This window comes from Streptomyces kronopolitis (assembly GCF_050953795.1).
Lineage (GTDB): Bacteria > Actinomycetota > Actinomycetes > Streptomycetales > Streptomycetaceae > Streptomyces > Streptomyces kronopolitis_A.
This window is the reverse complement of record NZ_CP191857.1, coordinates 1-41,323: the sequence shown is the minus strand read 5'-3', so window position 1 is coordinate 41,323 and position 41,323 is coordinate 1. Positions and strand designations below refer to the sequence as shown.

Annotated in this window: 45 protein-coding genes, 1 tRNA gene and 1 pseudogene; 16 read left to right on the top strand and 31 right to left on the bottom strand. The window is 68.8% G+C overall.

The window, feature by feature from the left end; translation table 11 throughout:
- Positions 1–972: 972 nt before the first annotated feature.
- The 3 genes from ACQP17_RS35400 (at position 973) to ACQP17_RS35390 (ending at position 2,151) form a co-directional block, all read left to right on the top strand.
- Positions 973–1,509, top strand: coding sequence for a hypothetical protein (locus ACQP17_RS35400; protein WP_433860328.1), 537 nt, complete (start codon positions 973–975; stop codon positions 1,507–1,509).
- A 76-nt stretch (positions 1,510–1,585) separates the two neighbouring features.
- Positions 1,586–1,891 carry a DUF6247 family protein gene (locus tag ACQP17_RS35395; protein ID WP_433860329.1) on the top strand — a complete coding sequence of 102 codons (306 nt, stop codon included), beginning with the start codon at positions 1,586–1,588 and terminating at the stop codon, positions 1,889–1,891.
- Positions 1,888–2,151, top strand: coding sequence for a hypothetical protein (locus ACQP17_RS35390; RefSeq protein ID WP_433860327.1), 264 nt, complete (start codon positions 1,888–1,890; stop codon positions 2,149–2,151). Before ACQP17_RS35395 ends, ACQP17_RS35390 begins: the two co-directional genes overlap by 4 nt.
- 63 nt (positions 2,152–2,214) lie before the next feature.
- On the opposite strand, the gene ACQP17_RS35385 is transcribed toward ACQP17_RS35390, so the two are convergent.
- The 3 genes from ACQP17_RS35385 to ACQP17_RS35375 all read right to left on the bottom strand — a co-directional run bounded on the left by ACQP17_RS35385 (position 2,215) and on the right by ACQP17_RS35375 (position 5,013).
- Entirely contained in the window at positions 2,215–3,267 is a 1,053-nt protein-coding gene (locus tag ACQP17_RS35385; RefSeq protein ID WP_433860326.1) for a DUF6292 family protein, read from the bottom strand.
- Positions 3,268–3,541: 274 nt separating this feature from the next.
- Positions 3,542–4,192, bottom strand: coding sequence for a hypothetical protein (locus tag ACQP17_RS35380; RefSeq protein ID WP_433860325.1), 651 nt, complete (start codon positions 4,190–4,192; stop codon positions 3,542–3,544).
- Positions 4,193–4,506: 314 nt separating this feature from the next.
- Positions 4,507–5,013 carry a hypothetical protein gene (locus tag ACQP17_RS35375; RefSeq protein WP_433860324.1) on the bottom strand — a complete coding sequence of 169 codons (507 nt, stop codon included), beginning with the start codon at positions 5,011–5,013 and terminating at the stop codon, positions 4,507–4,509.
- Positions 5,014–5,450: 437 nt separating this feature from the next.
- On the opposite strand from ACQP17_RS35375, the gene ACQP17_RS35370 reads away from it, so the two are divergent.
- Both ACQP17_RS35370 and ACQP17_RS35365 read left to right on the top strand, forming a co-directional pair.
- Positions 5,451–6,296: a DUF5753 domain-containing protein gene (locus tag ACQP17_RS35370; protein ID WP_433860323.1), complete on the top strand. Its 846-nt coding sequence runs from the start codon at positions 5,451–5,453 to the stop codon at positions 6,294–6,296.
- Between the two features lie 5 nt (positions 6,297–6,301).
- Complete coding sequence (locus ACQP17_RS35365) at positions 6,302–6,529, top strand: DUF397 domain-containing protein (protein ID WP_433860322.1); 228 nt, start codon at positions 6,302–6,304, stop codon at positions 6,527–6,529.
- Between the two features lie 63 nt (positions 6,530–6,592).
- Here the strand turns inward: ACQP17_RS35365 and ACQP17_RS35360 are convergent, their stop codons facing one another.
- From ACQP17_RS35360 to ACQP17_RS35350, 3 genes are all read right to left on the bottom strand, one after another.
- Positions 6,593–7,333, bottom strand: a complete 741-nt coding sequence (locus tag ACQP17_RS35360) for a hypothetical protein (RefSeq protein WP_433860321.1) — start codon at positions 7,331–7,333, stop codon at positions 6,593–6,595.
- Complete coding sequence (locus ACQP17_RS35355) at positions 7,333–12,069, bottom strand: hypothetical protein (protein ID WP_433860320.1); 4,737 nt, start codon at positions 12,067–12,069, stop codon at positions 7,333–7,335. Before ACQP17_RS35355 ends, ACQP17_RS35360 begins: the two co-directional genes overlap by 1 nt.
- Before the next feature lie 264 nt (positions 12,070–12,333).
- Positions 12,334–12,474, bottom strand: a complete 141-nt coding sequence (locus ACQP17_RS35350) for a hypothetical protein (protein WP_433860319.1) — start codon at positions 12,472–12,474, stop codon at positions 12,334–12,336.
- A 339-nt stretch (positions 12,475–12,813) separates the two neighbouring features.
- On the opposite strand from ACQP17_RS35350, the gene ACQP17_RS35345 reads away from it, so the two are divergent.
- Positions 12,814–13,521, top strand: coding sequence for a hypothetical protein (locus ACQP17_RS35345; RefSeq protein WP_433860318.1), 708 nt, complete (start codon positions 12,814–12,816; stop codon positions 13,519–13,521).
- A 195-nt stretch (positions 13,522–13,716) separates the two neighbouring features.
- On the opposite strand, the gene ACQP17_RS35340 is transcribed toward ACQP17_RS35345, so the two are convergent.
- The gene (locus tag ACQP17_RS35340) at positions 13,717–14,034 is read right to left on the bottom strand and encodes a hypothetical protein (protein ID WP_433860317.1); all 318 of its coding nucleotides are present in this window, start codon (positions 14,032–14,034) and stop codon (positions 13,717–13,719) included.
- Positions 14,031–14,261 (bottom strand): hypothetical protein, encoded by a 231-nt coding sequence (locus ACQP17_RS35335; RefSeq protein WP_433860316.1) that lies wholly within the window; start codon positions 14,259–14,261, stop codon positions 14,031–14,033. Before ACQP17_RS35335 ends, ACQP17_RS35340 begins: the two co-directional genes overlap by 4 nt.
- Positions 14,262–14,478: 217 nt before the next feature.
- Here ACQP17_RS35335 and ACQP17_RS35330 point away from each other — a divergent pair, with 217 nt between their 5' ends.
- Positions 14,479–15,270, top strand: coding sequence for an aminotransferase class IV family protein (locus tag ACQP17_RS35330; protein WP_433860315.1), 792 nt, complete (start codon positions 14,479–14,481; stop codon positions 15,268–15,270).
- A gap of 48 nt (positions 15,271–15,318) precedes the next feature.
- On the top strand, positions 15,319–16,278 hold the full coding sequence (locus tag ACQP17_RS35325) for an SUMF1/EgtB/PvdO family nonheme iron enzyme (RefSeq protein ID WP_433860314.1): 960 nt from the start codon (positions 15,319–15,321) through the stop codon (positions 16,276–16,278).
- A 192-nt stretch (positions 16,279–16,470) separates the two neighbouring features.
- On the opposite strand, the gene ACQP17_RS35320 is transcribed toward ACQP17_RS35325, so the two are convergent.
- Both ACQP17_RS35320 and ACQP17_RS35315 read right to left on the bottom strand, forming a co-directional pair.
- Positions 16,471–16,545: transfer RNA gene (locus tag ACQP17_RS35320), tRNA-Leu, on the bottom strand.
- A 142-nt stretch (positions 16,546–16,687) separates the two neighbouring features.
- A complete protein-coding gene (locus ACQP17_RS35315) occupies positions 16,688–17,617 on the bottom strand; it encodes a helix-turn-helix domain-containing protein (RefSeq protein ID WP_433860313.1) in 930 nt (309 codons plus the stop codon).
- Positions 17,618–17,896: 279 nt separating this feature from the next.
- Between ACQP17_RS35315 and ACQP17_RS35310 the strand changes: the two genes are divergently transcribed.
- The 4 genes from ACQP17_RS35310 to ACQP17_RS35295 all read left to right on the top strand — a co-directional run bounded on the left by ACQP17_RS35310 (position 17,897) and on the right by ACQP17_RS35295 (position 20,251).
- Positions 17,897–18,682 carry a hypothetical protein gene (locus ACQP17_RS35310; RefSeq protein WP_433860312.1) on the top strand — a complete coding sequence of 262 codons (786 nt, stop codon included), beginning with the start codon at positions 17,897–17,899 and terminating at the stop codon, positions 18,680–18,682.
- Positions 18,679–19,128: a hypothetical protein gene (locus ACQP17_RS35305; protein ID WP_433860311.1), complete on the top strand. Its 450-nt coding sequence runs from the start codon at positions 18,679–18,681 to the stop codon at positions 19,126–19,128. The genes ACQP17_RS35310 and ACQP17_RS35305 overlap by 4 nt, the downstream gene beginning before the upstream one ends.
- 251 nt (positions 19,129–19,379) lie before the next feature.
- Positions 19,380–20,087, top strand: coding sequence for a CPBP family glutamic-type intramembrane protease (locus ACQP17_RS35300; RefSeq protein WP_433860310.1), 708 nt, complete (start codon positions 19,380–19,382; stop codon positions 20,085–20,087).
- Positions 20,066–20,251 carry a hypothetical protein gene (locus tag ACQP17_RS35295; RefSeq protein ID WP_433860309.1) on the top strand — a complete coding sequence of 62 codons (186 nt, stop codon included), beginning with the start codon at positions 20,066–20,068 and terminating at the stop codon, positions 20,249–20,251. Before ACQP17_RS35300 ends, ACQP17_RS35295 begins: the two co-directional genes overlap by 22 nt.
- On the opposite strand, the gene ACQP17_RS35290 is transcribed toward ACQP17_RS35295, so the two are convergent.
- The 10 genes from ACQP17_RS35290 to ACQP17_RS35245 all read right to left on the bottom strand — a co-directional run bounded on the left by ACQP17_RS35290 (position 20,241) and on the right by ACQP17_RS35245 (position 27,092).
- Complete coding sequence (locus tag ACQP17_RS35290) at positions 20,241–21,053, bottom strand: hypothetical protein (protein WP_433860308.1); 813 nt, start codon at positions 21,051–21,053, stop codon at positions 20,241–20,243. The two genes, ACQP17_RS35295 and ACQP17_RS35290, sit on opposite strands and share 11 nt — an antisense overlap.
- Positions 21,050–21,685, bottom strand: coding sequence for a restriction endonuclease (locus tag ACQP17_RS35285; RefSeq protein WP_433860307.1), 636 nt, complete (start codon positions 21,683–21,685; stop codon positions 21,050–21,052). Before ACQP17_RS35285 ends, ACQP17_RS35290 begins: the two co-directional genes overlap by 4 nt.
- Before the next feature lie 560 nt (positions 21,686–22,245).
- Entirely contained in the window at positions 22,246–23,316 is a 1,071-nt protein-coding gene (locus ACQP17_RS35280) for a hypothetical protein (protein WP_433860306.1), read from the bottom strand.
- The gene (locus ACQP17_RS35275) at positions 23,313–23,984 is read right to left on the bottom strand and encodes a ParA family protein (RefSeq protein WP_433860305.1); all 672 of its coding nucleotides are present in this window, start codon (positions 23,982–23,984) and stop codon (positions 23,313–23,315) included. The genes ACQP17_RS35280 and ACQP17_RS35275 overlap by 4 nt, the downstream gene beginning before the upstream one ends.
- 104 nt (positions 23,985–24,088) lie before the next feature.
- Entirely contained in the window at positions 24,089–24,652 is a 564-nt protein-coding gene (locus tag ACQP17_RS35270; protein ID WP_433860304.1) for a hypothetical protein, read from the bottom strand.
- A 158-nt stretch (positions 24,653–24,810) separates the two neighbouring features.
- On the bottom strand, positions 24,811–25,242 hold the full coding sequence (locus tag ACQP17_RS35265) for a hypothetical protein (protein WP_433860303.1): 432 nt from the start codon (positions 25,240–25,242) through the stop codon (positions 24,811–24,813).
- Between the two features lie 154 nt (positions 25,243–25,396).
- Positions 25,397–25,717, bottom strand: coding sequence for a hypothetical protein (locus tag ACQP17_RS35260; RefSeq protein ID WP_433860302.1), 321 nt, complete (start codon positions 25,715–25,717; stop codon positions 25,397–25,399).
- 5 nt (positions 25,718–25,722) lie between these two features.
- Positions 25,723–26,319, bottom strand: a complete 597-nt coding sequence (locus ACQP17_RS35255; protein ID WP_433860301.1) for a hypothetical protein — start codon at positions 26,317–26,319, stop codon at positions 25,723–25,725.
- A gap of 106 nt (positions 26,320–26,425) precedes the next feature.
- Positions 26,426–26,824 (bottom strand): hypothetical protein, encoded by a 399-nt coding sequence (locus ACQP17_RS35250; protein WP_433860300.1) that lies wholly within the window; start codon positions 26,822–26,824, stop codon positions 26,426–26,428.
- Positions 26,825–26,828: 4 nt separating this feature from the next.
- Positions 26,829–27,092, bottom strand: a complete 264-nt coding sequence (locus ACQP17_RS35245; RefSeq protein ID WP_433860299.1) for a hypothetical protein — start codon at positions 27,090–27,092, stop codon at positions 26,829–26,831.
- Between the two features lie 244 nt (positions 27,093–27,336).
- Between ACQP17_RS35245 and ACQP17_RS35240 the strand changes: the two genes are divergently transcribed.
- Positions 27,337–27,594, top strand: a complete 258-nt coding sequence (locus tag ACQP17_RS35240; protein ID WP_433860298.1) for a hypothetical protein — start codon at positions 27,337–27,339, stop codon at positions 27,592–27,594.
- Between the two features lie 61 nt (positions 27,595–27,655).
- On the opposite strand, the gene ACQP17_RS35235 is transcribed toward ACQP17_RS35240, so the two are convergent.
- From ACQP17_RS35235 to ACQP17_RS35210, 6 genes are read right to left on the bottom strand one after another with little or no spacing between them, the layout of a single operon-like run.
- Positions 27,656–28,693: a C40 family peptidase gene (locus ACQP17_RS35235; protein ID WP_433860297.1), complete on the bottom strand. Its 1,038-nt coding sequence runs from the start codon at positions 28,691–28,693 to the stop codon at positions 27,656–27,658.
- Positions 28,694–28,695: 2 nt separating this feature from the next.
- The gene (locus tag ACQP17_RS35230) at positions 28,696–29,226 is read right to left on the bottom strand and encodes a hypothetical protein (protein ID WP_433860296.1); all 531 of its coding nucleotides are present in this window, start codon (positions 29,224–29,226) and stop codon (positions 28,696–28,698) included.
- Entirely contained in the window at positions 29,219–31,528 is a 2,310-nt protein-coding gene (locus ACQP17_RS35225) for a hypothetical protein (RefSeq protein WP_433860295.1), read from the bottom strand. The genes ACQP17_RS35230 and ACQP17_RS35225 overlap by 8 nt, the downstream gene beginning before the upstream one ends.
- Entirely contained in the window at positions 31,525–34,233 is a 2,709-nt protein-coding gene (locus ACQP17_RS35220; RefSeq protein ID WP_433860294.1) for an ATP-binding protein, read from the bottom strand. The genes ACQP17_RS35225 and ACQP17_RS35220 overlap by 4 nt, the downstream gene beginning before the upstream one ends.
- 60 nt (positions 34,234–34,293) lie before the next feature.
- Positions 34,294–34,662, bottom strand: coding sequence for a hypothetical protein (locus ACQP17_RS35215; protein WP_433860293.1), 369 nt, complete (start codon positions 34,660–34,662; stop codon positions 34,294–34,296).
- A 10-nt stretch (positions 34,663–34,672) separates the two neighbouring features.
- A complete protein-coding gene (locus ACQP17_RS35210) occupies positions 34,673–35,071 on the bottom strand; it encodes a hypothetical protein (protein ID WP_433860292.1) in 399 nt (132 codons plus the stop codon).
- On the opposite strand from ACQP17_RS35210, the gene ACQP17_RS35205 reads away from it, so the two are divergent.
- From ACQP17_RS35205 to ACQP17_RS35195, 3 genes are all read left to right on the top strand, one after another.
- Positions 35,052–36,086, top strand: a complete 1,035-nt coding sequence (locus ACQP17_RS35205; protein WP_433860291.1) for a ParA family protein — start codon at positions 35,052–35,054, stop codon at positions 36,084–36,086. The genes ACQP17_RS35210 and ACQP17_RS35205 overlap by 20 nt on opposite strands.
- A gap of 350 nt (positions 36,087–36,436) precedes the next feature.
- Entirely contained in the window at positions 36,437–36,838 is a 402-nt protein-coding gene (locus ACQP17_RS35200; RefSeq protein WP_433860290.1) for a ParB family protein, read from the top strand.
- Positions 36,839–36,989: 151 nt separating this feature from the next.
- Entirely contained in the window at positions 36,990–39,002 is a 2,013-nt protein-coding gene (locus tag ACQP17_RS35195) for an FtsK/SpoIIIE domain-containing protein (RefSeq protein ID WP_433860289.1), read from the top strand.
- 79 nt (positions 39,003–39,081) lie between these two features.
- On the opposite strand, the gene ACQP17_RS35190 is transcribed toward ACQP17_RS35195, so the two are convergent.
- From ACQP17_RS35190 to ACQP17_RS35170, 5 genes and pseudogenes are all read right to left on the bottom strand, one after another.
- Complete coding sequence (locus ACQP17_RS35190; RefSeq protein ID WP_433860288.1) at positions 39,082–39,462, bottom strand: hypothetical protein; 381 nt, start codon at positions 39,460–39,462, stop codon at positions 39,082–39,084.
- 299 nt (positions 39,463–39,761) lie between these two features.
- A complete protein-coding gene (locus ACQP17_RS35185; RefSeq protein WP_433860287.1) occupies positions 39,762–39,926 on the bottom strand; it encodes a hypothetical protein in 165 nt (54 codons plus the stop codon).
- Positions 39,926–40,111, bottom strand: a complete 186-nt coding sequence (locus ACQP17_RS35180) for a hypothetical protein (RefSeq protein WP_433860286.1) — start codon at positions 40,109–40,111, stop codon at positions 39,926–39,928. The genes ACQP17_RS35185 and ACQP17_RS35180 overlap by 1 nt, the downstream gene beginning before the upstream one ends.
- 62 nt (positions 40,112–40,173) lie before the next feature.
- Positions 40,174–40,566 carry a hypothetical protein gene (locus tag ACQP17_RS35175; protein ID WP_433860285.1) on the bottom strand — a complete coding sequence of 131 codons (393 nt, stop codon included), beginning with the start codon at positions 40,564–40,566 and terminating at the stop codon, positions 40,174–40,176.
- Positions 40,563–41,323, bottom strand: a pseudogene (locus ACQP17_RS35170) (hypothetical protein); the annotation flags it as partial. The pseudogene ACQP17_RS35170 and the gene ACQP17_RS35175, both read right to left, overlap by 4 nt.

Here is a 41,323-nt window from a genome sequence, read left to right as displayed (position 1 = left end):
GCGGCAGGTTTTCAATTCCCCAATCCGCTTCGCGGATTGGGGAATTCTTTCAGGGAGTGTGAGGGGGTGCGCGCATTCTCTGGTCCGGCAGGATGAAGCGTGGTTGACGGCTTACGGGCCTTTGTGAACTGGCGCCGACTGGTGGCCGGTTGTGACGGCGGGCCAGCGGCTGGTGGGGTCAGATGGTGCGGGGTGGTGGTGAGTTGGTGTGGGCTCGTTGGTGTGGGTGTATGGGGGCCTTTTTGACGGGTGGTAGGCCGGTAGGCCAGGGGTGGGGTGAGGTGGTGTTTGTGCTGGTCAGAGGCGTAATTTGGGGGTGGCCTACTGGCCTACCGGCTGTAGGCCAGTAAGAGTTGGGCCCCCAGTTCAGTGCCTCAGGGGGCAACTCCGCGGGCGCCGGCCTCAGCTGAACCCTCTACGGATCCACCCAACGCGTTATGTCTGAGACCTGATGATTTGAAATCAGATGAGGCTTTCGCCCTGAGTCGGCTTTCGTGCGGGGTGGTGGTGAGTTGGTGTGGGCTCGTTGGTGTGGGTGTATGGGGGCCTTTTTGACGGGTGGTAGGCCGGTAGGCCAGGGGTGGGGTGAGGTGGTGTTTGTGCTGGTCAGAGGCGTAATTTGGGGGTGGCCTACTGGCCTACCGGCTGTAGGCCACGCTGAGGAACGGCCCGTCGTCCGCACCGCGTTGCCGCTACGGGAGGGATCTCGGTGGAGATGAGGGCCACCTGGTTCGAGTTACGTCGCAGCGGTCGGCGCGACCAATGACGGACAGTTCCGACGACTCACCGTGGACCTCCCTGCGGAATACGCGCGATGCCTGTTCTCGACCGCGCCATCGGGTCAGCTGTCAGGAAATGCGCGGGATCATCGCTGAAGGGTTAAGGATGCCTATTTTCAGGACGGCGATGCCCGCGGTATGGGACTCTCAGAGTTGAAATCAATGACCCTGGATTACTGAAAGAGGTAGTTTAGTGAGCATCGAATCCCCGGCCATCGACCGCGACGCAGTCCGCATCGCCGACGCGTTGCTGGGCAGCCCGCACATCGTTGCTGCCGACGCCGAACTCGGAGAGGACACCGTTCGGTTCACCACTGTGACCGGTCTCAACGGCACTCTCACGCTGCTGGATGCGGAGCCGACGGACGACGACTTGCTGCCCGGTCCGGTGCTCACCGAGTCCCTCGCCGCAGCGATCCTGAACGCCCCGCACTTTGTGGTCGCGACCCCTGATTCCCCGCGCGAGGACACCATCACCATCCAGACCCGGGGCGGCGTCCGTCACCTCCTGGTGCTGGGACTCGGCAGCAACGCCAGTGGCGAGCAGGCGCCGGACACCCCGGCCGCTGCCGTCGCCGCCGCCGCGGAACAGCTCCTCATCAGTGACCCCAGCGACGCGGAGCGCGCGACGGCCGAGCTCCTCAACTATGTTGCAGGCACCTGGAATCGGCAGGATCTCCCGATGCGTCAGCACGCACAGGCCGTCGCCCGCAGCCTGCGCACCCGGTAGAAGGGATCCGCTCATGCCCGCGTCCATGGCCACCCGGCACGCGTACCGTGGCGGTACGACCCGCTGGGAGGACCAGATGAGCGCGCAGCCTGACCACGTCCCCGTCGCCCCGTACGCCCCCGCGCCGGGAGCTCCGGCCGAACTCCTCGCCCAGCTGCGCGCCGACCGGCGTGCGGACCGGTGGGTGCCGGCCTTCGAGCAGGAGTGGACGGCCGCGCTGGAGGAGTCCCGCAGGTCGTTCTCCCTCGCCGGGCTGTACGAGGTCGTCCAGGTCTGGCAGGCCCGCCTGGCATCCGCCCCGGCGGTCGACGCGTTCCTCGCCTCCGGCAAGGACGACTCGGGATTCGTGGACTTGGAGGAGATCAGGAGCAGGCGCCGGTGACTGGGCATCAGCCGTATGCGGTCCGCCTCTCCGCCCAGGCTGCGAAGGTGCTCGGCGTGCTGCCCGAGCGTGCTGAGCAGATGGTCTGGGACGTCCTGGACGCGGCGGCCGGCGCTCCGTGGGGCTACCCGCAGTGGGACGTCAGCGACCCGGAGGGCGAGGACGTGCGGATCGCGTCCGTCGGCCAGCTCTCGGTGATCTACTTCGCCAACCGCGCCCTGCGCCACCTGTCCGTCCTGGACATCATCTGGCTCGGATAGCCACCTGGGAAAGGCCCCGCCCCGGCAACTGCCAGAGGTCGGGGCCTTTCGTGTGTGTGCTGGTCAGGTGTGTGAACACCCACCTTCAGTGCGGGGGTAGTTGGTGCCCTTGCGGCGGTCGAGAACTGCTGCCGCGATCTCCTCGGCCTGGGGTGTGACGCTTTGCCCGAGGTAGCGGATCCCTTCGCCGGCTGGCGGTCGCCCGGCGGCCTTACTGGGGATGGGGTGGCGGCGGCTGGGGCTGGTGAACCAGCCGTACTGCTCATGCCAGACCAGGGCGGCGACCGCCGTGTCAGGTCCAAGAGTCAGGCTGACGCACGCCTGGCCGTCGTCTCCGACGCGTACGGCCGGCTCCCCAGGAGTGATGCCGGCTGCGGTCAGTGCTTGGGTGACTGACGCGAGGTAGGGCCGGATGTTGTGGGCGCGGTGGTATGCCTCGGCGAGGGTTACGGCCCTGCGTACAGCCTTGGCCGGGTACCCGAGCTCCGTAGCGACGTCCACGGCTGAACGGCCTGGACGGTCTCGTAGGCGCTCGGCGATGCGCTGGGCGCGCAGTTGCCCGAGGGCGGTCTGGGCGGTCTGTAGGTGGACGCCCAGGGCCTCCGCGACGGCTTTTCCGGTGACTGCCGGGTCTGCGTCGAGCAGTGGAGCGGTACGGGTGTGCATCATGTCGCGGGGGACGAGGTCGCCAGCGCCCTTGGGGCGGCTGGTGCCGGCTGCGTAGCCGGGGCGGGCGGCCTTCCAGGCCAGGATGGTGCCGCGGGGCCAGTGCTCAACTCCCTTGACGCGGACCATGCGGCTGGCGAGGGAGGGAGCGGCCTTGTACGTATCCCAGGAGGAGGGCTTGACCCCTACTGTGGTGGCGGCTTCGTTGCGGTCGAGGAGATCGCTGTCGTCGTCCAGCTCCGGGAGGCTGGGGATCGGGGTGCCGGCGTTGTAGGCATCGGTTTGGGCGCCGTCCCAGAGCAGGACTTTCGCGTGCTCGGAGCTGATCGGTCGAGGATGGCCGGGGGCACGGTGCAGCTGTCTGTTGCTGAAGGTGCCTTTGCTGAGGCGACGGCCGGCGGCGAGGTCGGCGATGGTGCGGACGAGGTGCTGGCGTCCGGCGCGGATCATCGGAACTCCAGGAGGCTGCGGCCGGGCAAAGGGGTATTACGAGAAAACGATACTAGAGTTCCGCAACGCGCAGAGGGGAGAGTTTGAACCAACGAAAACGGCTCATGCCCCTCCACTGATCGGGAGGTACGGCATGAGCCGGAGGTCGTGTGTGCAGAAGCAGCTGGCCTCATGAAGGAAACGACGCCCCGATACGAGAGTTACGGGTGGACGCGCCGACTGTGGTCGGCCCCGTGGGGCCGACGCTCGCATGGACGACGACAGGGGCCTTGGTCTACGCGGCGAGGTTGTACAGGTCGTGCACTGGGGTGACGCCGTGCAGCTGGATGACCTGGCGGTGAGCGAGCGTCCAACGGATGCGGGGCTCGCCGTATTCGATGGGCGTCAGTTTCTGCCCGTCCGGGTGTGGCAGCGGGTGGAGGGTGCGGGGGTCGTAGATGGCGCCCGCCACGCCCCAGATGGGGGCGTACTCCGCCCACACGGCCGTCCATCCCTGCCGCAGGCGCGGGCAGTATTCCACTGCGCGGGGTGCGCATTGGCTGCACACGGGCGGGGCGGCGGTGATGCTCCCCTCGCCGATCGGCCCGTGGGCCGCGGGCAGGAGGTAGAGCGCTCGATTGTGGCCTTGGAGCACGGCGGAAGCTCGGCACATCTGGCACAGACTGTGGAGGATGGCCCGGCGCTGGCGCATGGCGTGGACGGTGTCGAGCCGGGCGCGCCCCTTGCCGCGTGCCAGGGGCTGACGGACCCACAGCGCGCCGTGCTCGTCGCGGTCGTACAGCGTCTCCTGCTCGGCGGTGAACGCGAGCCGCGGCCCTCCGGGGAGACGGCGGACGACCAGCCTCGGTGTCACGGACCGCTCCAGACTCCAGCGGGCAATGTACGGCACGGGTAGCCCGTCCTGGGTGTACTGCTGAGAGGTCACGTCTGGTCCTTCGGTGGCTGGTTGTTGGTGGGGTGGAGGGCCTGGAGCGCCCGGCCTGGGCCCTCCACCTGTCAGTTGTCCCCCAGCCCTGGGGGAAGGGCTGGGGGACAACTGGGCATCCCGGCGCGTGGCGCTCAGGGGATGCCTGCCTGCCGCCATTTCACGGGGTGGCGGCAGGGGCTGGGGTGCCTGGTGTGGGGTGGGCATTGGCATGCAGGGCCACATCGATCTGAACGGCGGCTGGGCTGTGTGGGGCGGTCTCCGGGTTCCGGGCCTGGGCCAGACGCTCGCGTAGCTCATCGCAGCGTGGGCATTCACCGGGTCGCAGCACGGCCGAACACCGCCTTGTCCATGAGGTCCTCGGCGGCCGCGGCGTGGTCGCGGACCGATGCCTGCGCTGCCCGGTAGAGGTCCGGGAGCGGTGTGTGCCGGGGCACGGTGATCAGCGGCGGCACGATCCATGAGCGGCCGCAGACGGCGTGGCGGCCGGTCGGCACCGTCACGTCCGGGGCCGGCCACCGGATGTGTCCGGTGGTGGCCAGCCGGACCGTGGGCTGCGGCTGCACCTGGCGGTGTCCGCACGGTGTCAGGAACTCGATCGCGGCTCGGGCGGGGCAAAAGAGCACCGGGCCTAGCGTCGTGCCGCGCTCGCTCAGTGAATCGATCATGGCCTGACCGATCGGCACGGTCACCCGGAACACGTGCCAGAGGCGCCCTATCGGCACCTCTGCGGCCCGGCCGGTGACCCACGCCGTGCGTACCTCGGCTTCGTCTGCGCCGGCTTCCACGGCCCAATTGAGGGCGCGGTCATGGTGGTTCACCGGGCCTCCTTGTGGGCGGGGCACACCCGCACGTTCCAGGTGATCGTCTGGCCTGACGGCGCCACCGTCCGTACGGTGCCGGCCGGCGTCAACGGGCCGCCGCGGCCGCGCCTTTGCCCACACACGATGCAGGCGTCTCCCTGGAGCCGAGCAAGCTCTGGAAGGTCGGCTAACCGGTACTCGCGGGTCTTCGCTGCCATAGAAGCTCCTCACCGCGCGGCCCGGAGTCAACAGCGGGCCACTGGATCACTACATCCCGTAGCGCGGACCTCATTAGAGTGCGCTATGCAATCCCATGAGACAAGTACAAGGTGGAATCTCACCCGTATTGGGTGGTGTCTGGAAGGGGTGACGGGGTGGCTGACCGGCAGCAAAGCGATAGGGCAGACTTGCAGCGCGCAAATCCATCAAGGAAGCGACGGCGGAGAGGGGGGCCGATGAGCGACGCGAACGGGCCGACCGTCCGACGGCGGCGCCTGGGCGGAGAGCTGAGGCGCCTGCGGGAGCGTGCACAACTGGACCAGGCCGACGCGGCCACCGAGTTGGAGTGCTCCACCTCCAAGATCAGCCGCAGCGAAAAGGGGCTGGGCCTCCTCAAGGCGATGGAGATGGACCGCCTCCTCAACCTCTACGGCGTCACCGATTCCGACGAGCGCGCCAAGCTGCACGCGATCCGACGCGCAGCCAGCGAAAGCGGCTGGTGGGAACAGGACCAGTACGAGGAAGTCCTGCCGTCCGGCCTGGGCGTCTACGGCGGCCTCGAATACGACGCTCGACAGGTGCAGGCATGGGAATTGGGCCTGGTACCGGGGCTGGTGCAGACCCCGGACTACGCACGGGCTCTCTTCACCGGCTCGTCCGATGTTGACCGCCTGGTCGACGTACGCATGAAGCGGCAGGCTCGGCTGACGGACGGCGCCAATCCCCTGGAGCTCTGGGCGGTGATCGACGAGTTCGCGCTACGGCGCCCCATCGGCGGGCGTGACGTGATGCGCGAGCAGATCGCCGCGCTCGCAGCTGCGGCAGAGCGCCCGAACATCACTATCCAGGTGTATCCGGTCGACAAGGCGTATCACCCCGGCCTTCGAGGCTCGTTCACGATCTTGGATTTCGGGCACTCCGACCCGCAGATCGGGTACGTGGACTCGCCCGCCGGCAACAGCTTCCTGGAGCGTGCCAAGCAGGTTCACGCTCTGACGCACACCTTCGATCGCCTCAAAGCGGGTGCGCTCGATATCCCAGAATCCGCGGCGCTCTTGAACAGCCTCGCCGCAAAGGAGTAGTAGCCATGGACAACCCGACCCCGCCCACCGTCGATTTTGACTCGCTGACATGGATCAAGGCGAGCGCGAGCAGTGACCAAGGGGCCTGTGTCGAACTCGCTGCGGCCCCGCGGGGTTGGGTGGCGCTGCGCGATAGCAAGCACCCCGACCGGGAACCGCTCATGTTCACGCCGGCGGAGATGACGGCGTTCCTCGCCGGCGCCAGGGCCGGGGAGTTCGATCACCTCGCCTGATCGCGGCACATCGAAGGGCCGGGCCCGGATCACGTGATCCGGGCCCGGCCCTTTCCGTGTTGGTCAGCTGGGGAACGTGCCGCCGGATCCGGCGCCGAACTCCTTGATCTGCATGCCCCTGAATTCCTCGAAGTTCCAGCCGGTACCGGGCGCGTAGTGCTGGCCGAACGCGTCGGAGAGCTTGTCGGCCGTCGCCTGGTCGTTGCCGCTCAGGAACGCCTGGGTGGGCTCGGCCATGACGTCGTCGCGGAAATTCAGGTTGATCTCCCTCCAGCGCTCGTCACCACGGCGGCCGGTGTCGACCTTGACCTTCGCGCTGATCGACAGGTGCGCGCCGCTGTGGGAGATGCGGGCAGCGCGCCGGGAGCTCATGGCCTGCTGGCGGGCGGTGGGTGAGCTGATGACCTTGTCCCGCAGCTGGGCCTGGGCGCCCTTGGGCTTCTTCTCGACCTCGTGCTTCGAGGCGGCCTTGTCCGTCAGCTTGGCGATGTGCGCTGCCTGGCGCTTGCCGATCTCCTCGCCCCGACGCTCCTTGCGCAGCCACCCCTGGAGGGTGCGCGGCTTCACGCCGGCTGCGCGGGCGGCCTCCTTGACGCCGCCGTACTCCCTGACCGCATCGGTGGCCGTCTTCGGGATGGCGGCCTCCTCCTTGCGGATCCAAGCACGGACGGTGCTGGGTGCCCGGCCGACCACGCGGGCGGCCTCGGTGACGCCGCCGAGCAGGCGCACCTGCTCACGCAGGGACCTGGGCACGTCACCGATCCACGCGCGCCAGAACACCTCGCCCTGATTCTTGGCTGCCATCAGACGGCCCTCCAGTCCTCAGGAGCGGTGAAGGCGCTGGCGGTCGGGAACCACCCCTTGCCGGGGCGGAGCTTGGCGAAGATGTCCTCGGCGAGCGCGGCCCCCTCGGGCTTGAAATGCCCCAACTTGTCTTCCATCTTCAGGCCCGGCACGGCGGTGGTGAAGTCGGGGTCATCGACGACGTAGAAGAGACAGTCGGTCTTGGCCGCGATCGGCCAGAGGCCGGCTTCCTTGCCGACGCGGACGATCGCGCGGGTGAGGTTGGCCTGCTGGGCGGCCATGGCGGCCTGCTGCACGTACGGCATGAAGGTGACGGCGTCCGGCGTGCCGGTCTTCGGGTTACCGCGCAGGTGGTCGCTGTTGAACAGGCCGATGGAGTGGGTGTAGCAGTCCTTGAGGGTGGCGGTGACGGTCTCGTCGGCGGTGGGGGCGAGGGTCTTGCGGGCGGTGGAAAGCTGCCGGTACCAGGGCTCCAGCATCCGGTAGTGGTCCGGCCAGACCCATGCCTCGGCGACCTCGATGTCGGCGCCCAGGTCCTTCTGTGCGTAGGCGAGGGTGGGCGTGGCGTACAGCCGCATCTCGCCGTCGGCCGGGCGGGGGCCGAACGGGTCGAAGGTCATCCAGTTGTCCCAGGCGGGCATCTTGGCCAGCCACATGCCGGGGATCTTCGGGTCGAACTCGACGTCGCCCGTGCGGTGTTCGACGGCGCCGCGGCCGACTGCCAGGGAGCTGCACACGGGCAGGTACGAGGCGCGGGTGTCGAAGGCCAGGACGTAGCGGCGCTTGAGCTCCTCCTTCGTGGGCTGGCGGTCCCAGACCTTGGCGACGTAGAGGTTCCGGCGCTCCATCAGGACCTTCGGAGTCTCCGTGCGGACCAGCGGATCGGCGCGGCGGCCGGACTTGGGGCGCAGCGCCTGGAGCAGCTCGTGACCGGTAGCGCCAGCGGAACGGCGGTAGGTGACGCCGATGGTGTCGGCCAGCTGCTGCACGCGCTGGGCGAGGAGCGCGGGGGTGGGGTCGTCCTCCAGGAAGCGGTCACCGAAGGGGAGCGCATGCGGCACGATCACGAGCTGCGCCGAGATGTTGTGACCACCGTCCGGGCGCTCGCGCCAGATCCGCAGCGGTGTACCCCAGCGGTTGACGGTCCAGCCCTCGGCCTGGGCGCGGGCGAGGAACGGGTGGGCGAGGTGCTCGGCGAGATAGGCGCGGCGCTCGTCGGCCGGGCCGTCTTCGGGGATCGGCAGCTGGAGGGCTTCGGCGAGGGCGGTGGTGATGTAGATCTGGCCGTCGTCCGGGCGGTGCTTGGCGGAGGCGCCGGATCCGCGGGCGGCCCCGCCGTGCCCCAGGCCCAGCTCGTCGACGAGCTGCGCGAAGCGGCCCGCGTGCAGTTCGGACAGCGGCGGGAGCGGCGCCACCTCTCCGTCGGGAAGGTGCAGGCCGTCAACGTCGGCCACAGCCACGGCCGCCCGCCACGGCGTCGTGATGGCCGGCTCCCGCTCGTCGTCCTCGTCCGGGGCCGGGCCGTCGTCCGGCTCCTGGGCGTGCATCTCGTCGGCCTGCGACGTGGGCGCGTCGGCGGTGGGGTGCGCGTCGTCCACCGTGGTGGAGACGGCGTGCGGCACAGGTGCAGGAGCTGCGGCGGGTGCCTGCGGCGCGGACTGCTCGGCGGGCAGCTCGGTCTGCACGGGCTCGGCCTGCGCGGCCGGGACGGTCGGCTCCTCGGCGGCCGCCGAGGCCGGGGTGGTGGTCAGGGCGGAGAGATCGAAGAGCGGGTCGGCCTGCGGGGCGGGCGGGGCCGGCGGCCGCGCGGGCCCGGCGCTCTGTCCGGGGTCGTCACCGTCGGAACCCTCGTCCAGGGCGCTGGCAGGCATGTCCCACACCCGGCGGCGGCCGCCGGGCATCGGCCGGCGCGCCTTGACCCACCGCCCGTTCTTCGCCGTCTCGAACTCCACGGCGATCACCCCTGCCTGGCGCAGTGCCTCGGTGAGCACGTTGGAGGTGACGGTGAAGCTTTCTTGCAGCTCTGCGGCCATCCGCAGGGCAATGCGGGTGGCCTGCTGGTGGTCGAGCCACAGACGCTCCTGCGGCTGCCCGTCAGGGCCCTTGACGGTGGTGACGACGCCCAGCTGGACACCGCCGGCCCGCAGAACGGGACGGCCAGGGTTGGCGGGGTCTTCGGCGGAGTTGTCCAACACGCTCCACCCGTAGCGCAGGGCGGTGTCCTGGGCGGCAGGGCACTTCCCGTCAGGGCCGACGAGGTGGGCGTGCCTGCCGTTGAGGGCGGTGGCGAGATAGCCGAGCAGTCTCCTGTGCATGGTCGCGTTCTCCAACAAATTGCGCTCGCGGTCGCAGGCATCGAGGAGGGCGTTCCAGGCGGTTGCCCACCAGCCCGCGGTCTCCTCGGGTGTGGCTACGCCGGTCTCGACGAGGTAGCGCAGCAGCATGTGCCAGCCGGTAGCGAACTGGCCGAGGTGCTCGGCGGGGCGGTCTCCGGCGTAGAGGCGCAGCTGGCTGGCGTAGTCGTTGGCGAGCTTGCGGACGGTGACGGTGTGCTGCTCGTAGCTGGCCGCGATCCACTGGATGTAGGAGGACATCAGCAGCGCGCAGTTGGCAGCGAACTCCGGGGCGGACATCCGGGCCAGTTCGTCGATGTCGATTTCGGCGCGCGACATCTGGATGGTCAGCATGCGCTGCTGGGCGGACTCGGTCGAGGCGAGCACCTCGCTGGTCTGGATGAGGGAGCCGCGGGGGCCGCGCTGGTCGTCCAGCTCCAGCTCGCCGTCGACCTGCTTCATCCGGACGCGGCCTTCCCCGTTGTACTGGGTGCGACCCATGCGCGAGGTGCGCACGGAGGCGTCCTTGACGGACTTGTCAGGGGCGCTGTCGTCGCCCATGACAAGCGCGTCTTTCATCCGGTAGAGGACTTCGGTGGTGCCCAGCTGGGTGGAGCCGGTGTCGCTGATCGACAGCAGCGACTCGTTGCGGTCGAGGTCGGGAGCGAAGTGGCGCAGCACCAGGGTGCCCACACCGGTCTTGCCGGACCCGGGCAGGCCGAACAGGCAGATCGAGGAGGGGCACCGGCCGAACGGCGCGCGGAAAAGGAGCCCCATCATGGCAACGGTGGCGAACTCGGGCGTGTGGGCCGGGATGGAGAGCGAGTCCTCGACGGCGGCGCGGATCCGGTCGGGGTCGGTGGTCGGGGCGGGCAGGCCCATCAACGACAGGCGACCGGGGAACCGGGTGCGCAGCGGGACGTGCCCGGCGGTGGTGATACCGCCGTCGGCGTGGACGTACATCCATCCGGCGTCGGTGCGGCGCCATCCGGTCGCGGCGTACACCGGGATGCGGATGGAGTCAGGAGACACCGACCGGATCGCGGTCGCGAGCTGTGCCGTGTTCGTTCGCGTGGCCGGGCGGTAGTAGACGTCGGTCCACGGAAGATCGTGCAGCCACGAGCCCTCGTCGAACGCCTTGCGGGTGACCCGCATCAGGGCGGGCTGGTCGAGCCGCTTGGGGTGGACGAGCTGCAGAACGTAGCCGGTGGTCGGCTGCGGATCTTCGACATCGGCGAGCGCCTGGTCCTCGTCGGCATCCGCACTGGGGCCAGCTGCCTTGCCCGGCTTGTCGGTCGAGGCTTCGCCCAGGTCGCGGGTCTCGACGCGGATGATCGTCGCGGAGCAGCCGAGGACGGTGTCGAAGGTGACGTCGAACTGCGGGCGACCATCCTCGTCTTCCCCGGCCGGACGGCGGGTGACCTTCACGATCTCCCCGTGCCGGATGGCGTACTCGTCGCGCCGGTTGGGCTGCCCCTTGTCGCCAGGGATCGGCTCGCCCTCACTGAGGCTGTCGGCGGCCGCGGCGGCCTGGTGCTCGGTGTCCTGAGCTGTGGGGTGGGTGATGATCTCGGCATCGTCCAGCTCCGGGACGGGGACCAGGTCCTCCACCCCCAGGCCGGCTGCGCAGTGCTCGACGAGGTCCGCGCCTTTGATCTCGACGGGCGTCTGGAGCACGGTGACGGAGGCGGCGTCGGCCAGCAGCGCGTCACGCGCCTCACGCGCCGACTTGTAGCCGGCCGTGTCGCGGTCGGCCAGGATCACGACGTGCTGGCCTGCGAGCAGCGGGGTGTGGTCCGGATCCCAGCGCGAGGATCCGGAGCCGGGCTTGGTGGTGCCCAGCAGGCCGAGGGCCTCGGCGGCCTCGACGACGCGTTCGCCCTCCCCCAGGTAAACCGTGGATCCCTTGGGTGCGGCGGCCAGCTCGGGTGCGCGGTAGAGCGGGGGGTTTTCGGGCATCGCCCATTCGGTGCCTGAACCGTCGGCCTTGGTGCGGTTCCAGACGATCCGCTTGGCGGGCTTGGCGTCGTTGGCGCGGCAGACCGCGCAGCCGGTGCATTCGCGCCTAACCTTGTGGCCGACGAGCTCACCTTCGACGGTCGGGTACGCGTAGCGGGCTACCTCAGCGAACCGCCCGGTGCAGGTTGGCTTCTTCGGTGCCTTCTTCTTCGGGGCTGCCTTCGGCTTCGTGCCCGTACCGCGGGCGCGAGGAATCCGGCGGAAGGTCTTCTTCTCCTCGGGCATGGGGTCGTCGAAGAGGTCGGCCATGGTCATGCCCAGAGCGGCGACGACGTCCTCGGGAGGGCAGTAGCCATGGCAGTGCAGAACAGTTTTGCGGTCGGCGGGCTTGTAGTCGATCGCGAGGCTGGGAGTTCCGTCTTCGTGCGCGGGGCACTGGAACATAGCCTTATGCTGTTTCACGTATGCGGAGCGTGAGCCCGACTGCTCCAGAGCGGAGATAATTCGGGCAAATGAGGCCGCCGTCTCGGCAGCGGAGAGGTGCATGGGTATCCTCAAGCTGTTGGGCAGACAACGCACCGCGTCGCTGGTGAGGCGACAAGCGCAAAGTCTCGAACGTTGAAGGCGTTGGGTAGACACGCAAGGTGTGCGGTCAGCTTCGCTACTGGGTCTCCGGGTGGTGCCGGGGGCCCAGTAGCATTTACGGGCTCATGCGGCAGTCTCCTGTTGGTGGGCGCGGCGGGTGCGGCGCCGGTTGGCGCGCACTATCCGCAGCTGATCCTGAGTGCGGTGAGCCAGCGTCTCGTCCGAGCGATGCAGCTCGATCAGGGCTCGCAGGTAGTCGGCCATGGACCCCCCGGTCGCGTCTGTGCCATCGGTGAGCGCCCTGAACTGATCTGATGTCAGGTCCAGCGTGACGCGGTGCGGGAAACTCGGGCGTCGGGCGTTAGTCACAGATACTCCTCCCTCCATGCGTACAGACAATCAATGACCCTATTACGATCTGTGGTTGTCAAGAAACCCTGGGCGGCGTGTCGCACCAGAGATTTCAGAAGACATCACCCGCATCAACTGGCCACCCTGCCTGCGGGTATTGGCCCGGACCGGCATCGAGCCAGATTGTCGGACTCGCGTGGTGAGATAGGAAATGGGCGCTGTCCAGCCCAACGAGCGTGAGGGGGTGCGGGGATGACCGTGCAACGAGTGGTGAAGATCGCGGTGACCGACGACGGCGACGCCTGGGTGGACGGAGCGCGCCTTGCCTCCGAGCCGGGACGGAGCGCGGTGCAGGCCCGAGCGGCAGCACTGCGGGTAGTGGCGGAGATGGCGGACGATGGCCGGCCTCTGCGGGCGGATGCCTCCGAGCCGGACGGAACGCTGTGGCGCCTGGTGGTGCACAGCGACGGCCGCGTGGAGGACGCAGCTCAGGCATCGCAGCGTGCGGACGACCCGGTCGCGCGCACCGTGCCGGAGGACTACCAGGCCCAGCGGGACGTCATCGTCGCCGCGTGCCAGGCCGGCCGGAGCGCCGTTGCAGCGGCGCTCGCCGAGAGCCTGTGCCAGCAGGCGGCCGACGAACACGGCCGGACGCACCCCTATGCGCTTCAGGCGCGGGAGCTGTACGGGGTTGCGCTGTTGCAGGCGGGGGACGCAGCTGGGGCTTGCGAGGCGTATGTGGCGGCCGCCCGCGGCTGGGCGGGGCAGAACCGCACCGCGTATCAGGAGGCGCTGCGCCGGGCGTATGCGTGCTGGCAACGGGTGGAGGACCGGACGAGCTCGGTATGGCTCGGTGAGCAGGTCGTCAGCGTGGTGCGTGTGGGGGGAGAGGACGTGTCCGACATGCTGCGGGCGGCACTGACGCGCCTGGACCGCTTGCGGTCCGGCGTGAGCGTCTGAGTCGCTTCGCATGCTGGGCCTTTCAGGAAACCCCCCGGCGCCGGTCGGTGTTGGGCAGACATGCGCCGGGGGGCGTTCTTCTTGGTCGGCCCGCTGGTGTGGCGGGCCAGGACCCGGCGCGTGGCTGGATGTTGGGCAGACACTCGCGCCGGGGTCCTGCTGTGACGGGTCAGTGGTGAGCCGACCTGCCACGGGCTACTGCACGAGGTACTCGGGCACCCCGCTGGCGACGGATCCTGTGCGCTCCAGGAACGCCGCCTGTGCAGCCGCATCGGCATTGGACACCGCAGTGCGGACACCACGCAGAGCGGCGTAGAGCTGATCGAGCACCCGCTGGGCTTCGTCGAGCTGCGCGGCGGGCCCGCCGCTGCTCGGTGTCCACTCGCCGGCGGCGCCGGCCTGGCCCTCCGTGACCGCGTCCAGCGCGGCCAGGAGTTCACGCATGCGGCAGTGCACCTCGGCCAGATCCGCGCCGGTGTAGTCGTCGTCGGCCAGAGAGAGCGGTCTGATCATTTCGTCCTCCTGACGGCAGTGGTGTCCGGGTCGGGGCGTAGGTCGTCGAAGAACGGGTTCCACTCGGTCCCGCCGCCGTGCGGCCGTACCCAGGCGCGGTGGTACTGGCGCGGGTCATGGCCGGGAAATCCCAGAGCTGTCACTTCGCCGTACAGGTCGCGGACTTCGTCGTAGACGCGTGCGCCTGGGTAGATCCAGGCTGGAGCGTCCTGAGGGGTCGACTCCATCGACCGATGCGACGCCGCCCACTTGCGTGTGAGCGGCGTCACGCCGTCTGTGTCGTGAAGTGACATGAAATCCCCCGGTGTTTTTCGCCAGTACTCCAGGGTTCCTCGTGTCGTTACCAAGCGGAATGACTTAATGCTGCTGCAGCACCGAACTTGTACTGAACTTTGGCCGGTGAGCAGGCTGTTATCCCGGAGCGGGGGTGCAAGACTTGTGGCCATGATGGCTGAAATCAATGGGGTTGCCGTTACACCGAGCGACCTGCAGACCCTGGCCCTTGTGAACTACGGGCACTTCACGAGCATGAGGATGGACGAGAACCAGCGGGTACGAGGGCTCTCCCTCCATCTGGAGCGCCTGCGTCGTGACTGCCGGGCGCTCTTCGATACCGAGCTCGACCCTGAGCGCACCATCGAGTACGTACGGCACGCCGTCGGCGCGACGGCCGGTCCGGCCGTTATCCGCATCACGTGCTTCGACCCCCACCTGGAGATGGGACACCCCGGAAGCGACGCGAATCCGCAACTGCTCGTGACAATGCGCCCGGCCGGTGCCATGCCCCCGCCCCCGCTCCGCTCGGTGCGCTCGTTTGAGTTCTCCCGTGACACCCCAGAGGTCAAGCACATCGGGCTTTTCTCCCAACTGCGGCTGCGGCGCATCGCGCAGCGGTCCGGTGCGGACGATGCTCTCTTCGTCGAAAGGGACGGCCGGATCAGCGAAGGCGGCACGTGGAACATCGGCTTCGTCAGGGCTGACGGGACGGTCGTGTGGCCGGAGGCGCCCGTGCTGCCGGGAGTGACCATGCGCTTGCTGCAAGAGGCCCATCCCCGGACGGACACCGCACCGGTCACCCGGGCCGATCTGCCCCAGATGCGGGCCGCCTTCGCCACCAACACATCCATCGGTGTACGACCCATCGAGACCATTGACGACCACACCTTCGACACGGATGACGCGGTGCTCACCGAGCTGCACGAGCGCTACGTCGCTATCGAGGGCGAGAAGCTGTAGCGGGTGCTTTTGAACCGGAGTTGAGATGAACGACCAAGGGACGCGGGCATGCCAGTTGTGACGCAGTGGACCGGCCGGGAGGCCGCAGCGCTCAGGCAGGCGATGAGGCTGCCCATCGTCGACTTCGCCGCCCAGCTGCTCGTGAGCGATCGCATGGTCGTGAAGTGGGAACAGGGCGGCGCGGCGGTCGTACCGCGTATGGCGAATCAGGCCAGCTTGGACAGCGCGCTCGAAACGGCCGGCCCCGAGGTGCAGGCCCGCTTCATCGCGCTGCTCTCGCCGGCCGATGTCCCCCGCCAGGTGGTGGTCGATGTGGAGGAGGCACTGAGCCACCCCATCGGGCAGTACGTCCGCCACCCCCGCGACGGCAAGCTGATGGCGCACATCCCGGCCGGCATCTTCTTGGCGGGCCAGGACGGCGAGCCCACCTGGCTCGACGGATACTGGATCGACGCTCACCCGGTGACCAACGCGGACTATCAGCGTTACTGCTCGGCGACCGGCAGCACCACGCCACGTCACTGGGAGCAGGGGCCTTGCCCACGTGAGCTGTACGACCACCCGGTGGTCTGGATCAGCCACGAGCAGGCTGCCAACTACGCGCGGTGGGCCCGCAAGGAGCTTCCCACGGCGCTGCAATGGGAGAAGGCAGCCCGGGGGACCACCGGCAGTCCCTGGCCGTGGGGGACTCAGCGCACTCCCTCGAAGGCCAATGTGAAGGAGTCCGGCCTCGGCACGACCAGCAGCGTCTCGCGCTACCACTCCGGCGTCTCCGAATACGGCGTCTACGACCTCGTCGGCAACGTCTGGGAATGGTGTGCCACCGAGACCACAAAGGGCCGCTACGAGCTCAAGGGGGGCGCCTGGACGACCCCGATGTTCAGGGGCGAGCCGAGCATGTACAACGACGCAGACATCACCATGTCCGACGACGACACCGGGTTCCGGTGCGTCGCGCGAGTCGAGGACATGCCGACGCGGTTGCCGCCGAACCGTGACAACCGCTGACCCCGCCGCTGCGCCTGGTAGTTGTCCCCTTGGCCCCTCCCGCCGAACGGCGGGAGGGGCCAAGTCAGTACGGCCGGAGTCACCCTGGAATTGTTGACTGCGCTGGTGGCACCGGCATTGGGGGGCGCCTTCCCGACACCTGCTCATGAGGGTGATCGCCTCCCAGGTGATCAGCGGTTGATGGGGCTGTAGAGCCCGGGACGGGATTCGAACCCGCGCTTTGCGGTGTTTAAAGCCGCTGCGTCTTCCTGTTTGCGCCACCCGGGCGGCGGTCAAGTGATCAGGATTCACGAAACTTCACAGGACTACCGCTAGAGCTTTTTCACCGGAAAAAATCTCCCTCAAAAACCCCTTCCGCCAAGCATCAGCAACGTGATAGTGCGCCTTGCAACTCCTCGCCGCCCCGGGGTCAGGTGGTCAACGTGAGCGCGGTGCTGGCGAGGTGCCGACCTCGGGTTTGTCCCGGGTAGAAGGGGACGATCATGACGCGGAAGTTCGGTGACGACAGGGGCTCTGCCGCGCAGATGGCCACCCAGCCCGGGCCAAGGGTGGGGTGGAGGAGGGGCCGTACATGGCCGTCCGGGTGGACCTGGGTGGCGCAGCCGGTGGCGTAGAGGGGGCCGGTGCGCGGGTCGGCGCGGACGTCGTGCTCGATCGCGGCGAGGACCGGGTCGTCGGGCATGAGGGCGCGGGCCGCGCTGAGCTGCGGCAGGAGGTAGGGGGCCCATATGTCGCGCCAGCCGGTGAGGGCGCCTGGTATGCCGTGGTCACCTGGGATGTCGGGGTTGGGGAGGGTTCCACGGGCCTTGTCGTCGAGGAGCATCCAGCGGAGCATGTTCGCCGGGGGGCCTGTGTCCGGAAACAGGCCGGCGAACGTCTCGTTGTGGCAGACCAGGTCGTAGGAGGGGTCGGTTATGTACGCCATGTGGGATATGCCATGGATCACGTCGAACCAGCCGGGTACGACCTGGCCTGAGCGGGGGCGAAGGGTGGACGGCGGGTCCTCGCCCCGTGCGTAGCGGCACAGGGCGGTCCACTCTTGCTCGTTGAGCGCAAGGGTGAGGGCGACATCGCGAAGCAGGTCTATCGATGGGTTCTTATAGCGGCCGGTTTCGAGGCGCCCGTAGGTGCCGGCGGAGCGGTTGAGGAGTTCGTCCATCTGCTGCTGGGTGAGCCCGGCGGCTCGCCGTCCCTGGCGTTGGGGGCGCTGGAGGCCGTGTACCTCAGGGGCGATAAGGCTGCGGTGCGTTCTGAGCAGCTTTTGCAGGGCGGCGGCGTCCAAGAAGATCCCCAATATCACGTGGCGGCGAGCTGGGAAAATAATATTGTCAGCCATCATGGCGCCCTCATCCAGCCGCTCCCCGGAGGATGGCCGGAGCCGACGATGTACTGCTCGTATGCGCCGATGACGCGGTCGGTGCCGGTGGCGCGATGCAGGGCGGGAGCGTTCTTCAGGGCTGCGGCCGCAGCGCGCGTCGATAGCGCTGAGAGCCCCCGGCGGCTTGGAGTGGACCAGGCCCGCGGTTCCGTGAGGTGAACGGGACACGGTGACGCGTTTTCAAGCCAAGCACTGTAAAGCCACTTGCCATGTAAAACAGCTTTACAGCACTCTCGGTGTGTGAGGACGACACGAGACGACGCAATGGCGGCGCTGCGGACCTGGTCCGCGCCTGGCCGCCGGGCCGAGCTGCTCGAAGCCGCCTGGAACGCCGGGGAGACCACCATCTCCGCGCTTGCCGAGGCCGCCCGCATCAGCCGGCCAACCGTCTACGCAGACCTGCGGTGCCGGGGCATCGACCCCGACCAACGACACCACCAGGAGGACAAGTTGACGACCATCGCCATCGAGGGCATGAACGGCACGGAAGCTGACAAGCAGGCCGTCGGGGAGGGGCTGAGGCGCTACATCGCCCAGCACCCCGACGGTCGGGGCCTCGTCGAGGAAGAAGGCCGCCTGTTCTGCCTGCACCTGGCGCTGTACGCCTACAACCGCATCATCGAGGCCACGGCGAAGGAGGAGGCGACCCGGAGGGACAGGGACCGTGCACTGCATCAGGTCGAGATCCGCTGGGAGGCGCTGAGCACCGCGGCGAACTGGCACGCCGCCCATCACACCTACGTTGTCGCCGTTGACGCGGCCCGCACCGCCATCGATGCGTGGGAGTCCGCAGCCGCGGCATTGATGGATGCGCCCGCCATGCGGCGCGGCGTTGGCAACGACCGCGTCATCGAGGTGTACGAGCAGTACATCGTCGGCGCCGGCCACCCTCCGGTGAGCACGCCCGACATCATCGACGCCGCAGATGAGGCCGCCCAGCTGCGCGACCGTCTGGAGGCGACCCACGCCCGCCGCACGGCCCTGGCGGCCCAGACCCTCGGGCTCACGGAAGCGGGCGCCCGATGACCACCAACGAGCTCGGCAGTTGGAGGGATCGCTTCGCCATCGATGATGGCCGGCACCTGCCCGAGCTTGTCATCGACGAGGACGCTTCCACCGCCGCAGGCGCGGCGCAGTTCCGGGCCTCCTGCTCCTGCGGCCGGATGCCCAGCCTCCCCGCTGGCTCGCGGGACCAGGCGCTGGCCGTGCACCTCGCGCACGTCAAGACCAAGACCAGCGCGCCCAAGGGGCCCCAGTGGCTCCCCGAGGGTGCCCGCGTCATCATCCTCGCGGTGGCCATGCTGGCCGTCTGGGGCGCCTGCTACGCCGCCGGGGAGGTCATCACCCATGAGACCGCCCTCACCGGCACCCCCGCCAAGGCGGTCGTCCTCGGCTCCGTCATGACCGGCTTCAGCCTGGCCTTCGGCCTCATGGTGGCCACGCGGCACTACATCGCGCCCACCCGCGTCTGACGGCGTCACACAAGTCGGAGCCCGAAGCCATAGGAGGTGGCTTCGGGCTCCGTCGGTCGACTGTAGACGAGTGCCCCGCGCCGAGCGGGGCCCGCGGTTCCTACGGCAAGCTGTGTGATCACACGTCTTTGGGGGGCCAGGTGGATACTCGCCGCACGGAATGCATGATCGACGGCCGTACGGGCCGCCACCCACCCTCCAACCTTCAACGAGCTGGCCAGCGAGCTGGCCGCGCCCTGGTGTGCCTCTTCATGTGGCTCGCCGCTCTCACGGCCGCACAGGCGGTGCGGGACGTCTTCACCTTCGTGCCCGGGTTCGTGCCGTGGAACGGTGAAAGCCCCAGCACGTTCGTCACGTGGGTGGGTGTGTCGACAGGGTTCAGCGCTATGGCCGTGGCGGTCTGCGTAGGGAGCACGTCGGTGCGGGCAGCCGCAGGGCGGTTCGCCGACGGCCTGGGACTGTGGCCGACATCGAGGCGTCAAGCAGTGCGGTGGGCAGCTGTCGGGCTCGCCACCGCGGTGGCCTTGTGGGCGGTGGCGCAGCTCCTCCCCTACCTTCCGAGCCTGACGTCCGTCCCCTCCGCCGAGGACCCGCGGGACATCGCCGTCGCACAGACCTCCACCCTGATCCGGTTCGGATACGGGCTCATTGCCCCTGCGCCGCTGGAAGAACTCGGCTTCCGCGGGCCGCTGCTGGCGCTATGGCTGGCCCTCCTCGCGGCGCAGCGGCGTGGCAGCTGGATGGCTCGCCGGTGGGTGCGATGGTGGCTGATGGGAGCCGCCACCACTGCTTCGACGATCTATTTCGCAGCCGGACACACTCTGGGCGGGAGCGCCAACGTCGCCCATGCGGCCGCCTGCGCCGTGATCACCACAGCGGTCACCTTGTGGCAGCGTTCCCTCGTTCCTGCTTTGGCCGGACACGGGCTCTACGACGCGTGCGCGTTCGCTTGGGGGTGACGGGCCACGACGCCGCCCGCCAGGACGGCGCACCGCCGCCGCCCCTGCCCAGCCCGGCCGACTTCGCACAGGAGACGCTCGACCTTCGGCTGGCCGACGACAGCGGGCCCGGACAGGATCACCCTGCCCGGGCCCGCTGTCGTTCCCGGCTGCTCACCGGCTGAGGCGGATACGCGGCCCCCACGCGAACTCAAGGTCGTCCAGGAAGACGTCCTCCAGCTCCTTCTGCCACTCGCTGCGCAGACCGAACGGGTTGGTCTCCATCCGCTCCAGGATGGCCAGGGTCTCCGGCTGCCCGACCAGCGCGTACCGGCCGTGCGAAGCGGGCCTGCTGCCCGGCCCGTACGCCCGCAGCAGCTCCTCCAGGCGGGCGCGGTGCTGCTCCACAAACGCCTCCAGGCGCTCGATGTATCCCTCGCGCTCCTCGGGGCGCACCGCCCTCAGCGCGACGTCCAGGAAATCCGCGCCGTCCGGCCAGTGGCGCTCGCCCGGCGCGGCGACGGCCCACGCGAACCCTTCTGCCACCGCCAGGACGCGCTGCGCGTACAGCGGCGGCGCTGGGGCCGGGGCCGGTTCCTCCACCGGGGTCTCTGCCGGGGCGGGGGAGGCCGGCCGCTGTAGGTGGGCGAGCAGCTGGGCGCTGGAGGCGGCGCGCCCGCGCTGGGCGGTGGCGGTGGTGTCGGCGATACGCAGCAGGTAGCTGGCGACGTCGCGGACGCCGGCGAACCAGCCGTCCTCGAAGCGCTGCTCAGACCCGTGCGGAGCGCTGCTCTCGGAGATCCAGGTGTGGGAGCCGGCCACCGCCCCGGCCTCCAGCTTCGACACGATGTCGTCCGCCTGCTCGTTCGTGATCCCGACGGCGGCCAGGGCCTGGAAGACGGTGAACCGAGCCGTCGTGGCCTCGCTCTGGTGGTGGCTGATGCGGGCCAGTTCCTGGCCGTACGCATCATGCTGCGCGGTGCTCATGCTGATCCTCCCTTGTCTCCCTGGGTGCGGTAGGGCATGGGACGCCGCGGGGATGGGATCCGCGGCAGCAATTCCCACAGTGGACGAGAACCTGCCGCCCACTCCCCCAGCAGATGCCGGTCTACCAGGTGGATCTGCTGGCCCTTCGCCCACGGGCCTGCGGTGGAGGTCACCCGCCCGTTGGTCACCAGCACCACCACATCGGCCTTGTGGATCTGGCGCGCCGTCCCGTTGAGGACCTGGAGGTCGGGGACGCCCACGGCGGCGCCGGCCCATCCGCGCTTGCGGTGCTTGCACTGCACGACCCACCGTCGGCCGGCCGGGTCTATGCCGAGGACGTCACAGCCGTTGTCGCCGCGGCCGCCCTTCTTCTCCGCCGTGCAGCCGTCCCGGATCAGCAGGTCGCGGACGGCGTACTCGAAGGCGTCGTAGTGCAGCGCATCGATCTGCTGGAGGCTGAAGCGCAGGGCCTGCGCCTTGACCCGCGCCCACTCGGCCCGCTGCTGGTTCTGGTGCAGCCAGAACGCTGCACCCAGCGCGGCCAGGACGCCGAGGACCACCAGGACCCACCAGTGAAGTACGAGCCACTGAATCAGGGCGACGACGGCACCGACGCCCAGCAGGCCGGCCACCAGAACCAGCCCGCCCGATGCATCCTGCCGCGACTTCTTCCGCGGCCGTCGTGAGGATCTGCGGGCGGGCGGCCGTCGAGTCACCGGGCACCGCCCGCAGGGTGCACCGGCGCGGTAACTGCCGGCTTCGGCGGGGCGGTCGCCTTGCCCTTCACATGGATCCCGCCCTCAGCGGCTCCCCAGAGCAGGATCGCCGCGATTCCTAAGATCGTGAGCTGACGCCCAGACCCTGGCGCCGAGCGCGAGTGCGCCGACACCACCGTCCCGTCGCGACGTTCGTAGCTTCCGATGACTGGCACTGCCGCCCCTCCCCAGTTGACGTTCCCCGCGTCAACCTCTAATGAGAGCAGCTGCCACTGACATCGGCACTGAGCTGCGGAAATTCGCTCTGATTCCGCACGGTCAACAGCCGGCCCGCTCCGGATTCTCACGACGGTAGAGAAGGACATCGCCCGGCGCCGAGAGCTGGATAAGGAAGGTGGCTGAGCTGTGGTAGCAACCACGTGGAGGGGGAGTCACCCAAATTTGGGTGACTCCCCCTCCACGTGGCTGGGTCTCGCCTACCGGTCCTTGAGGACCTCGTCGACCGCGTAGGCGATGGCCGTCGCCGCGGTGCTGATGTCCTTCAACGCTTCGGCTGGCGCGTCATGCAGGGCGCCCTCCTCGATCCCGGCCAGCATCCCCTGGAGCAAGTCGCGTGTCTCGATCGCCCGATGCGGGCGTTGATCGTCCACGATCTCCGCATCGACCACCGACTCGTCGCCGTCGACTGGGGTCTCTCCCGTCGAGTCACCCAAATTTGGGTGACTCCCGGTCTCGGCGCCTGCCTGCTCCCGGTAGTCGGTCTCCACGTCCGCCGGAGCTGTCTCCGCTGCGGCCGGGGCTGCTGTCTTCTTCCTGGGCCGTGTTGCCTTGGGCTTCGGCTTCGCCTCAATCGCCCGTTGAAAGGTGGTCGAGGTCGTCAGCGCCGGCGGCTCGGCGGCCCGTGCCAACTCAACCAGGCCGTCGATCACGTCGGCCGTGACCCGGTGACGATGCTCCTCGGCCCACACCCGCAGCGCGACGTACGCGCGGGCGGTCACGTCCTGGCCGTGCTGCTTGACCATGGGCAGCAGCCGGTGGACGTGGGAGTCGGGGATCGCGCGGGGCCGGCCCTGCTGCTCCGTGATGGCCTTGAGCACGGGCCACTGCTGAATGCGTCGGTTGACCTCCGACTCCGACTCCGCGAACCGGTCCTGGCAGTACTCCGGCCATGTACGCCCGCCCTGGCGGTGCAGGCGCCGGTCACGGACGGCGTGGGCGGCCTTCCACTTCATCCACTCGGCTCGGTTGCCGTTGGCGAATGCGGCTTCGCAGTGGCCCAGGTCGTCGACCTCCTGGGGCGACAGCTCACCTTCGGCCTTGACCTCGATGGGCTCGGGGATCAGATCTGGGGTGAAAGCCTGGGGCCGGTACGAGTCCTCCGGCGCGGTGGGCTGCGTTGCCGGGACGCTCTCTCCTGCCGGGGCCGGGACGGTCGGCGCGGCGGGCGCGGCAGTTTTTCCCTCCGTCTTCGTTTCTGTCTCGGCTTGCCGTCGGGCCTCGGCCGCAGCGGCGCGCTGTGCTCGAATCTGCTGCCGGGTGGGACTCACCGGCCAACCCCCTGGTCATCAACGGGCAGCAGACCGAGCTTCTTCATCTCCGTTACAAGCGCGCCGAACGCCGTTTTGGCGGCCCCTTCCACCGGGGCTCCGATGGAGTCGCCGAAGCGCTCACTGCGCGGGATGACCGTGGAGAACACGTTGTACCCCTCCTTGATCATCTCCTCGCGGTAGTAGCCGGTCGACGACGCGTTCGCCACGGTGCGATTGAGCAGCACCCACGCCTCGGGCTTCCTCCCGGTGGCCCTCAATGGGGCGCTGCTCGCCAGGATGTCCTTGAACGGCTTCGCGGTCTCAGGCTCGACGATCCGCTCCCAATCGCCGGCCGTCGGAGACATGTGCAGGATCACCAGGTCGGCGACACGGAGCACCGAGTCCGCGACGAAGGGGTGGTTCTCGCTGTGCCCGCAGTCCACCATCGCGATGGTTTTCCCCGTCGGCGGTACGACCTTCGTGTGGAACTTGGCGTCCGCCTGAAGGTGTACGGGAAAGGCGAAGTTCCCCTTCTCCGGCTGGCTCCAGCTCCAGAACTGCTTGCTGTGGTCGGCGTCGTACCCGATGACCTCGTACTCTTCCTCGTCCTCCACCAGGGCGTGCGACAGCCACCCGGTATCGGTGGTCTTGGCCATGGTGCGGGGCGACATGTTCGCGATGAGCATGTCGGGAGCCTATGGGCACAGCCGAGATCAACACATCACGGACGCCCGCTTGATACGGCAAAGCCTGCCCGGACGGGCCTTTGTCGCTTCCAGCGGACAGCGCCTCATTCGGTCCACAGCAGGTACAGGCCCAGCGGTGTCGGCTCGGGCGGCTGGCCGGTGATGAGCCACCGGTAGTAGTCGTGGGCGCTGCACACGTTGACGGTGATCTCTCCGGACCGGTCGAAGGGCTCGGAGATGGCGCGAAGGTCCCACGCGAACCCCAGCGGGGTCACCTGGATGATGCGTCGGCCGTGCAGGTTGGGGACGGTCCGGGCGCGGACGGGCATCCGGGCCGCAGGTGAGCCGGCGCCCGGCGCCAGACGGCGCCAGACGGCGAGCCCGTCACCAGGGTCGAACTCCGGCGGCTGTTCTCCTGGCTCTGGTGGTGCGTAGTCGAGACGGTGTTCAACCCACAGCTGCTCAATGGCCACACGGCGTGTGGCGATCTGGCTGCCGGGACAAATGCGGGCGCGCCAGTAGTCCAGTTCTGCTGCCACCGTGCACCAGGTGGTGGTGCCTTCGGTACGGGCGTCGCCGATGACGCGCAGGTCAGTGACGATGCCGGTGTCGTCGGCCACCTCGATGGCGCGGTGGCCGGGCAGGTCCGGTGTGTTGGCAGCGGGCACGGGAACAGCGGGCGGGGGGACCGCGCGATACCACTCCCCGCCCTCGACCTCTAGCCGCGGCAGCTCATTCACAACGGGAAGTATCCCGCAGGGCGTGACCAGCAAACAGCCGGGCGCCGGCCTCCCGAAGGGAGTGTCGACGCCCGGCTGCTGGGGTGTCACTGGCTGGCAGGTCCCGAGGGTCCCCCCTGGCCATCGATGAGTTCGAACTCGTGAAGTACCCCCCGTCGTACTACTGCTGTGCGGGGGTATTCGCGTGGTCGCGCACGCCGCCTGTCAGGATCCAGGATGGCCAGGGCGCGGGCGGCGTCGTGGCCACTGCTGGTCAGCGTGCGCAGGGAGTCCGCGACGCCGTTGAGGATGCAGGATGCCTGTGCTTGATGGGGGCTGGAGACGTGGTCGGCGAGCGTCTCGATGCTGCTGGCGAGGATGGCGATGATGCTGTCTGGGCCGGTACCGAGGATCTCGGCCAGCGCGGCGCGGCTGCCGTGAGGGTGTCCGGCCCGCCCGGCCTGGGTGAGGAGTTCAGCGATGGCCTGACGGGTGCAGGCGGCCGCAGCCTCGATGCCCGCGGTGGTGTAGGTGGTCACGGTGTCCTCCGTGGTGGTGAGGGAGGCCCGGCCGGGACGGGTCGGTGTTGGGCAGACATGTCCCGGCCGGGAGCTGGTCAGCGGCTGGTGGCCGCTTGGGGAGAAGTGCTCCGGAGGCCGTCGGGGAGCGCGTACGGGCTCCCCGCCGGCGGCGTCAGACCTGGGCGGCCGGGGCCCGGGTGTAGGCCCACAGCTCGATTTCCCAGAGCTTGAACTCCAGGCGGACGCCCAGGAGCTGGCCGCGGTTGCGGCTGACGACCTTGCTGCCGGGGTGCTGCTTGTAGAGGTCCCGTACGGCGCTGATCACGGTGTCGCGGTTCTGGTCGGGCAGCAGCAGCTGCCCGCGCACCGTGCCCGAAGCCGTGATCTCCCAGCGCCTGACGCGAGGGACGTCCGGGTGGCAGAGGAACCGATCGATGGCGCGGGCCGCGCCGACCTGGACCGCGCGGTGGGACTCGACCGCCTCGTTCTCCATGCCGGTCACCGGCTGGTGGGGGAGGAGGCGGCCATCAGCTGGCCCCAGACACGGCGGTCGAGGATGGCCGCGTACGCCTGCCACGCCTCGGCGCATGCGGCCCAGCACAGGGCTCCGTAGGGCTCGTCGGACGCGCCGATGGCCAGCTCCTGATTGATGGCGTGGAGGTAGGCCGCGAAGAGGTCCTCGTCGTCCTCGGACGGCTGGGGGAGGGCGGAGTCCTGTCGGATGGCTGCCTGATGCGGGGTGCGGCCGCGCTCGATGTCGTGGCTGGCCTGGGTCAGGCCGTAGGCGTAGGCAGCCGCGGCGCGGTGCCAGACGCGGGAGAGGGACATCGCCAGACCGCCGTGCGCGAAGGCGATCTCGGCCAGCACGGACGGGTACTGGGTGCGCTCGTACCCCTCGCAGGTGATCTTCGTGGTGTAGAGGGTCAGGTCGTGGGTGTTGGCGTCGGCGTGGTTCGCCTCACCGCGCAGCGATTCCGCGGCGGTCGAGGCGCTGTCGTAGGCAGTGCGGGCCCGGTCGGCAGCGACCTTGAGGCTGTGCAGACTGCTGGTGAGGTCGCCGATCCAAGTGGGCGCGGGCATGGGCGAGTTGGCCATGGTGATCTCCCTGATGTTGGGCAGGGTGTGCGGTCGATCGGCCGGTGTGGGCGCCCGCTGGTGAGGCGGGCGTGGTGCTCCCGTACGGCCGCAGCGCTGTGTGGTGCTAACTGCTCTTGGTCATGCCGGATACGGACGAGCCGCTGTATCCCAGGAGCAGGCCGGCGTCGCGGGTGGAGACGCCGTGCCGCCGCACGAGACGCTGCGCGAGCGGCACAGCGGCGGCGCGGGCTTTCTCCTCAAGTTCCGCGGCCTGCGCCCGCAGTTTGCGGGCCTGGTCGATCTCGGCGTCAAACTCCTCGTCGCCCGTGCTGGTCGCGACCTTGAGGTCGATGGCCTCGGGGTCGAGGGACCGTGCCTTGGCGATCTCCGCGCGGACGCGGGTTTGCAGCTGGGAGAGGGAGCGGTGCGCCGGACGCACCTCGGGCAGCTCCTGGACGCTGGCCTCCCACAACCCGCCCGTGGTCAAAATGGCTCGGACGTGGAAGCTGCTCGGGGTGCTCATGGGGTCAGCGGGTCCTTTCGACGACCACGCCGAAGGGCCGCCAGACGTCGAGCCAGTCGGCGTCGGACGCCGTGGTGCTGGCGTCGCTGCAGCCGATGGTCGCGCGGAGCTGGGCCATCAGCTGCGGCAGTTCGCGGGCGGCGCGGCGCTGGAGCTCGGCGTCGTCCGGCACGGTGGACAGCTCCACCAGGGTGCAGGCGGCGTCATTGGCCAGGCCCGGGTCGACGGCCGCAGGCAATACGGCGTGGTGGGTGGTGATGAGGGACAATGTGATCGCTCCTTCGGGGCGATGCGGGGCGCGGCGATCGTTGGATGCGGGAGCCGCGCCCCGCGACTTGGTTCTCGGGCGGATCCGCCCGACCCCTCCATACTGTTCAGCGCCTGAACACTTGTCAACGCCATGAGCGAATGTGTCGGGGCGTGTCGTTTCCCCGGCCGAGAGTGTCAGACCCTGCCCGTACGGTCGGTCTCAGAGCCACACAGACCGGCATATCACCCGCAGGAGGACAGCAATGGGCCGTATCGAGGTGGACAGCACTGCCCTGCAACGCCTGCTCCAGCAGGCCGGCGAAGACCGCACCGTGTCCTACCAGCAGGCGTTCAACACCCTGGCGCGCAGCCACCGAGGCCGACCGCCTGCCGAGATCGTGCCGCTGCTCCGGCGGGCCGCCGACGAGGCGCTGCTCGACTTCCGGCACCAGGACCTGGTCGAGCAGGCCGCGGCGATCAGCAACGGCGAACCGTACGAGCTGAGAATCGAAGTGAAGTGAGGCAGCGGATATGCGGGTGGGCCCCAGTCATCGACTGGGGCCCACCCGCATATCCGCTCACTCAGGTCTTCGACGTGAGCGACGACTTCGTCAGCCGGCCGAACTTCAGGCCCTCCGACTCTGCGTTGTACTTCCGGGTTCGTACATCGAGCCCGGTCCTGGGCGCCTCCACGAGGAGCCCAGGCCGGACCACGACCATCACGTGGGCGGGGCCGGCCATCCCGTCCTGCTTGCCGAATTCGCTGAAGATCAGGTCACCGGGCTTCTCCTGGCCGCTCTTGACGGGTGTGGTCACGGTCTCCATCTGCTGGCTGGTGCGCACCGACAGCTCGTAGCCGGCCTTGCGCCAGCCGTAGACGATCAGGCCACTACAGTCGAAGGAGTCCGGGCCGGTCGCGCCCCACACATACGGCTTGCCGACCTGCTTCAGCATCGTTTGCAGAGCATCGCCGGCGGGGCCGGCCGGGGTGTCTTCCGCCGGGGTGCAGCCGCCCGTGTCGACCTGGGTGACTTCGCCCGTGCTCGATCCGATCGAGGCGACGATCTGCACGGCCCGGCGCTCATGCTGGGCATAGGCGTCGGGGAAGCCGGATTTCTCGACGGCCTGCGCGGCGTCGGTCACCGGCATCTCCTCCCATCCGTTCACGCTGCGCAGCGCGCGGTAGAACTTCCCTGCTGCCCAGGCGGGGTTGAGGATCTGTTCCCTGGTGCCCCAGCCCTGGGACGGCCTCATCTGAAACAGCCCCAGGGAGTCCCGGTCGCCGCCGTCGACGTTGCGCAACCCCGACTCCTGCAGAGCGGCCGCTATGGCGACGACCTGCCCCCGCGACGAGATCTGCATCTTCTGCCCGGTCGCGATGATGACCTGCGCGTTCTTGATCTGCTCCGCCCTGAGGCCGGTCTTTCCATCGCCATCGCCCACGGCCACGCCGTCGACAGGGCAACTGACACCGGCCAGGGTGCTGGCGACAGGACTCAGCGACAGCAACTGCCCTATGGACATTGCGACGTACGCCCCCGTGCCCAGGATGGCCGCCGCCGCGGCGACGGCCACCCTGCGGCCGACTGGGGAGGACGCCGTAGCCAGTACGACGCCCACGCCTACCTCGCAGCCTGCGCGCCGGGCTCGATGTCCCGCACGAGCCAGTGGTCACCCATCCACATCAGCCCGACCGTGACCGGCCCGGCGTCCGTTTCGACGGCCGCAGAGGTCAAGGCGCCACCGCCTGTGTCGGTGACCCGCGCCCGCAGGGCCTTGGTCGCCTTGATCCGGGAGGGATCCACCGTGCCCAGCTTGGCGGCGAGCCGTTCTGTGCACACCGGCTTGAGCTCGGTGAGCCAGGAGGCCTTCTTGTCGTGGGAGGCCCATGCGGCAACGAACTGCCGCGACAGGTCGACCGCGGTGTCCATATCCGGGGAAGCGCTCGGCGCAACCGAGGCTGAAGAGCTGGGGCTCGGGCTCGACGGAGCCGGCGCGCTGGGAGCGGGCTTGGCGTCCGTCGCCTTCTTCGGAGTGCCGTGGTTGACGGCGTTGATCACACACAGGAGCACGACAACGGCGACGAGCACGGCCGCCAGGCGCCGGGGGCTGTAGAGCGGCCAGCGCAGTACGGTCCGGATCTGCTCACGCATCGCTGCCCTCCTCAGGTCCCACAACGAAGCCGTTGTCGGTACGGACGGTGGTGTAGCCGTCGGACGGGCTGTAGAGCACGAAGGTGGTGGATCCGTCCGCCTCGGTCACCTGCGGTGCCATCGGAACGGGCCGGTCGCCCTCGTGCCCAGTGGGGTGAGCTGTGGAGCTGCCGCCCTCGTGGCGAGGAACGGACCCCTGAGCGGGGATGTCGGCCCGCGGGCGGTCAACCGGCGGAACCGGCGGGAGCGCTGGCGCAGGGCTGGGAGCTGGCCCCACAGTTCGGCCGGACGAAGCGGTCGACGAGGGAGCCGTCCACGACGGCGCACTGGCCACGCTGCTGGCCGCCTCTGCCGTGTTCTGACTCTCGCGGCCGCCCTCTGTGGACGGGCCGGTCTGCGGCGCGTACGTGGGCTGCTGGGGCGTCTCGTCACCGACGGACTCTTGAGGCTCGAACGTCCACGGAGCGTCGCCGTCCTGATGCCAGTAACCCTTGTCCTGCACCTGCGGCGCGGGCTCCGGCTCGTACGGCGTCTCGACACTCCACTCGGTCTCGCCTTCATGCCGGATGCTGCGCTCGATGAGCTCGCCGTCCATCGCGTCAGGGTCCTCGGCGGTCGTGCCCCGGCCGCGGCCGCCGCCCTTGCCGTTGACCATCCGGCCGATCTGCCGGGCAGACATCTTGCCCTTGGCGTAGCCGAGCACTGCGCCGGCCGCGCCGGCCTTGACCTTGCCGAGGATGCCGGTTCCGGCACCGAACCAGTCCTGGTTCGGGCTGACCATCGCATTGAGCTTCCGGAAGGGCTTGCTGACCGCCCACAGCATGATGGTGAGAATCCAGATCAGCACGATCGCGAACCACGAGGGGATGTGGTTGTCGTCCCGCAGCAGCACCTGGATCAGCAGCGTGTCGACGGATGCGGCGAGGCAGAACAGCGGCGCGTTGATGACCGCGGCCGCGCCGCTCTTGCCCAGGGTGCGCAAGGTTCCGCCGAGCTGCCGGTGGATGGCGATCGGTGCGATGGCCGGCAGGAAGACGACGACCATCTTCAGGATCAGCCGACCGCAGATGATCACGATCGAGGACGCGAAGGAGTAGAAGTTGGAAGGGATGGCACCGAAGGACGCGCTGACTGCGGTGCCCAGGCGCCCGTCGGCCTCACCGGTGAGGTACTTGTACGCGTCCGGGTCCTCGTTCTTGACCTTGGCGGCCACGTCTTCCCACGTCTTGGCCTTGGCGTTGATGATCGTGGTCCGCTCCTTGGCGGGCAGACGCGATTCGGCCCAGGTCAGCGATTGCGCATCGAGCAGCTGCATCCCGTACTTCTTGGCCGTCTTCGAATTGCTGTCGCCGAAGGTTCCCTCGGCCCACGCCTGGTACAGGATGGCGCTGGTGAGCAGGTTTCCCTGGCTCGTCGCGACGCTGGAGCCGTGCCCGCTGTCGCCGGCGACTCCCTGCTGGATCTGCCCGACCGTCTTGGTCAGAGCGTCGTCGGCCAACTGGCCAGCCTTCTCCGGGTAGTTGAAGGCCACGCTCGTAACCGCCATGACCAGCAGGGCCCAGGCGACGCTCTTGACGATGTCCGGCATGTTTCGCGAGCGGGCCCGGTAGACGATGCCCAGGCCCAGCAGGAGGAGGCTGATGGCGATCCACGGCTGGTAGACGGCCTTGGCCACCGCCTTCGTCGCGGTGCCGAAGACGGTGTTCAGCTGGGAGAGGTAACCGTCTCCGGTGGCCTCCTGCTGGAGCCCGATCGCCAGCGACGTCCACCACTTGGACATGTCGAACAGCCCGTTGGCGAGCTTCGTCTCGTAGTCACTGCCCGCAGCGCTGATCATGCTGCTGACGCCCTGGCACTTGAGGTCGTAGGTGTGCCACTGCAACCCGGCCAGTCCGTACTGCTCGTAGATGTGGGAGCGGGCCTCAGGCTTGGTCGGGTTGAGCGGGGCCGGCGCCGTCTTCGGCGGGGTGGCGGCCCACGAGGCCGGCCCGCGGCCGGGCAGCGCGGGAGGCGGGCCCGCCTTGCACGAGGGAGTCAGCCCGCCCGGATCCGTGCTGCCCTTGCTCCGGTTCTCGCACAGTGCCTTGGCCTTGTCCGAGAGCATGTCGCAGGGGCCCTCGGGCTTCTTGGGCGGCGTGGTGCTTCCGTCGCGCTGGCAGAAGTCCTTCAGCGGGCCCTTGATCTTGTCGCAGTCGTCCGCCTGGGCGCGGCCGGCCTGCGGCCCCATCAGCAGCGATCCGATGGCGGCGAACAGCAGGGCAAGGCACCACATCCGTCGGCGCCCGTGAGAGGTCACAGTCATCGCGCACCGCCCTGCTTGACCATGTTCAGCACACTGTCGTCCATCCAGGGGTTGGCCTGGGTGCCGTTCTGCTGCGCGGCCAGCGGGGCCGCGGTCGTGTTGAGGGCCTGGAGCAGGGTCGGGCGGTGCTGGAGCGCAATACGGATCCGCTCGATGCCGCCGCTGCCGTCGGAGAAGATGAACTCGCGGTCCTGGGTGTCTGCGGCGTGTGCGGTCTTGTCGCGGCGGGGCTTGGACAGCTCGCCCAGTACCCGCTCGTAGCCGCTGCCCGGCTCGATGCCCAGCAGCTGCAAGGCGGCCCGCTGAGCCTCCTGGCCCGTGGTGCGCCCCACGAACACGCTATCGATCCAGTTCGCCAGGTCGGCCGTGATCAGGTCGCCGCCGTCCTGGCTGGCGATCAACGCTCGGCAGTTGTGCTTGCGGCTGTCGCGGCCGGTCTTCTTCGCCAGGGCGCGGCCGCTGCTGACGCTCAGCAGCGCCCACGCCTCATCCATGAAGAGGCCCTTTCGCTCAGCCATCGGCCGGTGGTAGATCGTCCGCTGCGCGTACCAGCCCGCCAAATACAACAACGGCATTGAGTACTGCTCTTCGAGCGTCCACTCATTGCTGGCGACGCCGGCCGTGGGGAGCGACAGGCCCTTGAGGCTCATCACGACCAGCCGGTGGTGCTCCGTCAGGTAGGTGTCGTCGCCCCCGTCGACGTGCGGGAAGATCAGCTGCCCCTGGGGCAGCTCGGCAGCGCCTTCGAGCAGCTCGGCCAGGTGCTTGGCGTGCTCTTCGAGCGAGCCGTCCATCGCCTTCAGCGCCTTGATGATCGCGTAGGGGGAGCTGTTGATGGAGGTGTCGGCGCGCTGCGACGCCATCAGCAATGCCTTCGAGGTCGCCTCGGAGTTGCGCAGCGAGGAGTCGAGCAGTCCCCGCAGGACATCGACGGCGAGCGTGCGCCGCTGGGCCTGGGCGGACTGGACGGCGGTACGGAAGGCCCGGTCGGCTGCCGCCCGCGGATCGGGCTTGTCACGGAACCCCGGCAGGTCGGGCGTGTAGTGGTCGGGCCGCGGGTCCGGGATGATCCGGTACGGGTTGAGCGTCCCCGGCTCGGCGCTCATCAGGTCAACCTCCCGCGCGAACGGCCGCAGTTCAGGGAGCTGGCACAGACGGACGAGCGGCCCGCTCGGGTCGAGGATCGTGAAGGGCACACCCATGCGGGCCGAGTCGTACGCGATCTTCCCGGCCAGCGTGCTCTTGCCACCGCCCAGGGTGGAGACCATGACGGTCAGGCCAGAGCGCTCCTCGACCTCGGTCGAGCGCCAGGGGTGCCACATGACCGCGCGACGGCTGGCACCCGAGGTGTAGCCCAGGTTGAGACCCGAGCGGTCTCCCACGAGCGCGGACGCCGCGGGGAGCGCCCCGGCGAGCGTGGTGACGGGCAGCCGGCGCTGGTAGGCGTCGTTGGCGAGCGGCTCGCACGGAATGAATTCCCTGGCGAGCCGGTACTGGTCGGGGGCGCGGTGGATGAGGATCTGTCCCTTGAAGAGGCGCTCGACGCGCTGAGTGCGGTCGTGCACCTGCTCAGGAGTGCTGCCGGCGACGGCGATCCGGATCCAGCCGCGGGTCCGGGTGGACACACCGGCGAAGCCCTCGGACTTGACTTCGTCCTCGGTGTCGAGTCCCTGCTGTCGCTGGCGGGCCAGCTGCTGGGGGATGTCCACGCCGTGCTCCGCGTGGTGGCGGACCTGGTGGTAGATGCGCTGAAGCTGGTCGCGCATCTCCTTGTTGACCTCGTCGCCCTCGCGCACGTCGAAGACCGCGGAGACCTCGTAGGGAAACGGCAGTCGGTCGAGCCGCTGCAGCCACGGAGCGTTGCCGGACTCCGGGATGGGCGGGAGGGACATCCGGCCCATGGTGACCACCGAGACGAAGCGCTCGATGCGCCGTCCGTCCCGGGTGCCGGTGACCTGGATGTGAGGGGTGTAGGGCTCGGGCGAGGTCCACTCGGCGGCGTCGGTGTACTCGGCCAGGTCCGGGGCGTGCCACTGGTCGGTGGGCTGCGCCGGGGTGTCCAGCGGTGCGGGAAGGCCCAGGGAGAGGGAGCGGGTCAGCAGCCAGTGCATCTCGTCCGCGGTCGCCGGAGTGGCAGACATGCCGGCCGAACCCATCGTGCTGTCGACCTCCTGGAGGTCGCGGCCGAGCGCGTCGATCTCGCGCTGGGACGCGCGGAAGTACCGGTTGCTCTGGCGGCCCAGGCCCGAGAGCCGCCCGATGCGGACCCCGTAGTAGACCGCCTTGTCGTCCAGCGGCAACTGCGCAACCTTGAGCTGCTCCTCGTGGAGGTAGCGGTCCCAGCCGGGCAGCGGGTTAATGGTCGACTCGTCCAGTGCGCGGGCCCAGCGGGCCACGGGGTAGGGGCGGTGGGTGATGCGCAGGTGGAGGCGGCGCCCGGTGAGTTCGGCGAGGCGCTGTGCGTGCGTGACGATCAGGGCGTTGCGGTCGTCGTGGCTCAGGAAGCTCCAGCGCTGCGGCGCGGCGACGTACCAGGCGGTGACGGTGCCGGTGCGCGAGATCGCGAGGTTTCCGATCACGTCGGTGAGTTCGAGGCCGCTGCGGTGAGGAGTGTCGGCCTTGTCCGAGCGCCTGGTGGTGAGCAGGCGGGCCAGCAGGCCGCGGCGCTGCTCAGCGCTCTTGGTGGTGGGGTGGTGCTGGGTCACAATGTCCCCTTTTTGGTGTTGGGCAGGGCGCTGGCCGTGTGTGCGGCGGTGCGCAGGGGGTCAGCTGTTGTGGCGTGCGCGGTGACGTACGCCGTTGAGGGTCAGGGTGGTGCGGCCTGACCCCTTCTTCCGTGTGCCGCGGGGCGCGGAGACCTCGTGAGCAAACGTCACGGCCACAGCCTTGGCGGTGTGTTCGTGGTCTACGCGCTCCATGACGGTCATGGTCAGCCAGATCGTCACGACCAGGCCGTAGATGGCGGGCCAGGGGCCCAGGAGGCCGGTCCACGCCTCCAGGGCCAGGATCAGGAGGTAGAGGCCGGCGCCGATGCCGTAGGCGCGGTATCGGACTCGGAAGGGCAGGGTTCCGCGGGGCGGGCCGAGGAAGTAGTCGTCGACCGCGTACACCTCGTCGTCGGTGTGCATGCGCATGGTGGCCGCCTTACGCCTTGTCGGTCCAGATCCAGCCGGCCAGGAAGTTTCCGACGTTGATGCCCTTGCCGGACAGGCCCATGACGGCCAGGCCCACCAGGGCGATTCCGCCGACGATGAGTGTTCCGCTCCAGTCCTTCTTCTTGGCACCGAAGAGGATGACGAGACCGGCGATGAGGATGCCGACCTGCAAGGCGTCGCCCTTGAGGAAGGTTTCGAGCCCGGAGGTGCCGAAGGCGGCGAGTTGGACACCGCTGCCGCCGACCACCGCGGCGCCGGCCGCGACGGAGTTGTAGCGGGCGGTGGGTCCGTTCTGGAGCTGGCGGAGGTAGAGGCGCAGCAGCAGTTTCGAGGGGCGCATCTGGCTCGCGGCGCCGCCGGCCTTCTTGATGTGCGTGCTGAGTGGCATGCGGTTTGTTCCCTTTCGTGAGGGTCGAAGTCCGAAGTCTATGGAGACTTACGTGACTTGGCCCTCCATCATAAGGGCAACGGCGTTCGATGTGTGCCGAAAAACCGCGTTCGTTCAAGGAGTATCCGCAGGTCAGACCGTGACCTTTAGCATGTCTCGTGAAACTCGATCGAAGGACCAACTGACGGGGAGATTGTGGGTCGGTGGCATGTGGCTGGGTGTAGGCAAAGGCAAAGGGGGTGGGGGATGCACCGTGAGCGCCCTGGAGTTGGCCTACGCCGCCACCCGGCGATGCACGAAGCAGGGGAGGCCGCGACGGGTCGGGTACGTCGAGCTCGACCCCCAGGGCAACGCGACAGACGTCCTGGAGCCGGTGACGAGAGCGGTGGGCATCAAGGACGCACTGGAGATGGAGGGCGCTCCAGCTGGGCACGAGCCGCTGCCCCTGGCTGACGTCCTGGTCCCCACAGCGTGGGAAAACATCCTCGTCGCGCCGGCCGACAGATACCTGGCCAACCGCACCGTCAATATCTCCAGGAACGGAATCGCAGCGCTGAGAAACGCGCGCCTCTCGGGGGAGCTGGACGAGCTCGTAGACGATGTGGTGATTGACCTTCCACGCGATATAGGAAAGCTCGCCGCGACGGGACTCCTAGGAATTGAGCACTTCTACATCGCAGCACGCGCGACAGTATGGGGAGCGCAAGGAGCGGAAGAAGTAAGATACACCGCTCAACGGATTGCACAAAAAGGTAATCCGGAATTGAAAATCGCCGGAATCATCGTTACTGAATTCGATGATTCGAAGGACTCCAAACGGGTTCTCGGAGAAATGAAACAGCGCTTCAAAGAGAAGCTGATTGAGCCTCCGATTCCCAGGCGCGTACGTCTGCGCGAAGCGATGGAGAGCTATCACACACCCTGTCGGGAATACGGGGGGAGCGACTTGGAAGAAGTTGCCGACAGGTACCAAACCATTTACGACCAGCTACTGAAAAAGGTGGAGGGTGCATGATGTCCGGCAACGACAAAGAAGGCGACACACCACGTCGCAGAAGCGGGAAAGTGCGCCGAGAACCAGCCCGGATTGTCGAGCGCCTGGAAAGGGATCCGGTCGACGTCATCCTCGGCGCGACATCGCGACACGACATCCCAGCGCCCGGCGTCGCCGGACGGCGACAGGCGACAGGCCCCGCCGCGGACGACACGACACCAAGCGACAGGCGACAGGCGACACGACATCCCCACGAGCGACATGGCGACATGGCGACAGCCTCATCGGCGACACCGGCCCATGTCGCGACAGACCAGCACCCGCCGCCCGGCGACACGACAGACCCCGGCGACCCGAGGAGCGACAGCGACATGACTACCGCGACATCCCCGACGCCCATCCCCCTCCAGCACCCCGCAGAGGAGACCGCCCCGGCCGACAGCGAGCGGGCCCAGGACGAGCAAGCCGAGCGGGCCAAGAACTACAGCTTCACCCTGCCGCCCTCCCTCATGGCACGCACCCGCTCCGCCCAGTGGCACACCAACAGCCAGCCCGACGGACACCAGACCGTCTCGGCCATGGTGCGCACGCTGATCCGCGCTGAGGTGGAGCGCCTGGAGAAGGAGTACAACCGCGGCCGGCCCTGGCCGCCGGTCGAAGGCCGGCTGCCCAGCGGCCCCGGCCCAGAAGGCGCGGTCCGCGGTGCGCAGATCCGCGCGAGGAACCGTCAGCGCAAGGAACAGCAGCAGCCCGGCACCGGCGACGGCGCGTAACGAAAAAACCCGCCTCGGAGGGCGGGACTGCGGGGAGACGCTGATTCCTCAGATCCTCCTACGTGCGGTTCAGGATCAGCGTACACCCGCTGTCAAGCCCGGAGAGAAGGGGCGACCCTTCACCAGCAGTAACGACCACCAGGAGAATCCCATGGCACCACCCGACACCTCTGCCGGCATGGGCGACCGATCCCCGCTGCCCAGCATCGTCGCGGCCGTCCTCGGCCTGACGCTCGTCGGCTACGCCGGCACCGGCCTGCTCGACCGCACGGACCTGCGCCTGCCCATCCTCGCCGCGGTGGCCGTCCTGGCCGTCCCCGGCGCCGCCCTGCGGCTGTGGGTACACCGCCGCGCCCGCCCCGTGCGGGACCTGACGGCGGCACTGGCGCCCCGCTTCCGCTGGGACTCGCCCAAGGGCAAGGTCAAGATCAAAAAGAGGAGCGGCGGGCAGCCCACCCACATCCGCATCCAGTACCCGGCGACCTTCGCGGACGAGGATCCAGCCGCACGCACAGCCGTGCGCAAGATTGTCGCGACACGGATGGGTGCCGGGGTGGCGGCGACATGGGACGGACGACGTCGCCGCCTGGACTGCGTTCTCGAAGCGACACCCGAGACCGGCGTCATCGTCGAGAGCGACACGCCTTCGGAGACCACCGCCCACGACGACACCCCAGAGCAGGCCCGTCTGCGCGACAGGACGACGCATGTCGTCCAGGCGATCATGGGCGCCAGCGCCAACGTCACCGACGTGACGTTCGACGGCGACAGCCCCTGTCGCATCGAGGTCAAGTACCCGACGACGACACGTGACCTGTCCGCGAATTACCGCAACCGCGTCACCATGCAGATCGAATCGAAGCTGCCCGGTGAATGGCGCGACGTGTGGAATTTCCAGGAAGACAAGGCCGTATTCGAGCTGCGACCGCCGTTCCCCACCAACGTCCGCTACCCGCTCATGCACAAGATGCAGCCCTTCACGCTGCCCTTTGCTCTCGATGAGAACAAGGAAATCGTGTCATGGAAATTGGGCAGCAAGAATCCGCACGCACTGATCGTCGGCCCCACCGGTAGCGGTAAGACCGTCCTCATCCGGAACCTCGTCGTCGCCGCGCGCGTCCTGAAGATCCCCGTGGTCCTGTGCGACCCGAAGATGACCGAGTACCTCGACTTCGAGGACCTGGACGGCGTCACCGTACTCACTGACCCTGAGCACATCGCCGCAGCCATTGCACGCACTCATGACGAGATGATGCGGCGTTACTTCGACATCCGAAGCCGCAAGGCAAGGAAGGGCGATTTCGGCAAAATCCTCTTCATCCTCGACGAGTTCTATGTTTTCAAGGAGGCCATCGCAGACGTCTGGGCCGCAATGAAGGCAGCCGACAAGGACCTGAAGGGCAGGGAGCACCCGTGCCTCTCCCTGTGGCGTCGCATGGCTGTCCTGGCCCGCACCGCCCAGATCCACCTCGTACTCGGCATCCAGCGACCCGACGCCGAGTTCCTCACCGGCCTGGCCCGCGACTCCTTCCGGATGCGGATCTCGCTGGACAAGACCACCGCGGAGCTCGCCCGCATGATGTGGGGCGACGCCCGCGTCGGCGCCGACCTGCCGAATATCCAAGGACGAGCGATCGCCACCGGGGAGCTCGGCCCGCAGTACGTCCAGGTGCTGCGCCTGCTGACTCCGGAAGACGGCGCGGACTTCGACGCCGAGGACAACACCATCTGGAGCTGCCTGGTCGCCCGCATGACGCACGAGGCCGAAGCGCACGCCAACGGAACGGATCCTCTGGAGTTCCTCGGCCACCTGCGCACAGTCGAGTCCTACGGCAGCCGGCCCGAGCTCGACAGCGCCCCGTTGCCGAGCCTCCAGGAGGCGATCGAGCAGGCCAACACCTCGACGTCCACCCCCGCCGCGGAGGAGGGCGACGAGGAGGAGGTGGGCGTCTACGAGCTCGACGTCGATGATTGCGTCCGGCTCCCGGACCAAGACGACTTCGTCACGGTCCTCGACCTCCACTTCGGTGAAGACGAGGACGACGAGGACGGCGCCGGCGACGAATGGATCGAGATCAGCTATCGCACGGAGGCCGGTGATGAGGCAGCCGAAACAGTGTCAGCCGACGCGGTTCTGACGCGCAGGGTGCCCGTCGCGGCGTGATCTGCTGAAGCACGGACAGCGCCCCTCGTACGTCAACTGGTGACGTACGAGGGGCGCTGCTTGTGTGTCGGCGCCGGGGTCAGGACTCCCCGACTGAGAAGAGGTCGGTCAGCCGCTTCTCCTCGGCTTCCGACTCGGGGACCCACTTCTGGTCCGGGTCGAAGGTGTTCGTCCAGTGGTGGTCACCGCCGTAGCGGTGGGCGGTGGCGTTCTCGCCCTTCCCGCAGGTGTCGCACGGGGGCGTGAGCCGAGGGGGGTCGGGGAGCTTCTGCTCCTCGGGAAGGCGGCTCCACTCCATGTCCACGACGGAGTGGACGACCTCTTCCTTGGTCCACTTCTCGGGTGGGTGGGTGCCGCCGAGGCCGCCCATCTGTCGGTACAGGGTGCAGAGCTGCCCCTTGGTCATCTTGTTCAGCTCCTGGCCGCCTCGCTGCCAGTGCTGGGTCTTGGTCTCGGGCATCAGGTCAGCCTCTCAGGTGTGTACTCGTCGTCGGGGTTGTTTTCCCATTCGGGGCCGTTCTCGGGGGGCAGTTGTCGGCAGGAGAGGCAGCGTTCCTTGCCGTACTGGAATCCGACCCGACCGCCGCACAGTAGGCACTCGCCCCGCTCCAGGACCGAGCCGCGCCCGGTCCGGCAGGCGGGGCAGGTGTGGCCCTCGGGCCCGAGCGTCCAGCCGGACCGCTCGGCGACATCCTCGAACGTGCCGGGAGCCTCGTCGGCCGGCTCGATCTGGGAGGGCGGCCCGGCGTTGCCCGTGGTTCAGTCGCGGTCGTCGGTATCGGTGTTGGCGTAGTGGTGCTCGGTCGTGTCGGTGGTCGTGGTGATGGTCTCGCCGGGCCGGATGGTGATGGTCTGGTCGGGGGTGAGGCCCTCGGGGGTGGAGAAGCCGCCGTTGCTGAAGCCGAGAACGGGGCGGGAGGTCATCAGGAGCCCTTCAGTTGGTTGGTGCAGGGGCGGGACGTTGCCCGTTGGGTGAGCTGGAGGGTGACGGTGTACGCCATGAGTCCGACGGAGCCGACGACGCTGAGGTCTACGGGCAGCGGGTAGCGGCCGCCTCCGATCGCGTAGAGGGCGATGGCCACCGCGATGCCGACGAAAGCGGGAAGCACGCGCCTCAGTCGCTGTCCTCGTCGTTGGCGAGGCCCTTGCGGCGCTTGACCGGAAGCCCGGATCACCAGTCGTCCCCGACCCGGGGTCCGTCAGGAGTGTTGAGGACTCCCCTGCCGTCCCACAGGGCGTCGTCCAGGTCGTCCGGGTGGGGAGTCACGTGCCCGCAGTAGTGGCAGGTCGAGCCGTTCGGCAGGTCCACGGTCCGGCCGGTGCAGTTGGGGCACTCGCCCAGTTCGAGGACGGGGCCGCGTCCGGCGACGCAGGCCGGGCAGGAGTGGCCGGCGGTGTCGTAGCGGACCCATCCGGCGAGGTCTACGAGCTGCTCGAAGTCGAGGACGTCTTCCGCGCGGGTGGGGTGGCGGTCGAAGCCGGGTGCGGCGGACGGGTCGGCGACGGGTTCGAGGTAGAGGGCCATGCAGCCGTCTCGGTCGCAGGTGATGGCGTCGCGGATCACTTGGCGGCCCCGTTCTCGCGGATGCTGTAGACGGGCGCGGTGAAGGTCAGGCCGTCCGCCTTCGGCTTCCACCCGGCGGCACGGTCCGGCTCGTAGTGCGCGGAGGGGAGCACCTGGAAGCCCTGCTCGATCAGGCGGTGTCCGGCGGAGGCCGAGCGGAAGTGGTCCCAGTCGGGCAGGTCGATGCGGAGCAGCTCCACGGGCTCCGGGGTGTGCTCGGTCACCGTGATGACATACCCGCCGGGCTCGGTCGGGATGGCCTCGGCCAGGAACGCGCCGCCGGGTGCCTCCGCGATCTGCTCCCGCAGGGTCGGCACCTTCGGGCCCGGGGCCGCGGTCCCGCCGTACAGCGCCTCACGGTCGGTGTGCTGCACGAGCCAGTTCCGCCAGGGCGCGTGCTGGCCGGCGCGCATCCGGTCGACCCGTTCGGCCACGGTGGTGTGGTGGGTCTGGGTGACCTCCCCGATCTCCCGCAGCGGCATCCGGGGGCGCCCCTCGGGCCCCTCCTCCCGGGCGTACAGGATCAGTTCGGACTCCAGCGCCTCCAGCCGGGTACGCAGCCGCCGCACGTCCCGCAGCGCGGCCCACAGCCGCTCGCCGTTCATCTCCTCCCCGGCCCGCAGGGAGTCGACGGCCTGGATGGCGGTGTCCGTCTCGTCCGCCATGGTCCAGCCGTGCGTGTGGCCGGAGCGGAAGTGCAGCACGTAGGAGGTGGTGCCGTCCGCCCACCAGGTGGTGGCGCCGTTGCGGCCTCCGA

What these genes read in the sequence shown, in the direction of transcription:
- ACQP17_RS35360 (WP_433860321.1), bottom strand. Translation starts at nt 7,333, where the DNA reads ATGGCAGCCAAGAATCAGGGCGAGGTGTTCTGGCGCGCGTGGATCGGT.
- ACQP17_RS35355 (WP_433860320.1), bottom strand. Translation starts at nt 12,069, where the DNA reads ATGTTCCAGTGCCCCGCGCACGAAGACGGAACTCCCAGCCTCGCGATC.
- ACQP17_RS35205 (WP_433860291.1), top strand. Translation starts at nt 35,052, where the DNA reads ATGTGCGTGCTGAGTGGCATGCGGTTTGTTCCCTTTCGTGAGGGTCGA.
- ACQP17_RS35275 (WP_433860305.1), bottom strand. Translation starts at nt 23,984, where the DNA reads ATGCTCATCGCGAACATGTCGCCCCGCACCATGGCCAAGACCACCGAT.
- ACQP17_RS35350 (WP_433860319.1), bottom strand. Translation starts at nt 12,474, where the DNA reads ATGGCCGACTACCTGCGAGCCCTGATCGAGCTGCATCGCTCGGACGAG.
- ACQP17_RS35395 (WP_433860329.1), top strand. Translation starts at nt 1,586, where the DNA reads ATGAGCGCGCAGCCTGACCACGTCCCCGTCGCCCCGTACGCCCCCGCG.
- ACQP17_RS35325 (WP_433860314.1), top strand. Translation starts at nt 15,319, where the DNA reads ATGCCAGTTGTGACGCAGTGGACCGGCCGGGAGGCCGCAGCGCTCAGG.
- ACQP17_RS35305 (WP_433860311.1), top strand. Translation starts at nt 18,679, where the DNA reads ATGACCACCAACGAGCTCGGCAGTTGGAGGGATCGCTTCGCCATCGAT.
- ACQP17_RS35200 (WP_433860290.1), top strand. Translation starts at nt 36,437, where the DNA reads ATGACTACCGCGACATCCCCGACGCCCATCCCCCTCCAGCACCCCGCA.
- ACQP17_RS35255 (WP_433860301.1), bottom strand. Translation starts at nt 26,319, where the DNA reads ATGGCCAACTCGCCCATGCCCGCGCCCACTTGGATCGGCGACCTCACC.
- ACQP17_RS35290 (WP_433860308.1), bottom strand. Translation starts at nt 21,053, where the DNA reads ATGAGCACCGCGCAGCATGATGCGTACGGCCAGGAACTGGCCCGCATC.
- ACQP17_RS35370 (WP_433860323.1), top strand. Translation starts at nt 5,451, where the DNA reads ATGAGCGACGCGAACGGGCCGACCGTCCGACGGCGGCGCCTGGGCGGA.
- ACQP17_RS35330 (WP_433860315.1), top strand. Translation starts at nt 14,479, where the DNA reads ATGATGGCTGAAATCAATGGGGTTGCCGTTACACCGAGCGACCTGCAG.
- ACQP17_RS35365 (WP_433860322.1), top strand. Translation starts at nt 6,302, where the DNA reads ATGGACAACCCGACCCCGCCCACCGTCGATTTTGACTCGCTGACATGG.
- ACQP17_RS35345 (WP_433860318.1), top strand. Translation starts at nt 12,814, where the DNA reads ATGACCGTGCAACGAGTGGTGAAGATCGCGGTGACCGACGACGGCGAC.
- ACQP17_RS35195 (WP_433860289.1), top strand. Translation starts at nt 36,990, where the DNA reads ATGGCACCACCCGACACCTCTGCCGGCATGGGCGACCGATCCCCGCTG.
- ACQP17_RS35225 (WP_433860295.1), bottom strand. Translation starts at nt 31,528, where the DNA reads ATGACTGTGACCTCTCACGGGCGCCGACGGATGTGGTGCCTTGCCCTG.
- ACQP17_RS35190 (WP_433860288.1), bottom strand. Translation starts at nt 39,462, where the DNA reads ATGCCCGAGACCAAGACCCAGCACTGGCAGCGAGGCGGCCAGGAGCTG.
- ACQP17_RS35210 (WP_433860292.1), bottom strand. Translation starts at nt 35,071, where the DNA reads ATGCCACTCAGCACGCACATCAAGAAGGCCGGCGGCGCCGCGAGCCAG.
- ACQP17_RS35335 (WP_433860316.1), bottom strand. Translation starts at nt 14,261, where the DNA reads ATGGAGTCGACCCCTCAGGACGCTCCAGCCTGGATCTACCCAGGCGCA.
- ACQP17_RS35250 (WP_433860300.1), bottom strand. Translation starts at nt 26,824, where the DNA reads ATGAGCACCCCGAGCAGCTTCCACGTCCGAGCCATTTTGACCACGGGC.
- ACQP17_RS35215 (WP_433860293.1), bottom strand. Translation starts at nt 34,662, where the DNA reads ATGCGCATGCACACCGACGACGAGGTGTACGCGGTCGACGACTACTTC.
- ACQP17_RS35185 (WP_433860287.1), bottom strand. Translation starts at nt 39,926, where the DNA reads ATGACCTCCCGCCCCGTTCTCGGCTTCAGCAACGGCGGCTTCTCCACC.
- ACQP17_RS35340 (WP_433860317.1), bottom strand. Translation starts at nt 14,034, where the DNA reads ATGATCAGACCGCTCTCTCTGGCCGACGACGACTACACCGGCGCGGAT.
- ACQP17_RS35385 (WP_433860326.1), bottom strand. Translation starts at nt 3,267, where the DNA reads ATGATCCGCGCCGGACGCCAGCACCTCGTCCGCACCATCGCCGACCTC.
- ACQP17_RS35230 (WP_433860296.1), bottom strand. Translation starts at nt 29,226, where the DNA reads ATGCGTGAGCAGATCCGGACCGTACTGCGCTGGCCGCTCTACAGCCCC.
- ACQP17_RS35315 (WP_433860313.1), bottom strand. Translation starts at nt 17,617, where the DNA reads ATGATGGCTGACAATATTATTTTCCCAGCTCGCCGCCACGTGATATTG.
- ACQP17_RS35240 (WP_433860298.1), top strand. Translation starts at nt 27,337, where the DNA reads ATGGGCCGTATCGAGGTGGACAGCACTGCCCTGCAACGCCTGCTCCAG.
- ACQP17_RS35300 (WP_433860310.1), top strand. Translation starts at nt 19,380, where the DNA reads ATGTGGCTCGCCGCTCTCACGGCCGCACAGGCGGTGCGGGACGTCTTC.
- ACQP17_RS35260 (WP_433860302.1), bottom strand. Translation starts at nt 25,717, where the DNA reads ATGGAGAACGAGGCGGTCGAGTCCCACCGCGCGGTCCAGGTCGGCGCG.